Source organism: Streptomyces sp. SCSIO ZS0520 (assembly GCF_025643355.1).
Classification (GTDB): domain Bacteria; phylum Actinomycetota; class Actinomycetes; order Streptomycetales; family Streptomycetaceae; genus Streptomyces; species Streptomyces physcomitrii.
Genome location: NZ_CP092644.1, coordinates 4,471,649 through 4,529,319, shown reverse-complemented (window position 1 = coordinate 4,529,319; position 57,671 = coordinate 4,471,649). Strand labels below are relative to the sequence as shown.

45 protein-coding genes, 3 rRNA genes and 1 pseudogene (1 of these 49 cut by a window edge) are annotated in these 57,671 nt (G+C 71.4%); 31 read left to right on the top strand and 18 right to left on the bottom strand.

Annotated elements, in window-relative coordinates; all coding sequences use genetic code 11:
* Nucleotides 1–39 precede the first annotated feature (39 nt).
* From MID12_RS17755 to MID12_RS17745, 3 genes are all read right to left on the bottom strand, one after another.
* Nucleotides 40–1,572, bottom strand: a complete 1,533-nt coding sequence (locus MID12_RS17755) for a hypothetical protein (protein ID WP_263168526.1) — start codon at nt 1,570–1,572, stop codon at nt 40–42.
* A gap of 5 nt (nt 1,573–1,577) precedes the next feature.
* The gene (locus MID12_RS17750; RefSeq protein ID WP_040251976.1) at nt 1,578–1,832 is read right to left on the bottom strand and encodes a MoaD/ThiS family protein; all 255 of its coding nucleotides are present in this window, start codon (nt 1,830–1,832) and stop codon (nt 1,578–1,580) included.
* Nucleotides 1,833–2,041: 209 nt separating this feature from the next.
* A complete protein-coding gene (locus MID12_RS17745) occupies nt 2,042–3,025 on the bottom strand; it encodes an alpha/beta hydrolase family protein (RefSeq protein ID WP_411576968.1) in 984 nt (327 codons plus the stop codon).
* Nucleotides 3,026–3,356: 331 nt separating this feature from the next.
* Here MID12_RS17745 and MID12_RS17740 point away from each other — a divergent pair, with 331 nt between their 5' ends.
* Together MID12_RS17740 and MID12_RS17735 are read left to right on the top strand one after the other, a co-directional pair.
* A complete protein-coding gene (locus tag MID12_RS17740) occupies nt 3,357–4,181 on the top strand; it encodes a winged-helix domain-containing protein (protein ID WP_040251974.1) in 825 nt (274 codons plus the stop codon).
* Between the two features lie 23 nt (nt 4,182–4,204).
* Nucleotides 4,205–5,227 carry a LacI family DNA-binding transcriptional regulator gene (locus MID12_RS17735; protein ID WP_040251971.1) on the top strand — a complete coding sequence of 341 codons (1,023 nt, stop codon included), beginning with the start codon at nt 4,205–4,207 and terminating at the stop codon, nt 5,225–5,227.
* Between the two features lie 328 nt (nt 5,228–5,555).
* Here the strand turns inward: MID12_RS17735 and MID12_RS17730 are convergent, their stop codons facing one another.
* Nucleotides 5,556–7,325: a trypsin-like serine protease gene (locus MID12_RS17730; RefSeq protein WP_263168520.1), complete on the bottom strand. Its 1,770-nt coding sequence runs from the start codon at nt 7,323–7,325 to the stop codon at nt 5,556–5,558.
* Nucleotides 7,326–7,868: 543 nt separating this feature from the next.
* Between MID12_RS17730 and MID12_RS17725 the strand changes: the two genes are divergently transcribed.
* From MID12_RS17725 to MID12_RS17715, 3 genes are all read left to right on the top strand, one after another.
* Nucleotides 7,869–9,065, top strand: coding sequence for a S1C family serine protease (locus MID12_RS17725; RefSeq protein ID WP_263168517.1), 1,197 nt, complete (start codon nt 7,869–7,871; stop codon nt 9,063–9,065).
* Nucleotides 9,066–9,517: 452 nt separating this feature from the next.
* A complete protein-coding gene (locus MID12_RS17720; RefSeq protein WP_040251963.1) occupies nt 9,518–10,255 on the top strand; it encodes a response regulator transcription factor in 738 nt (245 codons plus the stop codon).
* Nucleotides 10,252–11,724 carry a sensor histidine kinase gene (locus MID12_RS17715; protein WP_263168513.1) on the top strand — a complete coding sequence of 491 codons (1,473 nt, stop codon included), beginning with the start codon at nt 10,252–10,254 and terminating at the stop codon, nt 11,722–11,724. Before MID12_RS17720 ends, MID12_RS17715 begins: the two co-directional genes overlap by 4 nt.
* Before the next feature lie 129 nt (nt 11,725–11,853).
* Here MID12_RS17715 and MID12_RS17710 read toward each other — a convergent pair whose 3' ends face one another.
* A complete protein-coding gene (locus MID12_RS17710) occupies nt 11,854–12,906 on the bottom strand; it encodes a phosphatidylinositol-specific phospholipase C (RefSeq protein ID WP_263168511.1) in 1,053 nt (350 codons plus the stop codon).
* Between the two features lie 308 nt (nt 12,907–13,214).
* Complete coding sequence (locus MID12_RS17705) at nt 13,215–15,041, bottom strand: bifunctional metallophosphatase/5'-nucleotidase (protein WP_040251961.1); 1,827 nt, start codon at nt 15,039–15,041, stop codon at nt 13,215–13,217.
* 226 nt (nt 15,042–15,267) lie between these two features.
* Here MID12_RS17705 and MID12_RS17700 point away from each other — a divergent pair, with 226 nt between their 5' ends.
* The 13 genes and pseudogenes from MID12_RS17700 (at nt 15,268) to pstB (ending at nt 28,946) form a co-directional block, all read left to right on the top strand.
* On the top strand, nt 15,268–16,455 hold the full coding sequence (locus tag MID12_RS17700) for a YhcG family protein (RefSeq protein ID WP_263168507.1): 1,188 nt from the start codon (nt 15,268–15,270) through the stop codon (nt 16,453–16,455).
* Between the two features lie 186 nt (nt 16,456–16,641).
* Nucleotides 16,642–16,770, top strand: a complete 129-nt coding sequence (locus tag MID12_RS17695) for an LPFR motif small protein (RefSeq protein WP_252100558.1) — start codon at nt 16,642–16,644, stop codon at nt 16,768–16,770.
* Between the two features lie 59 nt (nt 16,771–16,829).
* On the top strand, nt 16,830–17,762 hold the full coding sequence (mshD, locus tag MID12_RS17690) for a mycothiol synthase (protein ID WP_263168504.1): 933 nt from the start codon (nt 16,830–16,832) through the stop codon (nt 17,760–17,762).
* Nucleotides 17,763–17,976: 214 nt separating this feature from the next.
* Nucleotides 17,977–18,345 (top strand): annotated as a pseudogene (locus MID12_RS17685) (GntR family transcriptional regulator); the annotation flags it as partial.
* 242 nt (nt 18,346–18,587) lie between these two features.
* Nucleotides 18,588–19,568: an ABC transporter ATP-binding protein gene (locus tag MID12_RS17680; RefSeq protein WP_263168501.1), complete on the top strand. Its 981-nt coding sequence runs from the start codon at nt 18,588–18,590 to the stop codon at nt 19,566–19,568.
* A complete protein-coding gene (locus MID12_RS17675; RefSeq protein ID WP_263168499.1) occupies nt 19,565–20,623 on the top strand; it encodes an ABC transporter permease in 1,059 nt (352 codons plus the stop codon). Before MID12_RS17680 ends, MID12_RS17675 begins: the two co-directional genes overlap by 4 nt.
* A gap of 259 nt (nt 20,624–20,882) precedes the next feature.
* Complete coding sequence (locus tag MID12_RS17670; RefSeq protein WP_040251956.1) at nt 20,883–23,114, top strand: RNA degradosome polyphosphate kinase; 2,232 nt, start codon at nt 20,883–20,885, stop codon at nt 23,112–23,114.
* A complete protein-coding gene (locus tag MID12_RS17665) occupies nt 23,095–24,150 on the top strand; it encodes a CHAD domain-containing protein (RefSeq protein ID WP_263168497.1) in 1,056 nt (351 codons plus the stop codon). The genes MID12_RS17670 and MID12_RS17665 overlap by 20 nt, the downstream gene beginning before the upstream one ends.
* Complete coding sequence (locus tag MID12_RS17660) at nt 24,147–24,602, top strand: NUDIX hydrolase (RefSeq protein WP_040251952.1); 456 nt, start codon at nt 24,147–24,149, stop codon at nt 24,600–24,602. The genes MID12_RS17665 and MID12_RS17660 overlap by 4 nt, the downstream gene beginning before the upstream one ends.
* A gap of 235 nt (nt 24,603–24,837) precedes the next feature.
* Nucleotides 24,838–25,965 carry a phosphate ABC transporter substrate-binding protein PstS gene (gene pstS, locus MID12_RS17655; RefSeq protein WP_040251950.1) on the top strand — a complete coding sequence of 376 codons (1,128 nt, stop codon included), beginning with the start codon at nt 24,838–24,840 and terminating at the stop codon, nt 25,963–25,965.
* A 104-nt stretch (nt 25,966–26,069) separates the two neighbouring features.
* Nucleotides 26,070–27,074 carry a phosphate ABC transporter permease subunit PstC gene (pstC, locus tag MID12_RS17650; protein ID WP_040251948.1) on the top strand — a complete coding sequence of 335 codons (1,005 nt, stop codon included), beginning with the start codon at nt 26,070–26,072 and terminating at the stop codon, nt 27,072–27,074.
* On the top strand, nt 27,071–28,132 hold the full coding sequence (gene pstA / locus MID12_RS17645; protein ID WP_040251945.1) for a phosphate ABC transporter permease PstA: 1,062 nt from the start codon (nt 27,071–27,073) through the stop codon (nt 28,130–28,132). The genes pstC and pstA overlap by 4 nt, the downstream gene beginning before the upstream one ends.
* Nucleotides 28,133–28,169: 37 nt before the next feature.
* Nucleotides 28,170–28,946 (top strand): phosphate ABC transporter ATP-binding protein PstB, encoded by a 777-nt coding sequence (pstB, locus tag MID12_RS17640; protein ID WP_040251943.1) that lies wholly within the window; start codon nt 28,170–28,172, stop codon nt 28,944–28,946.
* Nucleotides 28,947–29,110: 164 nt separating this feature from the next.
* On the opposite strand, the gene MID12_RS17635 is transcribed toward pstB, so the two are convergent.
* Both MID12_RS17635 and MID12_RS17630 read right to left on the bottom strand, forming a co-directional pair.
* A complete protein-coding gene (locus MID12_RS17635; RefSeq protein ID WP_040251941.1) occupies nt 29,111–30,109 on the bottom strand; it encodes an inorganic phosphate transporter in 999 nt (332 codons plus the stop codon).
* Between the two features lie 6 nt (nt 30,110–30,115).
* Nucleotides 30,116–30,736, bottom strand: a complete 621-nt coding sequence (locus MID12_RS17630; RefSeq protein ID WP_040251939.1) for a DUF47 domain-containing protein — start codon at nt 30,734–30,736, stop codon at nt 30,116–30,118.
* 245 nt (nt 30,737–30,981) lie between these two features.
* Between MID12_RS17630 and MID12_RS17625 the strand changes: the two genes are divergently transcribed.
* Nucleotides 30,982–31,371: a metal-sensitive transcriptional regulator gene (locus MID12_RS17625; protein WP_040251936.1), complete on the top strand. Its 390-nt coding sequence runs from the start codon at nt 30,982–30,984 to the stop codon at nt 31,369–31,371.
* A gap of 422 nt (nt 31,372–31,793) precedes the next feature.
* On the opposite strand, the gene MID12_RS17620 is transcribed toward MID12_RS17625, so the two are convergent.
* Together MID12_RS17620 and MID12_RS17615 are read right to left on the bottom strand one after the other, a co-directional pair.
* A complete protein-coding gene (locus MID12_RS17620; RefSeq protein ID WP_052483173.1) occupies nt 31,794–31,994 on the bottom strand; it encodes a hypothetical protein in 201 nt (66 codons plus the stop codon).
* 390 nt (nt 31,995–32,384) lie between these two features.
* The gene (locus MID12_RS17615) at nt 32,385–33,212 is read right to left on the bottom strand and encodes a hypothetical protein (RefSeq protein WP_263168490.1); all 828 of its coding nucleotides are present in this window, start codon (nt 33,210–33,212) and stop codon (nt 32,385–32,387) included.
* Nucleotides 33,213–33,317: 105 nt separating this feature from the next.
* Between MID12_RS17615 and MID12_RS17610 the strand changes: the two genes are divergently transcribed.
* The 3 genes from MID12_RS17610 to MID12_RS17600 all read left to right on the top strand — a co-directional run bounded on the left by MID12_RS17610 (nt 33,318) and on the right by MID12_RS17600 (nt 36,678).
* On the top strand, nt 33,318–33,494 hold the full coding sequence (locus tag MID12_RS17610; protein ID WP_163011121.1) for a hypothetical protein: 177 nt from the start codon (nt 33,318–33,320) through the stop codon (nt 33,492–33,494).
* Between the two features lie 267 nt (nt 33,495–33,761).
* Entirely contained in the window at nt 33,762–34,850 is a 1,089-nt protein-coding gene (locus MID12_RS17605; RefSeq protein WP_078845053.1) for a S1 family peptidase, read from the top strand.
* 247 nt (nt 34,851–35,097) lie between these two features.
* Complete coding sequence (locus MID12_RS17600; protein ID WP_040251925.1) at nt 35,098–36,678, top strand: FAD-binding oxidoreductase; 1,581 nt, start codon at nt 35,098–35,100, stop codon at nt 36,676–36,678.
* 172 nt (nt 36,679–36,850) lie between these two features.
* Here MID12_RS17600 and MID12_RS17595 read toward each other — a convergent pair whose 3' ends face one another.
* Nucleotides 36,851–37,564, bottom strand: a complete 714-nt coding sequence (locus MID12_RS17595) for a phosphatase PAP2 family protein (RefSeq protein WP_263168486.1) — start codon at nt 37,562–37,564, stop codon at nt 36,851–36,853.
* A gap of 269 nt (nt 37,565–37,833) precedes the next feature.
* A complete protein-coding gene (locus MID12_RS17590) occupies nt 37,834–38,841 on the bottom strand; it encodes an NlpC/P60 family protein (RefSeq protein WP_040251919.1) in 1,008 nt (335 codons plus the stop codon).
* Between the two features lie 407 nt (nt 38,842–39,248).
* Between MID12_RS17590 and MID12_RS17585 the strand changes: the two genes are divergently transcribed.
* The 3 genes from MID12_RS17585 (at nt 39,249) to MID12_RS17575 (ending at nt 41,293) form a co-directional block, all read left to right on the top strand.
* The gene (locus MID12_RS17585) at nt 39,249–39,623 is read left to right on the top strand and encodes a hypothetical protein (RefSeq protein WP_263168481.1); all 375 of its coding nucleotides are present in this window, start codon (nt 39,249–39,251) and stop codon (nt 39,621–39,623) included.
* Between the two features lie 235 nt (nt 39,624–39,858).
* On the top strand, nt 39,859–40,521 hold the full coding sequence (locus MID12_RS17580) for an RNA polymerase sigma factor (RefSeq protein WP_263168479.1): 663 nt from the start codon (nt 39,859–39,861) through the stop codon (nt 40,519–40,521).
* Complete coding sequence (locus tag MID12_RS17575) at nt 40,511–41,293, top strand: hypothetical protein (RefSeq protein WP_263168476.1); 783 nt, start codon at nt 40,511–40,513, stop codon at nt 41,291–41,293. The genes MID12_RS17580 and MID12_RS17575 overlap by 11 nt, the downstream gene beginning before the upstream one ends.
* A 334-nt stretch (nt 41,294–41,627) precedes the next feature.
* Here the strand turns inward: MID12_RS17575 and MID12_RS17570 are convergent, their stop codons facing one another.
* A complete protein-coding gene (locus tag MID12_RS17570; RefSeq protein ID WP_040251916.1) occupies nt 41,628–42,230 on the bottom strand; it encodes a hypothetical protein in 603 nt (200 codons plus the stop codon).
* A 916-nt stretch (nt 42,231–43,146) separates the two neighbouring features.
* Between MID12_RS17570 and MID12_RS17565 the strand changes: the two genes are divergently transcribed.
* From MID12_RS17565 to MID12_RS17540, 6 genes are all read left to right on the top strand, one after another.
* Complete coding sequence (locus tag MID12_RS17565; RefSeq protein ID WP_030363595.1) at nt 43,147–43,455, top strand: hypothetical protein; 309 nt, start codon at nt 43,147–43,149, stop codon at nt 43,453–43,455.
* 180 nt (nt 43,456–43,635) lie between these two features.
* Nucleotides 43,636–44,481 (top strand): hypothetical protein, encoded by an 846-nt coding sequence (locus MID12_RS17560; protein WP_040251912.1) that lies wholly within the window; start codon nt 43,636–43,638, stop codon nt 44,479–44,481.
* Nucleotides 44,471–45,772, top strand: coding sequence for a hypothetical protein (locus MID12_RS17555; protein ID WP_263168467.1), 1,302 nt, complete (start codon nt 44,471–44,473; stop codon nt 45,770–45,772). Before MID12_RS17560 ends, MID12_RS17555 begins: the two co-directional genes overlap by 11 nt.
* Nucleotides 45,769–47,331, top strand: a complete 1,563-nt coding sequence (locus tag MID12_RS17550) for an SCO6880 family protein (RefSeq protein WP_263168466.1) — start codon at nt 45,769–45,771, stop codon at nt 47,329–47,331. Before MID12_RS17555 ends, MID12_RS17550 begins: the two co-directional genes overlap by 4 nt.
* Nucleotides 47,332–47,337: 6 nt before the next feature.
* The gene (locus tag MID12_RS17545; protein ID WP_040251905.1) at nt 47,338–48,744 is read left to right on the top strand and encodes an ATP-binding protein; all 1,407 of its coding nucleotides are present in this window, start codon (nt 47,338–47,340) and stop codon (nt 48,742–48,744) included.
* A 182-nt stretch (nt 48,745–48,926) separates the two neighbouring features.
* Nucleotides 48,927–51,002, top strand: coding sequence for a hypothetical protein (locus MID12_RS17540; RefSeq protein ID WP_263168463.1), 2,076 nt, complete (start codon nt 48,927–48,929; stop codon nt 51,000–51,002).
* Between the two features lie 46 nt (nt 51,003–51,048).
* On the opposite strand, the gene MID12_RS17535 is transcribed toward MID12_RS17540, so the two are convergent.
* From MID12_RS17535 to MID12_RS17515, 5 genes are all read right to left on the bottom strand, one after another.
* Entirely contained in the window at nt 51,049–51,993 is a 945-nt protein-coding gene (locus MID12_RS17535) for an NADP-dependent oxidoreductase (RefSeq protein WP_263168461.1), read from the bottom strand.
* A 337-nt stretch (nt 51,994–52,330) separates the two neighbouring features.
* Nucleotides 52,331–52,903, bottom strand: coding sequence for a GNAT family N-acetyltransferase (locus MID12_RS17530; RefSeq protein ID WP_263168459.1), 573 nt, complete (start codon nt 52,901–52,903; stop codon nt 52,331–52,333).
* 295 nt (nt 52,904–53,198) lie between these two features.
* Nucleotides 53,199–53,315 (bottom strand): 5S ribosomal RNA (gene rrf / locus MID12_RS17525).
* A gap of 99 nt (nt 53,316–53,414) precedes the next feature.
* Nucleotides 53,415–56,537: ribosomal RNA gene (locus tag MID12_RS17520) — 23S ribosomal RNA — on the bottom strand.
* A 316-nt stretch (nt 56,538–56,853) separates the two neighbouring features.
* A 16S ribosomal RNA gene (locus MID12_RS17515) occupies nt 56,854–57,671 on the bottom strand; it runs 712 nt beyond the window's last position.
* The 16S, 23S and 5S rRNA genes sit together here, the layout of an rRNA operon.

The window sequence follows — 57,671 nt, the reverse complement described above, 5'->3', positions numbered from 1 at the left end:
TGGAGCCGGAGCGGGCCCCCGGCCCTCCGCCCCGCGGGCTCAGCCGAGGAGTTCGCCCGCCAGGTAGACGGCGGGTGCGGCGGCGGCCAGCGGCAGGGCCACGCCCGCGGTCATGTGCACGAAGCGGGACGGGTAGTCGTAGCTCGCCGCCCGGTGCCCGACCAGCGCGCAGAGGCCCGCCGCGAGTCCGATCACCGCGCCCTCGGCGGTGCTCGCGTCCCCGGCGAGGGCGCTCACCCCGGCCGTCACCGCGCCCATGCCCGCGGCGGCCAGCAGGGCGAGCAGCGCGGAGGGCGCGGTCGGCAGCGGCAGCGCGCGCACCAGCATCGCGAGGGCGACCGCGGCCCCGCCGACACCGACCGCCTCGGGCGGCGCCGCGAGGTGACCGGCGGCGACCACCGTCAGGGCGGCCGAGGTCAGGGTGGCCATGAGCGCCGTCATCCGCTCGTCGGCCGAGGCGTGGCTGCGCAGTTGCAGGACCACGGTGCCGAGCACCGCGAGCGCGATCGCGCCGAGCAGCGCCACCGGGGCGTTCCCGCGCCCGCCCGCGAGCACCGCCGCATCCGCGGTGAGCCCGGCGGCGAAGGCGAGCAGGATCCCCTGCCGCGCGGGCCACATCCCGTTCAGCCGGAACCAGCCCGCCGCGGTCACGGCCTGCAGCAGCACCAGCGGCACCACCAGCCCGTACGCCCCGGCCGCCGAGGCCCCGCAGAGGATCAGCGCGAGCAGCGCGGTCAGCCCCGCGGGCTGGAGCCCGGGCTCGATGACCGGCGAGCGCCCCTCCGCCCGCGCCCGCTGCGCCTCGGTGAGCGGCTCGTCCCGGGGCGGGACCGGCGCCGGTGCCGCCTCGTGCCCCGGCGCCGCGAAGGCCGCGGGAGCGGGCTCCCGGTCGGCGGGCCCCCGCGCTCCGGGCTGCTGCCCGGCCGCCGGGTACTCCGCGAACTCCGCGAACTCCGCCTGCTGCTGCGGAAGCGGGAAGGCCGTGTCGGTGTCCGTCGCCTGCGCCTGCGGCTGCGGCTGCGACTGCGGCTGTGACTGCGACTGCGACTGCGGGACCGGCTGGTCGTACGTCCCGTAACCGGGGTGCCCGGAGTGGGCGGCGGACTGCGCGTCGTACGCCCCGCCGTCCGGGGAGTATCCGCCGGAGGCGCCGGGTGCCGCGCCGTACTGCCCGTGCCCGTCCGGGGCGCCGGGGGCCGCGCCGTACTGCGCGTCCGGCTGCCCCGCGTACGGCTGCCGCCCCGCCGGGTAGCCGTCCTGACCGGGGTAGGGCCGCTGACCGGGGTAGGGCTGCTGTCCGCCGTACTGCTGCGGGTTCTCGTAGGCGTACGTCCGCGGATCGGTGCCGGGGTACGCCTGCTGTCCGGGGTACTGCTCCTGCCCGGGGTAGGGCTGCTGGTCCCCGTAGGCGTAGGACTGCTGCCCGGGGTATGCGGGCGGCTGCTCGGCAGGGGTCCCCGGGGCGGCGGCGTACGGCTGCTGCTCGCCGTAGTAGGGCCCCGGGTCCTCGTCGTGCGGGCGGCGGGGGGAGGAGTGCTCGTAGGCGCCGTCCTCGTACGGCTGGTGCGTCATCGTGCTCATCCTCCTGCGAACGGCGGGAGCACTTCGACGGTGCCGCCCTCGGCCAGCCGTACGGTCTCATGTCCGCGGGTGCCCACGGGCAGCGAGTCGACCAGGAAGGAGCAGCGCGCGAGGACGCGGACCAGTTCGCCCGGGTGCCGCTCGCGGGCGGCGTCCAGCGCCTCCGCCAGCGTCGCCGCCTCGTACGGCTCCTGGTCCACCCCGGCCGCGGACTTCGCCGCCGCCCAGTAGCGGATCGTGCCGACCGCCATCCGGCGCTCCCTTCTGCGAGCCGTACCTGCCCGTGGTCCCCCGGCGGCGCTGGGTCCGTCCGGCGAGGTGGTCCGTCCCGGCAGGTGCTCCGGCCCGGTCTCCGGCGCCCCATGATGCCGCCCCGGGCGCGCGGGCCGGAAACGGCGCCGCGCGCGGCGGGTTCACCGGGCCCGGCCGCCCTCCCCGCTCCCGGCCGCGCGCGGCGGGTTCACTCCGCCGGGCCGTCCTCCCCGCTGCCGGCCGCCCGCCGCAGGATCCACTCGCCGATCCGCTCCAGGACCGCGTCCGGGGCGGCGTTCTCCGCGTGGCCCATGCCCGGCTCGATCCACAGCTCGGCGTGGCCGCCCGCGGCCCGGTCGAGCATGTGCGGATGGTCGAGCGGGAAGTAGGGGTCGCGGTCGCCGTGGACCAGGAGCAGCGGGACCGGCGCGATGTACGGGACGGCCTCGGCGGGCGAGGGCGGGACCGGGTTCCAGTCGCGGGAGTGGATCCGGGTGCGGAAGCCGAGGCGGCTGACCAGGCGCCCCTCGGGCCGCAGCACCAGCCAGTGCAGCCTGCGCATGGGCGCCGTCCCCCGGTAGAACCACCGCGCGGGGGCGCTCACGGAGACCACTGCCACCGGTCGCGCTTCCGTGCGCCCCTTGTGCGCCCCCTGCGCTGCCGAGCACTCCCCTGCTCCCCCGGCCTCAGCGGCGGCACCGAGGGTCCCGGCCCCTCCCGAGGCCGCCGCGTCCGGCACGTCCGCCGCGTCCGCCGCGTCCGCCTCCGCCCTCGCCTCCGCCGCGTGCCGGAGCACCACCGAGCCGCCCATGGAGAAGCCCACGGTCGCCACCCGCCGGTAGCCGAGCGAGCGCGCCCACGCCACGACGGCCGCCAGATCGAGCAGCTCCCGGTCGCCGACCGTGGAACGTCCGCCGGAACCCCCGTGACCGCGAAAGGAAAACGTGACCACGGGCGCGTAACGCGTGAGAACCCGCGCGGCGCGGCGCAGATGCGGGCGGTCACGCGAACCGGTGAATCCGTGCGCGAGGACGATCACAAGATCATCCGGGGCGGTCTCGGACCCCGGACCGGGCGCGTGGGCGACCTCCAGGGCCACGTTGTCCGAGGTGTGGACGGTCCCGAGCTGGGCAGGCGCCGTGACGGGCCGCACAGAAGAGCCATGGTTCCGACCTGCCTCATCGCCACTCATGTGGGCTATTCTGCTGGGAATGAGGATCCGGGCAGCGACGCCCCCGGGTCCTTTTGTGCTTCGGGTGGCGCTGCCACCGCGTTGTATACGAACGGCCCTCCGCGATTCCCCCGGGAAACCGCGGATAAGAGCACTCTGGCCGTCCGACGGCAACGGCGCCGTCGGACGCGCGGCACACTGCTTCCCCGGAAGCGGTGCCGCATCGTACGAAGCAGTGCCGCATGACCCGGGCCCCCGGGGCCCGGAGGTACCCCCATCGAAGGGACCGAGGAGGAACCGACGAAATGGGCGAGCGAACCGTGCACACGACGCGCAGGGCAGGTGGAGTCCGATGAGCTCCCTGCTGCTGCTGACCAACGCCCTCCAGCCGTCGACGGAGGTGCTCCCCGCGCTCGGCCTGCTGCTGCACAACGTGCGGGTCGCCCCCGCCGAGGGCCCCGCACTCGTGGACACCCCGGGCGCCGACGTCATCCTGATCGACGGCCGCCGTGACCTGCCGCAGGTCCGCAACCTGTGTCAGCTGCTGCGCTCCACCGGGCCCGGCTGTCCGCTCGTACTCGTCGTGACCGAGGGCGGGCTCGCCGCGGTCACCGCGGACTGGGGCATCGACGACGTCCTGCTGGACACCGCGGGACCGGCCGAGGTCGAGGCCCGGCTGCGGCTCGCGATGGGCCGCCAGCAGATCGCCACCGACGACTCCCCCATGGAGATCCGCAACGGCGACCTCTCCGTCGACGAGGCCACCTACAGCGCCAAGCTCAAGGGCCGGGTGCTCGACCTCACCTTCAAGGAGTTCGAGCTCCTGAAGTACCTGGCCCAGCACCCGGGCCGGGTCTTCACCCGCGCCCAGCTGCTCCAGGAGGTCTGGGGCTACGACTACTTCGGCGGCACCCGCACGGTCGATGTGCACGTGCGAAGGCTGCGCGCCAAGCTCGGCCCCGAACACGAGTCGCTGATCGGCACCGTCCGCAACGTCGGCTACCGCTTCGTCACCCCGGAGAAGCCGGACCGCGGCGCTTCCGCAGGTGAGGGGAGCTCCGGCAAGGGCGCCGGGAAGTCCGCGAAGAGCGGGGCAAAGCAGGACGACTCGGACGAGGACGCGGCGGCGAGGGTCGTCGCGGAAGCAGAAGCGGCGGTACGCCCTGCAAAGAGGTAGGGGTGCCCGCGTAGACTTCGCGGGTGGCCAAGGTGACGCGGGACGACGTGGCGCGACTGGCGGGTACTTCGACCGCGGTCGTCAGCTATGTGATCAACAACGGACCCCGGCCGGTCGCCCCGGCCACCCGTGAGCGGGTACTCGCCGCTATCAAGGAGCTGGGGTACCGGCCGGACCGTGTGGCGCAGGCGATGGCCTCGCGCCGCACGGACCTCATAGGCATGATCGTGCCGGACGCCCGCCAGCCCTTCTTCGCGGAGATGGCGCACGCGGTCGAACAGGCCGCCGCCGACCGCGGAAAGATGGTCCTGGTCGGCAACTCCGACTACCTCGACGAGCGCGAGGTCCACTATCTGCGGGCCTTCCTCGGCATGCGGGTCTCGGGCCTGATCCTGGTCAGCCAGGGTCCCAGCGAGACCGCCGCGGTCGAGATAGACGCCTGGGACGCGCGCGTGGTGCTGCTGCACCGCCGCCCCGAGGCGATCGAGGACGTCGCCGTCGTCACCGACGACGTCAGCGGCGCCCAGCTCGCCACCAGCCACCTCCTCGACCACGGGCACGCCTACGTGGCCTGCCTAGGCGGCACCGAGGAGACCCCGGCGGTCGGCGACCCCGTCTCCGACCATGTCGAGGGCTGGCGGCGCGCGATGGACGAGGCCGGGCGCTCCACCGAGGGGCGCCTTTTCCAGGCCCCGTACAACCGCTACGACGCCTACCAGGTCGCGCTGCGGCTGCTCGACGGCCCCGACCGGCCGCCGGCCATCGTCTGCGCCACCGACGACCAGGCCATCGGGGTGCTGCGGGCCGCGCGCGAGCTGCGGATCGACGTGCCGGGCGGTCTCGCCGTCGCGGGCTTCGACGACGTCAAGGAAGCCGGGCTGACCGATCCGCCGCTGACCACGGTCGCCAGCGACCGGCAGGCCATGGCGCGCGCCGCGGTCGACCTCGTCCTCGACGACGGGCTGCGGGTCGCGGGCTCCCGCCGCGAACGCCTCAAGCTCTTCCCGTCCCGCCTGGTCATCCGCCGGTCCTGCGGCTGCGACTGAGAGAGCACGGGGCGCGGGGGCGCGGGGAGCGTGCCGCCGGTCGGTTCTTCGGTTCTTCCGCCGGTCGCACCAACACCCTTCGTACGTATGCCGATCCGCCGATCCGTCAATTGGCCGGTCCGATGGGCGTACGTACGAAGGGTGTTGGCATGAAGAGCGTTTGTATGAACTTGCATGGAGCGGGGCCGAGCGGGTGGGTCCGGGGTGGTTTCGAGGATGAGGGTCGGTTCATCGCATGGGCGGTGAACCGACGACCTCACTGACGTTGAAGTGATCAACCGCCGAGCCGATCAGCCTTCGGATCTGAACCGACTGATCAACCGACTGATCAGAACAGCAGGTTGTACTGGTTGAAGCCGGTGCCGAGGCTGGTGGGTGCGGCGAAGAGGTCGGCGGAGGCCTTCCCGGTGCCCTTGTGCAGCCAGAGCTTTCCGGCCGAGTCACGGGTGAGGACGTCCGCGATCCCGTCGCCGGTCATGTCACCGTTGGTCACCATGGCGCTGTACTTCCAGCCGGTACGGGCCTGGATCCGCGCCGCCCACGGGGACTTGGCGTCGCCGGTGCCCCGGTAGAGCCACAGGGTGTTGCCGCTGTCCTTGACCAGGAGGTCGGCCTTGCCGTCGCCGGAGAGGTCCCCGCGCCCGTACACCTTCACGTTCTTCCAGGACTTGTCGACCACCTTGATCTTGGCCTCGAACTGCCCGTTGCCCTTGCCCGGGTACAGATACGCCGAGCCGTCGGTGTCCACCACGACCAGGTCGGGCCGCCCGTCCCCGGTCATGTCCCCCGGGAAGGCGTACGAGGGGTAGCCGCCCCATACCGAGGAGATCTCCGCCCACTTCCAGGTCCAGCTCTGGTGGTCCAGGTAGTTGCGGTACAGCTTGCCGTCGGCCGTGTCCCGGATGACCAGGTCCTGGAACCAGTCCCGGTCCAGGTCGGCCTGGAGCCCCCAGCCGAGCGACTCCCAGCCGTGGCTGACGAAGGCGCGCTGCGCGAGCCCGGTGCCGGTGCTGTCCTGCTGGAAGAGGCCGCCGGAGGGCGTACGGGCGAGCAGGTCGGCGCGGCCGTCGAAGGAGAGGTCGGCGTCGTCGATCCGCGGCTGCGCGGCCCAGGCGTACGAACTGACCTTGGAGAAGACCGGATAGGCGCCCTTGGCGGTGCAGCCCTCCACGCCCCAGGAGACGATGCCCGCGATCTTGCCGTTCACCACGAGCGGGCCGCCGGAGTCGCCGTTGCAGGGGCTGGTGGTCCCCTCGTCGGCGCCCGAGGCGGGCGTACCCGCGCAGGCCATGGAGCCCTCGACGAAGTAGTCCTGCCCGAAGACCTCGCCGAGCGCGCTGTCGCAGGTGGCGTCGGCGACCATCGGCAGCTCGGCCTTGCGCAGCTTCGCCGCCAGCGGGGCGCCCGGGGCACCGGAGGTCAGGCCCCAGCCGTAGACGGTGCCCTTGGTGCCCGGGGTGTAGAGGGAGCTGTCGTTCGAGGCCGCGAGGCGCAGCCAGGCGCTCTCCAGCGGCGAGGAGAGGGTGAGGACGGCGATGTCGTCCTTGATCGTCTCCGGGTTGTAGCGGGGGTGGTTCCACTGGGCGTGGACGCCGGTCACGGTGCCGTTCGCGTAGTCGTCGAGGTCGGTGGTGCCGGACAGGACGGCGCCGTTCTTCGCCCAGTCGAGGCCCGCGACGCAGTGCGCGGCGGTGAGGACCTTGTTCGGGGCGACCAGCGCGCCGCCGCAGAACCAGCCCTCGCCGGTGGACTCGTCGTAGTAGCCGAGCTGGACCATCCAGGGGGCCTTGGCGATGGTGGTCTCGCTGCCGCCGATGATGAACGGCGTCGCCTTCGGGGCCTTGCGGCGGGTGCCGTCCGGCTCGGCGACGGCGTTGTGCCGCTGGGCGGCGCGCAGGCGCTCCCGCAGCTCGTGCGCGGAGGCCTTCGGCTTCGGGACCGGCTTCGCGAGCCCCGCCGCGGGCAGTCCGGGCGGCTGCTCGTCCGCGGCGGCGGGCCCGGCGGCGAGGGCTCCGGCACAGCTGAGCGCCAGGGCGAGGGTGACGGCGGACAGGCCGGTGAGGGCCCGTCTGCTCCGGCCACGCAGGACACGTATCACGGGGGTCTCCGGGGAGGGTGAGGTGAGCTGAGGTGAAGTCAGGTGAAGTGAAGTCGGGTGAGGTGAAGTGAGCGGGGCAGAGGGAGCGTGCGGGCCCCGGCAGGAACAGCCCGTATCTCAGGAAAGACGGCCCGTGCCGCTTCATCCGGCCCGCGCCGCATCGCGCCCTCCGGCTCGTCGAGCCTAGAACGCGCCGCGATCTCTGCACGGGAACCTCACAGAAGACGGCCGGATCACGGTCCATCACGGCCGATCACAGGGGAGTTGTCCCGTTTCTGTCCGTTCCTTCTTCCGAAGTCGACTGCTGGCGACCGGAGTTGAACGGTAAGCCTCAGTCCTCTCCACCCGTCGCGAGCTCCCCTCCACCCCTCCACCCCTCCATCCCTCCATCCCTCCGCTCCTCCGCCGCTCTCCCCTCCCTGTCGTCTCTGTCGTCTCTCCCTCGGCCGCCGTCCCCGTCCTTATATGGGGCATACGCACTTCTGCCGGGCTTCTCAGGGCGCACTCAGGCGGCTCTCATCTACGGCGCCGAGTCTGGTTGTCATGAACGAGAACACCCGCCAGAGCGGCGCCTACGACCAGGGCGGCCCCGAGGGGTCGTCGCACTCCGAGCAGTACGGCCCCGGGCCGGGCGCACCGCAGGGCGGCTACCCGCCCCGCCCGGCGCACGAGCCCGCGGGGCACCGCGCGACCGGCGGCGGAACCCATGCCTGGCCGAGCCAGTCCGGCTGGGGCGGCCAGGGGGGCTGGAGCGGCCACGGCGCCCACGGCGGCTCCGGTACGGACGGCGGCGGCTCCGGTGGGGACGGCGGCGTCGGCGGCGGTGTGCCGGTGGGCGGTCACGGGGAGCGGCGGCGGGCCCGACGGCCGGTGGCCCTCTTCGCGGCGGTCGCGCTGGTGGCGGCCGCGGTGGGCGGCGGCACCGCCTACGCCGTGCAGGAGCTGGACGACGGCGGTCAGGGCACGGCGACCAGCGCCACCGGCACGGTGAACGGCACCAGCGTGGCCACCAGCAGCAAGGGCACGGTCGCGGGCGTCGCCGCCGCGGTGAGCCCGAGCATCGTCGAGGTGACGGCGGCCGCGCAGGGCGGGAAGTCCACCGGCTCCGGGGTCGTCGTCACCGCGGACGGGGAGATCGTCACCAACAACCATGTGGTCGCGGGCGCCTCCTCGGTCAAGGTGACCACGAACGACGGCAAGTCCTACCGCGCCGAGGTGGTCGGCACGGACAGCAAGAAGGACCTGGCCCTGCTCAAGGCGAGCGGCGCCCCGAAGCTCAAGCCCGCCTCCCTCGGCGACTCCTCGGACCTCCAGGTCGGCCAGGACGTGGTCGCGATCGGTTCGCCCGAGGGCCTCAGCGGCACCGTCACCCGGGGCATCGTCTCCGCCCTGGACCGGGACGTCACGGTCGCCAGCGAGCAGGAGCAGCAGCCGCAGGCGCCGAGCCCCGAGGACGGCTGGCCCTTCGAGTTCGACGGCCGCCAGTTCAACGGCGACACCGGCTCCTCGACCACCACGTACAAGGCGATCCAGACCGACGCCTCGCTGAACCCGGGCAACTCCGGTGGCGCGCTGATCAATATGAACGGCGAGATCATCGGCATCAACTCCGCGATGTACGCGCCGAGTTCGAGCAGCGGCGGCTCCGGCGACTCGGGCAGCGCGGGCCTCGGCTTCGCCATCCCGGTCAATACGGTGAAGGCGGACCTGGACCAGTTGCGGTCGGGGGCGAGCAGCTGAGGGGTGACGGCGGCCGGTGGCGGGTGGCACGGGTCCTGGGACGGCGGGGACGGGGATCGCGGGAGCTGGGATCGACGGAGCCGGGGACAGGGGAGCCGGGGGCTGAGGATCAGGGGAGCACGGATCCCAGGACCGGGAATCTTGGGACCAGGAATCCCGGGACCAGGAATCCCGGAATGACGGACCCCGGGACTGGGAAACCGGGGATCGTGAATCCGGGGACTGCGGATCCCGGGACGGCGAATCCCAGGATCACGGATCCCAGGACCGCGGATCCCAGGATCACGGACCCCGGGACCACGATTCCGGGGACCGCCGATCCCAGGACAGACCGTGCCCCCCACCGGGCCGCGTCCCCGTCCCCTCGTACCCTCCCGGCGTGCAAGGCTGAGTCCGACCGCGCTGGGACCGAGCGTCCCCTCCCGCCCCCGCCGTACCCGAGGAACCCGCCCATGTCACCCGCCCCCGGCGCCGAAGGCGCACCGCAGCAGCGCATCCTGATCGTCGACGACGAGCCCGCCGTGCGCGAGGCGCTCCAGCGCTCGCTGGCCTTCGAGGGCTACGGCACCGAGGTCGCCGCCGACGGCCTCGAAGCCCTGGAGAAGGACGACTCGTACCGCCCCGATCTGGTCGTCCTCGACATCCAGATGCCGCGCATGGACGGACTGACCGCCGCCCGGCGGATACGGGCCACCGGCAGCAGGGTCCCGATCCTGATGCTGACCGCGCGGGACACGGTGGGCGACCGGGTCACCGGACTGGACGCGGGCGCCGACGACTACCTGGTCAAGCCCTTCGAGCTGGACGAACTCCTGGCCCGCATCCGGGCCCTGCTGCGCCGCAGCTCGTACGCGACGGAGGAGGGCGGCGCCGAGGAGGGCGAGGTGCTCGCCTTCGGCGATCTGCGGATGGACCTCGCCACCCGGGAGGTCACCCGCGGCGGGCGCCGGGTGGAGCTGACCCGCACCGAGTTCACCCTCCTGGAGATGTTCCTGGCGCATCCGCGGCAGGTGCTGACCCGCGAGCAGATCCTCAAGGCGGTCTGGGGCTTCGACTTCGAGCCCACCTCCAACTCCCTGGACGTGTACGTGATGTACCTGCGCCGCAAGACGGAGGCGGGCGGCGAGCCGCGCCTCGTGCACACGGTGCGCGGGGTCGGGTACGCCCTGCGCGCGGGCGGTCCGGAGTGAGCGGACGGCTGCGCGCGCTGCCGCTGCGTTCCCGGCTCGCCCTGCTCGTGGCGGCGGCGGTCGCGCTCGCGGTGGCGATCGCGGCCACCGCCTGCTGGGTGCTCACCCGCAACCAGCTGCGGGACGAGCTGGACGACTCGCTGCGCAACACCACCGCCGCCGAGCCCTACCTCCAGGCCCTGCGGCAGAACTGCTCCCCCGACTCCCGCACCGGCGAGAACGCCCCGCCCGCCTTCGCCTACATCCAGACCGTGCAGGGCGACGGCTCCCGCTGCGTCGGCCTCGGCTCCAAGGCGGTGGACGTCGGCAGCGCGGACCAGCAGGTCGCGCTCGGGCTGCGGGGCAGCGCCCTGCACGACGCGCGGACCGTCGACGGTGAACAGGTGCGCGTCTTCACGCAGTTGTCCGAGGGCCGGATCGCGGTGAGCATCTCCCGGCCGCTCACCGAGATCGACCAGTCCCTCAACCGGCTCGCCCTGCTGCTCGCCGCGGTCGCCGGGCTCGGCGTCTTCGGCGCCGGGGCCGCGGGCCTGTGGGTCGCCCGTACCGCGCTGCACCCGGTGGACGAACTCACCGGCGCCGTCGAGCATGTGGCGCGCACCGAGGACCTGGCGGTGCAGATCCCGGTCGACGGCGACGACGAGATCGCCCGCCTCTCCCGCTCCTTCAACGCGATGACCACCGCGCTCGCCTCCTCACGCGATCTCCAGCAGCAGCTGATCGCCGACGCGGGGCACGAACTGCGCACCCCGCTCACCTCGCTGCGCACCAATATCGACCTCCTGGTGCGCAGCGAGGAGAGCGGCCGGGACATCCCCGCCGAGGACCGGCGCGCCCTGCTCGCCTCCGTCCAGGCCCAGATGGCCGAACTCGCCGCCCTCATCGGCGACTTGCAGGAGCTCTCCCGCTCGGACACCGGCCAGCAGGGCAGCCGCGCCGAGGTGGTCGCGCTGCACGAACTGACCGCCACCGCCCTGGAACGCGCCCGCCTGCGCGGCCCCGAACTGCGTATCGACTCGGCCCTCGACCCCTGGTACGTACGCGCCGATCCGGCGACCCTGGAGCGCGCCCTGGTCAACATCCTCGACAATGCGGTGAAGTTCAGCCCGAGTGCGGGCACCATCGAAGTCAGCCTGCGCAAGGGCGAGTTGACGGTGCGGGACCACGGGCCCGGGATCGCCCCGGAGGAACTCCCGCACGTCTTCGACCGCTTCTGGCGCTCCCCCTCCGCCCGCGGCCTGCCCGGCTCCGGCCTCGGCCTGTCGATCGTGGCCCGTACGGTGCAGCAGGCGGGCGGCGAGATCGGCCTGCGGCCCGCCCACGGCGGCGGGACGGTGGCGACCCTGCGGCTGCCGGGCGCCTCCGAACCGCCCCCGCGACTGGAGGAGGCGGACGAGGGGCCGCCCGCTCCCCCGGGCTCGGGCTCGGGTTCGAGCTCAGGTTCGGGCTCAAGCTCGGGGGAGGTCTGAGGCTCCCGTCGGGGACCACGCGGGCGGCCCGCCGGTGTTCAACTCGCCCGTGTCCACATGCCGTTCAGCGCGCGGGTACCCAACTCCGCCGTGACGCGGGTACCCAACTCCGCCGCGAACGGTCGCTGTTCAGCGCGCCCCAGGGTTGTGCCGCAGCAGGGCGTCCAGCAGTCCGTCGGTGGCCTCGGGGAAGTCCAGCGGCACGATGCCGAGGCCCTGCCAGCCGCCGGCCTCGGAACCGTTCAGGAAGTCGCGCACCTGGGGGTTGAGGCGCTCGGCGTTGGAGGAGGGCGGCAGCAGCGCGGCGGTGCTGACGAAGTTGATGTACTGCTTGCCGGGCTCGTTCGCCGCCTTGCGGAAGTGGTCCTCGATCAGGGGGTACTTGCGCAGCGGTTCGGCGTTGTAGTCGTCCTGGATGTCGAAGACCGAGGCATCGCCCCAACGCACCCCGGGCAGACCGCCGTTGTCCGCGATCAGCACCACCTTGCCGCGCGCCTCGCCGAGCGCGGGCAGGGCGTCGGCGACATGGAAGAGCGAACGCCAGCCCTTCCCGTCGAGGTAGTCGTCGAAGACCCGCCGGAACTCCGCGTCGCTCTCCTCGGAGTACTCCTGCTTGACCCGCATCAGTACGGTCTCGGAGGGCTGCGCGGTCAGGAAGTCCCGGCAGGCGGTGAGCACGTCGTCGAAGTTGAGGTTCTGGTAGAAGGCGGCGTGGTGGATGGTGAAGGCGTTCTCGAAGAGGCGGCAGCGGATGTCCAGGAAGCGGACTCCGGCGTCCAGTTGCTCCCGTATCAGCAGGTCCTGGCACTCCACCCAGGGCCCGCCGAAACGCGCCCCCGAGTCATGCGTACCGGGAATCGTCAGCGCGCGCAGGGCCGTGGCGTCCCCGATCCCGCCCATCCAGTCCTGGACTCCGCGCAGCCGGGCACGGGTGCGGGTGGCGCGGGGCGAAGGGAGCGGGTGCGCCTTCGGGGGCGCGGTGGCCGCGGCGGCGGAGTGCGCGCCCGCGAAGGCCAGCGCCCCGCCCGCGGCGACCGCCCCGGCCCTGCCGAGGAAGGAACGGCGGCTGGTGGCACGGGAGTTCGGGGTGGGGCCCGGGGTGAGGACCGGATGAGCGGCGGTGTCCGGGGGCGGTACGGCGCCCGTGGTCGTGCCGAGGTCTGGGGTCACGTCAGCAGTCATGGCGGCAGCGAAGCACAGGGCGCGTCCGGCGGACAGAGTGCGGAGCGAACCAGTCCGGAGTGAACCGGTCCGCAGGAGAGGGGATACGAGCGGGAGTCCACGAGGGGGAGACAGGAGCGGGAGTGGGTGACCGTGCCCCCTCAGCTCTCCCCCGCCGCACGCCCCGCCCCTCCGCGTACGGAGGCGGACGAGCGGAACGGGACAGGCGAAGGGCCCCGGCGGAATCCCACCGGGGCCCTCTCCGTACGGGGCCGGGGCCGCAACGCCCGCCCCGCACGGACTACTTCACGTACACCTGCCTACTTCCTCTACTTCACCACCGTGATCCGGTCCGCCTTCGGCGGGGTGAGCGGCTTGTCGGCCGAGGAGTTGGCGGTGAGGTAGTCGTTGAAGGCCTTCAGGTCGTCGCCGCCGACCAGCGGCTTGGCGCCCTTGCCCAGCTCGGCGAAGCCGTCGCCGCCGCCCGCGAGGAAGGAGTTGAGGGCGACGCGGTAGGTGGCCTTCGGGTCGAGGGCCTTGCCGTCGAGCTTGACGGAGTCGGTGACCACCCGGGCGGCACCGGACTTCGTCAGGTCCAGGGTGTAGGTGAAGCCGTCCGAGACCTGGAGGATCTTCGGCGCGGCCTCGTTGCCGCCGCTGACCTGCTGCTGAAGCGCCGTCACCAGTTGCGCGCCGGTGAGGTCGACCAGGTTGACGGTGTTGCTGAAGGGCTGCACGGTGAAGCCCTCGCCGTAGGTCACGACGCCGTCGCCCTCGCTGCCGCTCGCCTTGTGCACCAGGTCGGCGCGGATGCCGCCCGGGTTCATCAGGGCCAGGTCGGTCTCGGGGTCGAGGGACTTGGCGTGGGCGAGCTGGGCGTCGGCGATCACATCACCGAGCGGGGCCTCGGGCGCGGTGGCGGTGCCCTTGCCGGGCAGGTCGGCGGAGATGTAGCCGACGGGCTGGTTGGCGATCGGGGCGGCCAGCTCGTTCCAGCGGCCGATCAGCTTGGTGATGTCCGCGGCCTTCGGCTGCTCGCGGCTGACCACGTGGTTCGCCGACTTCACGCTGGTACGGACGATGTCCTGGGTCCGGCGGTCGTAGGTGAGCGTGGTGTCGGTGTAGAGGCGCCCGAAGGAGGAGGCCGAGGTGACCATCCGCGGCTTGCCCGAGGGGTCGGGGATGTCGCAGACGTACGCCTGGTGGGTGTGGCCGGTGACCAGGGCGTCCACCTTGGGCGTGATGCCCTTGGCGATGTCGACGATCGGGCCGGAGACACCGTCGCCCGCGCCGGGCGAGTCGCAGTCGTAGTTGTACGACTCGGAGGCCGGGGCGCCGCCCTCGTGGATGAGCGCGACGATCGACTTCACGCCCTTGCGGTTCAGCTCGTTCGCGTACTTGTTGACCGTCTCGACCTCGTCGTGGAACTTCAGGCCCTTGATGCCCTCGGCGGAGACGATGTCCGGAGTGCCCTCCAGGGTCACGCCGATGAAGCCGATCTTGACGCCCTTGTGCTTCCAGACCGTGTACGGCTTGAGGATCGGCTTGTCCGTCTTCTCGTCGCGCACATTGGCGGCGAGGTACGGGAAGTCGGCCCCCTTGAACTTCTTGCCCTCCTCGAAGCAGCCGTCCTTCGGGTGGCAGCCGCCCTTCTGCATCCGCGCGAGTTCGATCGCGCCCTCGTCGAACTCGTGGTTGCCGACGCCCGTGACGTCGAGGTCCAGCTTGTTCAGCGCCTCGATCGTCGGCTCGTCGTGGAAGAGCCCGGAGAGCAGGGGGCTCGCGCCGACCATGTCGCCCGCGCCCGCGGTCACGCTGTACTTCTGGCCCTTGCGGGCCGTGCGCAGCGAACTCGCCAGGTACTCCACGCCGCCCGCGTCGATCTTCTTGACCGAGCCGTCCGGCTGCACCTCGCTGACCTGGCCGGAGGACCCGGCGGGGGGCTCCAGATTGCCGTGGAGGTCGTTGAAGGACAGCAGTTGGACGTCGACCGTGCGGCCCTTGCCGTGCCCATGGCCGTGACCGTGGTCCTTGCCGGTGCCGGCGACGGCGGGCAGCGCGGCCACCAGCCCGCCGACCGCGGCGAGCGACGCCCCGGCGATGAGCAGACGCCGGGTACGGGACCTCTTCTTGTGAGTCTGGGCTGTGGCGGACACAGGCCCCCCTGTGGGTTTCGAGGACGAGCAGACGGTTTCAGCAAGGCGCAGCCTAGGTTGACGCGCGTAGCCCAACCAGGGGGAACGGGTTACGGACTGGTTGCGAGCCGGGGACCGTCCCACCCAGGAGGCCGCATCTCCGCACGCAGTACGACAACTCACTCTTCCAGGCGAGATATCCCCGCAGAAACGTCACCGCACGCCTGTACGAAGTGAAGCTTGCCGCATGACGCACGACCTCACCGACGAGACCGGCAACCTCCCGCTTCCCCGGCAGAGTTCGCGCGCCCGCGACTCGGCGCCGGGGGCCGCTGACCCGGCCGTGCCATCGGGGTTCTACGAACTGGTGGACGACCTCAAGACCCTGGTCCGGGGTGCCCATCTCCGGGCCCGGCTCAAGGTGAACACCGAGATGATCCGGATGTACGGGGAGATCGGACGGACGATTCTGGAGCGGCAGGAGCAGGGCGGGTGGGGGTCGAAGGTCATCGACCGCGTGGCGACCGAGCTGCGGACCGAGTTCCCCGACCAGCGCGGATTCAGCCGCAGCAACATCAAGTACATGCAGCAGTTCGCCCGGACCTGGCCCGAGTCAATTGGCCAACAGATTGTTGGCCAATTGCCCTGGGGCCACATCATCGCCCTCATGCAGGGCTGCAAGACCCGCCCCGAGCAGGACTTCTACGCCCGCCGGGCGAGCGAGGAGGGCTGGTCCCGCAGCCAGTTGGAGCTGCAGATCCGCACCCGCCTGCATGAGCGAGCGGGCGGGGCCGCCAACAACTTCGCGGCCACCCTTCCCGCGGAGGACGCCGCGGCCCTGTCCGGGATCGTGAAGGACCCCTACCGCTTCGAGTTCACCCGGGCGGTCGTCGGCGGGACGCAGGAGCGGGAGCTGGAGGACGCGCTGTGCGAGCGCGTGGTGCAGTTCCTCACCGAACTGGGCGCCGGATTCGGCTTCATGGGGCGGCAGTACCCGCTCCGGGTCGGGCGCTCCGACTACCGGATCGACCTGCTCTTCTACCACGCGCGCCTGCACCGGTACGTGGTGGTGGAGCTGAAGACGACCAAGGCGGAGCCCGAGCACCTGGGCAAGCTCAACTTCTATCTGGCGGTCGCGGACGACCTCCTGCGGGACACCGCGCGCGACGACCCCACCATCGGTCTGCTCATCGCCGCCGAGCAGGACGAGCTGGTGGTCGAGTACGCCCTGAGCCGCTCCGGAAGCCCCCTCGCCGTGGCCACCTGGACCGGAGTCGACGCCGAGGCCCAGCAGCAGCTGCCGAGCGCGGAGGAGGTGGCCCGGGTGGCACAGGACGCCCTGCGGGCCGAGTGCGGCAGTACCCGGCAGCCAGAGGAGGAGAGGGGAGAGCGGGGAGGGAGGGAAAGGGAAGGAGGGCTCGGGGTGCGGGGGTGACGGGGGTCGGGGGTGACAGGGGTGAGGCGAGGAGCGGGCCGCGTACGGCAGGGTGCACGGCAGGGGAAAAGCGATAGAGAGGATTCCGTTTCTGTGCGGGGGAAGGGGGCACGCGGAGAGAGAACGGCCGTACCGCACGGCAGCAGCCTCCGGTCGCCGACCGGGGCCGCAGAACGGAGGTACACCATGCTGAAGGCCATCGCCGATGTCTTTCGCACCATCGGTGGCGCCATCGCCACCATCGTCACCCTGCCCTTCCGCATCATCGCCCGCCTCTTCGGCGGAGCCTCGGACACGGCACGCGGGCACCACTGAGCGAGGGCGGTGCGGTGGCGGAGGGCCGGGCGATCCGCCGTGCCGCTTATCCTCGACCCATGACCAGCGACGACGCGGCAACACCCGCCACCCTCCGCCGTATCGAGACTCTGGACACGCTCTCGCCCGAGCGCGCCGGGGCCGTCCTTGAGCTGATCGACGCGGCCGCCCGCGAGGACGGGCAGCCCGCGGTCAGCGAACAGGGCCGGCTCCAACTGCGGGGCGGTGAGCGGCCCGGCGTACGGCATCTGCTGCTGTACACGGGCGAGGAGCTGCTGGGCTACGCGCAGCTGGAGGACACCGACCCCATCGAGGCTCCCGCCGCGGAGCTGGTCGTGCACCCGGCCCACCGGGGCAGGGGGCACGGCCGGGCGCTCGGCACCCTGCTGCTCGACGAGTCGGGGCGGCGGCTGCGGGTGTGGGCGCACGGCGGGCACTCCGCGGCCCGGCACCTGGCGCAGGTCCTCGGGCTCACCCTCTTCCGCGAACTGCGCCAGATGCGCCGCCCGTTGACCGGACTCGAACTCCCCGAGCCGGTGCTGCCGCCCGAGGTCGCCGTACGCCCCTTCGCACCCGGCCAGGACGACGCGGCCTGGCTCGCCGCGAACGCCGCCGCCTTCGCCCACCACCCCGAACAGGGCTCCCTCAGCCAGCGCGACCTGGACGACCGCAAGGCGGAGCCCTGGTTCGACCCGGAGGGCTTCTTCCTCGCGGTGCGGGAGCCCGCGGGCGACCTGCTGGGCTTCCACTGGACCAAGGTGCACGCGCAGGAGGGGCTCGGCGAGGTCTACGTCGTCGGGGTGCTCCCCGAGGCGCAGGGCAGCGGGCTCGGCAAGGCGCTCACCACCATCGGCCTGCGCCATCTCGCGGGCCGCGGCCTCGGCACGGCGATGCTCTACGTGGACGCGGACAACAAGGCCGCGGTCAGCGTGTACGAGCGGCTGGGCTTCTCCACGTACGAGACCGATCTGATGTACCGGACGGAGTCCTGAGCGAGCGGGTCGCACGCAGCGGCGCGGATCACGGCGGGTCACGGCGGATCGCGACCGGCGGACCCGGACCACGGCCGGTAGAGCGGACCGCCACCGGCGGAGCGGATGCCAGCTGACAGAGCGGATCCCCACTGACAGAAGGGGCGGCGTACTTGACGCCGCCCCTTCTGTGGACCACCTTTCACTACTTGATTAGTGAAAGGGTGTTGCTGGCGTGGTCCAGTACCGCATCGACCGGCGCAGCGGCGTCGCCACCTATGTGCAGATCGTGCAGCAGACCCGGCAGGCGCTGCGGCTCGGCCTGCTGGAGCCGGGGGACAAGCTGCCCACCGCCCGGGAGGTCGTCGAGGCCACGGCGATCAATCCGAACACCGTCCTGAAGGCCTACCGCGAGCTGGAACGCGAGGGGCTCGTCGAGGCGCGGCGCGGGCTCGGCACCTTTGTGCGCCGGACCCTGGGCGCCGCCCCCACCGACACCCCCTTGCGCGCCGAACTCGCCGAGTGGGCGGGGCGGGCCCGGGCCGCCGGGCTCGAACGGGAGGACGTCGCCGCGCTGTTCACCGCCGTCCTCGACGAGCGCTTCGGGGCGGCCGGGACCGGATCCGCACCACCCACCGGCGCGGACCCCGACTCCGACCCGCACTCCCACTCCGCCCCCGGCTCCGACTCCGACTCCGGCTCCGATACGGCCACGGTCGCGCCTGCGGCCACGGCCGCGACGGGCAAGGCCGCCAAGGCCGCCACCGGCTCCGACCCCGCCCCGCACCCGCCGGGCGCGGAGCACGCACACCACGCAGCGCACACACACCAAGGGGGATCCCGCCCATGAAGGACACCGCCGTCGAGGCGGCAGCGCTCGGCAGGAAGTTCGGGGGGCGTACCGGTTCGCCGTTCGCCCGGTCGCGCAGGCGGGCCCCCGGAGGTGCCGCGGACCCCGCGACCCGGGGGCCGGGCCGCGGGACCTGGGCGCTCCGGGAGTGCACCGTGGCCGTCCCGGCGGGACGCATCTGCGCCGTGGTCGGGCCGAACGGTGCCGGGAAGTCGACGCTGCTCGCCCATGCCGCCGGGCTGCTCCGCCCCACCGAGGGCAGCATCCGGGTGCTCGGCACCGCACCGGTCGCGGCCCGCGAACGGCTCGCCTATGTGGCCCAGGACAAGCCGCTGCACCCGCAGTTGACCGTCGAGGAGACCCTGCGGCTCGGCCGCGAACTCAACCCGGGCCGCTGGGACCGGGCCGCCGCGGAGCGGGTGGCCGAGGACGGGCGGTTCGCCGACCGTACCCGGGTGGGCCGGCTCTCCGGCGGGCAGCGGACCCGGCTCGCCCTGGCCCTCGCGCTCGGCAAGCGGCCCGAACTCCTGCTCCTGGACGAGCCGATGGCCGACCTCGACCCGCTGGCCCGGCACGAGCTGATGGGCCTGCTGCTCGCGGAGGCCGCCGAGAACGGCACCACGGTGCTGATGAGTTCGCACATCCTCGGTGAACTCGCCACCGCCTGCGACCACTTGGTGCTGCTCGGCGCCGGGCGGGTACGGCTGGCGGGGGAGGTGGAGGAGGTGCTCGCCGCGCACACCCTGGTCACCGGCCGGGGCACCCCGGCCGATCTGGAGGGCCGTACGGTGGTCGAGTCCCGGCCCACCGGGCGCGGGCTGACCGCGCTGCTGCGCACCACGGAGCCGCTGGGCGCGGGCTGGGAGAGCGCCGCGCCCTCGCTGGAGGAGATCCTGCTCGGCTATCTGCGCACCCTGGACGACGCCCCGGCGGCCGAGCGCACCGCGGAGCGCGTACCCGAGGAGGCGGCCTCGTGAGCACCCGCCGCGCGGGGACCGCGCCCCCGGACGCCCGCCCCGCGTCCTCCCCGCCTCCGCGGGAGGACGCCCCCCACAGCCTTCAGGCACCGGCCACCTGGCTGCGCGGCCCGTACTGGACCACGGCACGGACGCACCGGACCGCCCCTCCGGCCGTGCTCGCCCTGGTGCTGCTCGCGGGGCTCCTCGTCCTGCTCGGGCAGGTCTGGCTGGCGCTGACCAAGGACCAGCCGTGCAGCGGCGAACTCGGCCTGGACTGCGGCGGGTTCTGGGAGCGGGCCGGCGCCGAGCAGTTCCTCGACAAGGTCGGCGAACGGGGCCGCCTGGCGCTGCTCCTGTGGCCCGCGGCGGTGGCCGCCTTCGTCGCGGGACCGCTGACCGGGCGGGAACTGGAGAACGGGCTGCACCGCCTCGACTGGACCCAGTCCGTGACCCCGGCCCGCTGGCTGACCGCGAAACTCGTCCTCGCCACCGCGGTCGCCGTGCCCGCGGTGGCCCTCCTGTGCGGGGTGCTCGCGCTGGCCGAGCCGCCCGGCGCCGACAACGGAGGCTGGACGGACTGGACCGTCCGGGGCGACTTCGAGACCCGCAGCGCGGTCCTCGGCGCGTACACGGTGCTGGCCCTGGCGCTCGGCGCCCTGACCGGTCTGGTGCTGCGCCGGGGCTACCTCGCGCTCGCCCTCGCGGGCGGGATCGGTGCCGCGCTGCCGCAGCTGGCGGCCTCGCTCCGCTGGGAGCTCTGGCCGGTGCGCACCCTGACGGCGACGCAGGTGGAGCGGACCGACATCCCGCCGATGGTGGATGCCGACAGCGTCCGCATGGACTGGGGCCAGATCACCGCCACCGGGCGGCAGGTGCCCGCCGACTACTGCACCCAGCAGACCGGCAACCCCGGGGAGTGCCCGCCGGGCGTACGGATCACCGGGGTGTGGGCGGAGTACCACCCGCGCGCCCACTTCTGGTACGTACAGCTCACCGAGTCGCTGCTCGTCCTCGCCCTGGCCGCGGTCCTCGTCTGGGCCGCCTACCGGGTGCTGCGGCACCGGACCGGCTGAGCGGCGGCGCTCCGGCGGCCCCGGGCGCCGGACCCCCCGGGGCCGCCCCCCGATGTCCTGCACGTCATGTCGCCGTAACCGTTGATTCAGGTGGCCTTGCGAGGCTCGGGCAATGCAGCCCGCCGTGCCCGAGCCCCCGCCGCCGCGCGAGGAGCCCGGGCTTCCCGCGCCCCGCCGCCTCCGCCGTCCCGCCGCGGAGGCCGCGGCCGCGCCGACCGGCGCCCCGGCGCGGAAGACCCCGGCGCGGAACAATGGACTCATGACGCAGCCCGACGCCAAGGCCCCGATGAAGCACGCTCAGCCCTCCGTGGGCTCGATCGCGGCGCACCGGCCGCACGCGATCGCCGCGACCACCTCGGACCTGGAACCCGACCTCGACTCGGATCTGGACCACTTCGAGGACGCCGACGACACCGAGCTGCCCCTCGGCCGCTTCCTGGACCGCGAGCGCAGCTGGCTCGCCTTCAACGAGCGGGTCCTGGAGCTGGCCGAGGACCCCGCCACCCCGCTCCTGGAGCGCGCCAACTTCCTGGCGATCTTCGCCAGCAACCTGGACGAGTTCTTCATGGTCCGGGTGGCCGGCCTCAAGCGCCGTATCGCGACCGGGGTCGCCACCCGGTCCGCCTCCGGGCTCCAGCCCCGCGAGGTCCTGGAGATGATCTGGACCCGCTCCCGCGAGCTGATGGCCCGGCACGCCGCCTGCTTCCAGGAGGACGTCGCGCCCGCGCTGACCGAGGAGGGCATCCACCTGGTCCGCTGGCACGAGCTCACCGAGAGCGAGCAGGCCCGGCTCGGCACCCTCTACCGGCACCGCATCTTCCCGGTGCTCACCCCGCTCGCCGTGGACCCGGCGCACCCCTTCCCGTACATCTCGGGGCTCTCCCTGAACCTCGCCGTGGTGGTGCGCAACCCGCACTCCGGGCACCGGCACTTCGCCCGGGTCAAGGTGCCGCCGCTGCTCTCCCGCTTCCTGGAGGCCTCCCCGCAGCGGTACGTGCCCGTCGAGGACGTGATCGCCGCCCACGCCCATCTGGAGATGCTCTTCCCGGGGATGGAGGTCCTGGAGCACCACATGTTCCGGATCACCCGGAACGAGGACCTGGAGGTGGAGGAGGACGACGCGGAGAACCTCCTGAAGGCGCTGGAGAAGGAGCTGATGCGGCGCCGCTTCGGGCCGCCGGTGCGCCTGGAGGTGGAGGAGTCCATCGACGAGGTGGTGCTCAACCTGCTGCTGCGCGAGCTGAAGATCAGCGAGGACGAGGTCTATCCGCTGCCGGGCCCGCTCGACCTGACCGGCCTGTTCGGCATCGCCTCCCTGGACCGGCCGGAGCTGAAGTACAAGAAGTACGTGGCGGGCACCCACCGCGACCTCGCCGAGGTGGAGTCGGCCTCCGCCCCGGATGTCTTCGCCGCGCTGCGCGAGCGGGACGTGCTCCTGCACCACCCCTACGACAGCTTCTCCACCTCGGTGCAGGCCTTCCTGGAGCAGGCCGCGGCCGACCCGGACGTGCTGGCGATCAAGCAGACCCTGTACCGGACCTCCGGCGACTCCCCGATCGTGGACGCCCTGATAGACGCCGCCGACTCCGGCAAGCAGGTCCTGGTCCTGGTCGAACTGAAGGCGCGCTTCGACGAGCAGGCCAACATCAAATGGGCCCGCAAGCTGGAGGAGGCGGGCTGCCATGTGGTCTACGGCCTGGTCGGCCTGAAGACGCACTGCAAGCTCTCCCTGGTGGTCCGCCAGGAGGGCGACATCCTGCGCCGCTACAGCCATGTCGGCACCGGCAACTACCACCCGAAGACCGCCCGGCTCTACGAGGACATCGGGCTGCTCACCGCGGACCAGCAGGTCGGCGCGGACCTCTCCGACCTCTTCAACCGGCTCTCCGGCTACTCGCTGCGGGAGAACTTCCGCCGCCTGCTCGTCGCCCCCCGCTCGCTGCGCGACGGACTGGTCTCCCGGATCGCCAAGGAGGCCGAGCACCACCGCGCGGGACGGCCCGCCTACGTGCGGATCAAGGTCAACTCGATGGTCGACGAGGCCGTCGTGGACGCGCTGTACCGGGCCAGCCGGGCGGGCGTGCCGGTCGATGTGTGGGTACGCGGGATCTGCGCGCTGCGGCCCGGGGTGCCCGGGCTCTCGGAGAACATCCGGGTGCGCTCGGTGCTCGGCCGCTTCCTGGAGCACTCCCGGGTCTTCGCCTTCGGCAACGGCGGCGAGGCCGAGGTGTGGATAGGCAGCGCGGACATGATGCACCGCAACCTCGACCGCCGCATCGAGGCACTGGTCAGGGTCAGCGACCCGGCGCACCGGGCCGCCCTGAACCGGCTCCTGGAGACGGGGATGTCCGACCGCACGGCCTCCTGGCACCTGGGCCCGGACGGCGACTGGACCCGGCACGCCACCGACCCCGAGGGCCAGCCGCTGCGGAACGTACAGGAGATGCTCATAGACGCCCGGAGGCGCCGGCGTGGCACAGCAACACCATGAGGCCGCGGTGCAGTCCGCGGCGGGGGACGTCCTGGCGGCCTATCTGCGCAACCAGGCCACCGAGTTCCTGCGCGCGCTGAGAGCGCACCGCGAGCACGGGGGGACCACCGGATCGGGCGAGGAGGCGAGCGGCGCGGCGGTCGCGCTGCGGGCCTCGGCCCGCCGGATCGGGGGCACCCTGCACACCTTCAAATCGCTGCTCGACGGCGCGTGGTCGGAGGAGATCAGGACCGAGCTGGCCTGGCTGTCCGGCACCCTCGCCCGCGAGCACGCCCACGCCGCCCGCCTGGAGCGGCTGCTCGGCGCCCTGCACCGGCTCTCCGGCGGCGCCGCCTTCGAGGACGGCCCCCCGGGGGCGGCGCGGGCCCCCGGGCCGCGCCGGGAGGACCGCGGCGGCCCCCCGCTGGCCGTCGGCGCCGCCAAGGCCGGTGCCCTCCTGGAACGCCAGCTCACCCTGGCCCGCACCCGCGCCCACTCGGCCGCCCTCGGCGCGCTCGGCTCGGCCCGCTTCCACGCGGTCGCCGACAGCGTCGCCGTGCTCGCCAGCGAGGTCCCGGTCGACCCCAACGCGCGCGCCGGGGACCTGCACCTGCTCGCCCGGGAGGCGAAGGCCCGCCTCGACGAGGCCGCGCAGCAGCTGCCGCTGCGCCGGGCGGGACTGCCCTACAACGCCGAGGCCCTGGTGCACGGCCTGTCCGCCGAGCCGGGACCGCAGCCGCAGGACGCCCCCTGGCACCAGGTCCGGCTGCTGCTGCGGCTGCACCGCTACGCCCACGAGGTGCTGCACGCCGAGCCCGGCGCCGAGACGGAGACCGCCGGGCGCCTGCGGGCCGCGGGCCGCGCCCTCGACGAGCACCGGGACGCCGCCGAGGCCGCGCTCGCCGCCGCCTCCGCCGCCCGCACCCCGCGGATCGCCCCGGCCACCGCCTACGCGCTCGGCGTGCTCCACGCCGAGCAGCGGCACGAGGTGGAGGCCGCCCGCTACGCCTTCGGCCAGTGCTGGCTGGGCGAGAAGGAGCCGGTGGCCACCGGATGAGCGAGCAGGGTGTCGTCCGGGCGGCGGGCTGCGTGCTGTGGCGGCGGGCCCGCTCCCCGCTGGCCTACCGCGAGCTGGGCGAGTCCTGGGCCGGGCACGGCGGCATCGAGCTCTGCCTGGTGCACCGCCCGAAGTACGGCGACTGGTCGCACCCCAAGGGCAAGCTCAAGACCGGGGAGCCGCCGCTGGCCGCCGCGCTGCGCGAGGTCGCCGAGGAGACCGGCTTCCGCTGCACGCCGGGGCCGGTGCTGCCCGGTGCGCACTACCTCGCGCACGGCAGGCCCAAGCAGGTCAGCTACTGGGCGGCCGAGGCGGGCGAGGGCGGCTTCCGGCCCAGCCGCGAGGTGGACCGGATCTGCTGGCTGCCGCCGGTATCCGCGCGCGCCCGGCTCACCGAGCCCCGCGACAAGGACCTCGTGGACGCGCTCCTCGCCGCCCTCCGGCTCGGCTGATCGGCTCCCACCTGCCGTGACGTGCCCCGCACGTCCAGTAGTCGCGCGCCTCACCGTGCCGACCGTCGAGGTTCACCCCCCGTTCACTCTCACCCATCGGCCGCTTCACCTGTTCTGCCTAATTTCGGCCTTGTACGGAGCGCGCCGCCAGATTCCGGCGCCCCCACCCCGTGCGGTGAGACCACGACTTCGCACGCCGCCCGCGTAAGGCGGCTCCTGGAAGGACATCCCGAAAGTGAAGCTTCAGCGCAAGAACCGGCTTCGCGCCCTCTGCATCGGTGCCGTCGCCGTCTCCGGCGCCCTGGCCCTGACGGCGTGTGGTTCGGACGACACCGGCGGCACGGGCGGCGGCGACAGCTCGGCGGCGGCCGACTCCGGCAACATCAAGTGCGAGGACGCCAAGGGCCAGCTCCGCGCCTCCGGCTCCTCCGCGCAGAAGAACGCGATCGACGCCTGGCGCAAGAACTTCGCGGCCGCCTGCCAGGTGCAGATCAACTACAACCCCAAGGGCTCCGGCGCCGGCGTCACCGACTTCCTGCAGGGCTCCACGGCCTTCGCGGGCTCGGACTCCGCGCTCAAGGACGACGAGATCAAGGAGTCCTCGAAGGTCTGCAAGGGCAGCCAGGCCCTGGACCTGCCCATGGTCGGCGGCCCGATCGCGGTCGGCTACAACGTCCCCGGCGTCGACGACCTGGTCCTGGACGCCGAGACCCTGGCCGACATCTTCAACGACAAGATCAAGACCTGGGACGACGAGGCCATCAAGAAGCTCAACCCGAAGGCCGACCTCCCGGGCACCAAGATCCAGGCCTTCCACCGCTCCGACGAGTCCGGCACCACGGACAACTTCACCAAGTACCTGAAGGCCGCCGCCCCGCAGAACTGGCCGTACGAGCCCGCCAAGGCCTGGGCGGCCAAGGGCGGCCAGGCCGCGAGCGGCTCCTCCGGCCTCGCCCAGAACGTCAAGGAGACCGAGGGCGCGATCTCCTACTTCGAGCTCTCGTACGCGGGCGAGGAGATCGACACCATCAGCCTGAAGACCGAGGCCACCGAGCCCGTCAAGGCCACCGTCGACAACGCCACCAAGGCGATCGCCGAGGCCAAGCGGGTCGGCACCGGCAAGGACTACTCCCTGGAGCTGAACTACAAGCCGGCCGCCGAGGGCGCCTACCCGATCACCCTGGTGACGTACGAGATCGCCTGCGAGAAGGGCAACAAGGCGGAGACGCTGCCCGCCACGAAGGCCTTCCTCGGCTACATCGCCAGTGACGAGGGCCAGGGTGTCCTCAAGGAGAAGGGCTACGCCCCGATCCCGGCCGAGATCAACACGAAGGTCCGCGAGGTCATCAACGGCCTGAGCTGACCGTGAGTGCGGGCGGGCCGCCACCGGGGGCCCGCCCGCACCGTCCGGTGCACCGCCGCCTGGAGCCGCGCCCGAGGCACGGCCCCGCAGACCGGAGAACTCCCATGGATATATCGACCAAGAGCGACACCGCTCCCCCTCCCCCGCCCACCGTCGTGCCCCTCGAACCGGGCAGCAAGCGCCCCTCGGTCCGCCTCGGCGACCGGATCTTCCTCGGCCTGTCCCGCGGCTCCGGCATCCTGCTGCTGCTGATCATGGCCGCGATCGCCTGCTTCCTCGCGTACCGGGCCGCGCTCGTCCTCTCGAAGAACGACGGCAACTTCCTCACCACCTTCGAGTGGGAGGCCAACGGCGACCCGCCGGTCTTCGGCATCGCCGTGCTCGCCTTCGGCACGGTGGTCTCCTCGGTGATCGCCATGGTGATCGCGGTACCCGTCGCGGTCGGCATCGCCCTCTTCCTCACCCACTACGCCCCGCGCAAGCTGAGCGGCCCGATCGGCTACGCCATCGACCTGCTCGCCGCGGTGCCCTCGATCGTCTACGGCCTGTGGGGCGTCCTCGTCCTGGTGCCGCACCTCAACGGCCTCTACGGCTGGCTCGACACGTACTTCGGCTGGACCGGGGTCCTCGACTGGCAGGGCGGCGCCCCGCGCTCGCTGTTCACCGTGGGCATCCTGCTCGCGATCATGATCCTGCCGATCGTGACCAATGTGAGCCGCGAGGTCTTCCGCCAGGTCCCGCTCGCCCACCAGGAGGCCGCCCTCGCGCTCGGCGCCACCCGCTGGGAGGTCATCCGGATGTCGGTGCTGCCCTTCGGCCGCTCCGGGATCATCTCCGCCTCGATGCTGGGCCTCGGCCGCGCGCTCGGCGAGACCATGGCGGTGGCCACCGTCCTCTCCCCGGAGTTCGTGATCAGGACCAGCCTGCTCGACCCGGGCGGCGGCACCTTCGCCCAGAACATCGCCAGCAAGTTCTCCGAGGCCACCGTGCAGGGCCAGGACGCCCTGATCGCCTCCGGCCTCGTGCTCTTCGTCATCACCCTGCTGGTCAACGGCGCGGCCCGGGCCATCATCGCCCGCCGCAAGGAGTACTCGGGGGCCAACGCATGAGCCACGCAGCCACCACCCCGCGCCCGGGGACCCTGAAGACCGCCCGCCTGCCGCGCGGCTCCGCCTGGGGCATCGCCCTGCTCTCGGTCCTGCTCGGCTCCGGCATCGGCCTGCTCGCCGGTCTCGGCAACACGGTCCAGTGGGGACTGATCGCCGCCCTGCTCTTCGTGGTGATCACCTACACCGCGGCCGCCGCCGTCGAGGGCCGCCGCCAGGCCAAGGACCGGGTCGCCACCAGCGTCGTCTGGGTCACCTTCGTCCTCGCCGTGATCCCGCTCGCCTCCCTCCTCTACGAGACGGTCAAGCGCGGCGCCAAGGTCTTCGACGGCTACTTCCTCGGCCACTCGATGGGCGTGGTCGCCGACACCGAGCCCGGCGGCGGCATCTACCACGCCATCATCGGCACCCTGGAGCAGGTCGGCCTCGCCACCGTGATGTCCGTGCCGCTCGGCCTGTTCACCGCCATCTACCTGGTGGAGTACGGGCGCGGCAGGCTCGCCAAGGCCGTCACCTTCTTCGTCGACGTGATGACGGGCGTGCCCTCGATCGTCGCGGGCCTGTTCGTCCTCAGCTTCTGGATCCTGATCCTCGGCTTCGACTTCTCCGGCTTCGCCGGCTCGCTCGCCCTGTCGATCCTGATGATCCCGGTGATCGTGCGCTCCACCGAGGAGATGCTCAAGCTCGTCCCGAACGAGCTGCGGGAGGCCAGCCTCGCGCTCGGCGTGCCCAAGTGGCGCACCATCCTCAAGGTGGTCGTCCCGACCTCGATCGGCGGCATCACCACGGGCGTCATGCTGGCGGTCGCGCGCATCACCGGCGAGACCGCGCCGGTCCTGCTCCTGGTGTGGGGCAACAGCTTCATCAACACCAACCCCTTCGAGGGGGAGCAGGCCTCGCTGCCGCTGTACATCTACCAGCAGTACGCGAACAGCTCCGGCAGCGGCGCCGCCTACGACCGGGCCTGGGCCGCCTCGCTCGCGCTCATCGCCTTCGTCATGATCCTCAACCTGGTGGCCCGCGGCATCGCCCGCTGGAAGGCCCCGCAGTCCGGTCGCTGACCGCGGCCTCAGCGACCCGAAAGAAGCAGTGATTTCCATGGCCAAGCGCATCGACGTCTCCGGGCTCACCGCCTACTACGGCTCCCACAAGGCCATCGAGGACATCTCGATGACCGTGGAGCCGCGCTCCGTGACCGCCTTCATCGGCCCCTCCGGCTGCGGCAAGTCGACCTTCCTGCGCACCCTGAACCGGATGCACGAGGTCACCCCCGGCGGCCGGGTCGAGGGCAAGGTCCTCCTCGACGACGAGAACCTCTACGCCTCGTCCATCGACCCGGTCGCGGTCCGCCGCACCGTCGGCATGGTCTTCCAGCGCCCGAACCCCTTCCCGACCATGTCGATCTACGACAACGTCGCGGCGGGGCTGAGGCTGAACGGCTCGTACCGCAAGAACGAGCTGAGCGAGATCGTGGAGAAGTCGCTCAAGGGCGCCAACCTCTGGAACGAGGTCAAGGACCGCCTGAACAAGCCCGGTTCCGGGCTCTCCGGCGGCCAGCAGCAGCGGCTGTGCATCGCCCGCGCGATCGCCGTCGAGCCGGATGTGCTCCTGATGGACGAGCCCTGCTCCGCCCTCGACCCGATCTCCACCCTCGCCATCGAGGACCTGATCGGGGAGCTGAAGGAGCGGTTCACCATCGTCATCGTGACGCACAACATGCAGCAGGCCGCCCGCGTCTCGGACCGCACCGCCTTCTTCAACCTGGCCGCGGTCGGCGAGCCCGGCAAGCTCATCGAGATCGACGAGACCGAGCGGATCTTCTCCAACCCCTCCGTGCAGGCCACCGAGGACTACATCTCCGGCCGCTTCGGCTGACCGGCCCCGGCCGCCCCTGCCCGGGCGGCCCCCTGCCCCTCGCGGTGCTGCATGGCGGTGCCACCGCGAGGACGAAAGGGCCCGCCCCCTGGCTCCCGGGGGGCGGGCCCTCTCTCGTGTACGTACGTGGTCCTCGTCCGCGGAGGTGTTCCTGGTACGGGCCGCTAGCCGAAGGCGAGCCAGACCAGGCCGTAGCTGGCCGCGGCGACCAGGGCGGCGGCGGGCATGGTGATGAACCAGCCGAGGACGATGTTCTTGGCGACGCCCCAGCGGACCGCGTTGACCCGCTTCGTCGCGCCGACGCCCATGATCGCGGAGGTGATCACATGCGTGGTGGAGATGGGCGCGTGGAAGAGGAAGGCGGAGCCGAACATGATCGAGGCGCCGGTGGTCTCGGCGGCGAAGCCCTGCGGCGGGTCCAGCTCGATGATCTTGCGGCCGAGGGTGCGCATGATCCGCCAGCCGCCCGCGTACGTACCGAGCGAGAGCATGATCGCGCAGACCAGCTTGACCCAGACCGGGATCGCGTCGCCGTACTCCTCGGTGTCGGCGATGACCAGGGCCATGACCACGATGCCCATCGTCTTCTGGGCGTCCTGGAGGCCGTGGCCGAGCGCCATGCCCGCGGCGGAGACGGTCTGCGCGATCCGGAAGCCGCGCTTGGCCTTGTGCGGGTTGGAGTTGCGGAAGATCCACAGGATCAGGCACATCACCAGATAGCCGAAGATCAGCCCGATGAACGGCGAGACGAACATCGGAATGACGACCTTCTCGACCACCCCGGACCAGATCACGTCGATGCCGCCCGCGAGCGCCGCGCCGACCATGCCGCCGAACAGGGCGTGCGAGGAGGAGGACGGCAGGCCGAAGTACCAGGTGACCAGGTTCCAGATGATGGCGCCGACCAGCGCGGCGAAGAGGATGCCCATCCCCTTGCTGCCCTGCGGGGTCTCGATGAGCCCCTCGCTGACGGTCTTGGCGACACCGGAGCCGAGGAAGGCACCGGCGAGGTTCATCACCGCGGCCATCGCGAGGGCGGCGCGCGGGGTGAGGGCACGGGTGGACACGGAGGTGGCGATGGCGTTCGCCGAATCGTGGAACCCGTTGGTGTACGTGAAGAAGAGCGCGACCCCGATGGTCACGACAAGAGCGAAGGTGTCCACGAGGCCTCAGGATTCCTTGACCGCGATGGTCTCCACCGTGTTCGCCACATGCTCGAAGGCGTCCGCCGCCTCCTCCAGTACGTCCACGATCTGCTTCAGCTTCAGCACCTCCATGGCGTCGTACTTGCCGTTGAAGAGCTGGGCGAGCAGCTTGCGGTGGATCTGGTCGGCCTGGTTCTCCAGGCGGTTGACCTCGATCCAGTACTCGGTGAGGTTGTCCATGGTGCGGAGGTTCGGCATCGCCTCCGCGGTGAGGTCGGCGGCCCGGGAGAGCACCTCGATCTGCTGCTCCACACCCTTGGGCAGCTCGTCGACCTGGTAGAGGACGACCAGGTCGACCGCCTCTTCCATGAAGTCCATGATGTCGTCGAGGCTGGACGCCAGCGAGTAGATGTCCTCGCGGTCGAAGGGCGTGATGAACGAGGAGTTGAGCTGGTGGAAGATCGCGTGGGTCGCGTCGTCCCCGGCGTGCTCCGCGGCCCGCATGCGCTCGGCGATCTCGGCCTTTGCCGAGGCGTCGGCCCCGAGCAGTTCCATCAGGAGACGGGAGCCGGTGACGATGTTGTCCGCAGAGGCGGCGAACATGTCGTAAAAGCTCGTCTCCCTGGGGGTCAGACGAAAGCGCACTGGGGGTCCTCGGGGTGCTCTGGTTTCGGTCAGGCTGATGCTAGGCGCATCATCCGGCCACGGCTAACCGGCGTTCCACCAGTGTCGCCCATCGGGCACAGTGCTCAGCACTGGGTACGGCCAAGGGGTCCTTACCCAGCGGAAACCCGTACCATATACCCACCAGGGGTATCAGAAATCAGAAGTCCCGCCGAAGGGCCGCAGAAGCTCTGCGGAACGGCGCGGAACCGTCCAGGGAGGACGCGATGACGACCAGCGAAGCCGGGGCGGCGAGCGGCGGGGCGGCCCCGGCACCCCGGGAGCGGGCGGGGCAGGGGCCCGGTGCCGAGGTCGTCACGGACCACGACCGCGGGGTGCACGGCTACCACAAACAGAAGGACGAGCACCTCAAACGACTGCGTCGGATCGAGGGCCAGATCCGCGGACTGCAGCGGATGGTCGACGAGGACGTCTACTGCATCGACATACTCACCCAGGTGTCCGCCTCCACCAAGGCGCTGCAGTCCTTCGCGCTCCAGCTCCTGGAGGAGCACCTGCGGCACTGCGTGGCGGACGCGGCGCTCAAGGGCCCGGGCGAGGTGGACGCCAAGGTCGAGGAGGCCACCAAGGCGATCGGGCGGCTGCTGCGCACCTGAGGGGCATATGCGCCCTGGCCTGATCCCGATGGACTTGTCCACATGTCGGGACGCGGTCATTTTTTGTCCACAGGCGTTCTTCGGCCAGCTGCCGTTTCTCCGCTTTTCCGACCGCCGCCCGGCCGGGGCAGAGGGCACCGCCACCTGGCCGAGAAGGCAGCGGCGCCTCACGGGGCCGCCGGACGCACCGAAGCCGTGCCCACCCGTCAGCGGGTGGGCACGGCATCCGGTTTCTCAGCGGCATGCGGATTTTCCGTGGCGCGCGTTCCTCCGTGGCTCGCGCTTCTCCGTGGCGTCGGCTTCTCCGTGGTGTCGGCTTCTCCGTGACACTGGTCTCCCGGTGACGCCGGTCTCTCCGTGGAGCTGGACTCTCCGTGGGGCTGGTGTCTCAGTGCCGCCGGTCTCTCAGTGAAGCTGGACTCTCAGTGCCGCTGGTTTCTCACTGGCGGGCGCCGTCTCTCCTCCGCGGGTCGGCGGTGCCGCTCGTCGTGGACCCGCAGGACCTCGTCGATCCGGTCGGCGCTGAGCCGTTCCGCCCGGCTCGCCGAGGCGGCGATCATCAGGTCGCCGCAGAGTTCGATCTCGGCGAGGGCGACATGGTCGTGGACCGTTGCGCCGCGCATTCCGGCCACGCCGCTCACCTCCGCCCTCCGTCGGGTCACTCCGGGAAGCTCTTCCGGCTTCCCAGAGTAGGGAGGGGCGCACGGACGGCGCATGGCACGGACGGACCATTTCCGGCCCCCCGCCCGGGTACCGGTGGGCGTGGAACCGTCTGGACAGGGATCTTCGGTACCGGGCGCGGCTGTTCGGTGACCGAGTCCACAAATCCAACGGCCGACGAAATCAAGCCCCGGGACGCGTTACGGAGCCCATCGGGCGCCCGGCGGGGCGGACTTGACCTCGCGTGGGATCCCACCGGAGCCCTCCCGGCATCCTGCCGGAGCCCGCGCGGGTCAGCACCGGCGCCCGCGCGGAACACCGCCGGAGCGCACCCGGCCCCCAAGGCCCGGCCCCTACTCCGCGATCTTCCCCGCGTAGATGTCCGCCGCCGCGGGCAGCCGCACCTCGGCCGGCGCCCCGAACGCGTAGAGCAGCAGCGTCGAGGCGACCGCGACCGGCTCCGCGCGCCCCGCGTCGTAGACGAAGCGGTGGCGCAGCTTGCGCACCCGGCCCTGCTCGTCGAGGGAGACCTCGAAGGGCACCCGGCTGCTGCCGAACCCTTTCGCCGCGGCGAGCAGCGGCCCCCGCTCCCCGGCGGGCAGGCTCCGGGCCGCCTGGCGCAGATCCGCGACACCCCGGTAGCGGCGCACCGCGACGCCCGCCAGATCGCCGCTGCCCGCGAAGACCACCCCCCGCGCCCCGCGCAGGATCCGGGCCGCGGTGAGCGGATCGGTGGCCCCGCCGGTGACCAGGTTGCCGTCCGAGAGCGAGGCCGTCTCGATGCGCACCCACTTGTCGGCGGGGACCCCGGCACCGCGGTTCTTCATGTAGAGGGCGCCCGGCGAGAGGAGTTCGGTCAGCGGCCGGTGCTGCCGCTCGCCCGCCGGGTCCTGCGGCAGCAGTACCCGCAGCTGCCCGAGCGCCCGCCGGAAGTCGTAGACGCCCTCGCCGCGGATGGTCACCCGGGTGCCGCCGGTGGCCATCTCCATCGAGGTGGTGGCCCGCGAACTGCCCGCCTCGGTCAGCGCCGCGGCGGCCCGGTGGACGGCCTCGGCCGGATCGCGCGGGGGGCGCGAGTCCACGGCCGCGCCGTCACCGGCACAGGCGCTCAGCGCCATCAGCCCCGCCGCGCACAGGGCGACGGCCGTACCTCCCGAAGGCGTCCGCCGCTGCCTCACCATCACTGCCATCCCCGTGCCGGATCCGGGCTCCCGTCGCTCCGGTTAACGACCGGTAGGGGCCGCCGTCACGCGTCTGGGTTCATCCGGCGCGGGTACGTTGGGGGCGTGGCGCAGCAGCAGGAGGAGCCGGTCCCGGGCGGTCCCGGGGAACACCGCACGACAACCGTGGAGAACGGCCGCTTCTGCGCGGCCCGGTGCGGCTGCGGCTGGCGCGGCCCGGCCAGGCGGGCGCGCAGCAAGGCCCGGGCTGACGCCGAAGGTCACCTCGCCGCCCTCGGCTGAGCCCGCGCGCGTACCCGCTCCCCCGCGCCCGCGCACCCCCTCCGGTGCCGGGTGCTTCCTCACGCCCCCTCAGCCCGGGTGGGTGGCCCCGCAGTTGCGGGCGGTGCGGTATGCGGCAAATGTGTCGTTCCGGGAGGTGCTGCGGACCGACCCCCCGCTCCCGGATCCGGCCCGATCCCGACGGAGGGCCCCGGACGTGGTGCGCGAGGTGCCCGGCGCCTCCCGGCCCGGCCGACCGGCCCGGCCCCGTCCCCCTGGAGGTTCGCGTTGAAGCACGCCCGCCCCACCCCGCGTCACGCCGCCCGTCCGTCGCTGCGGAGCACCGCGCTCGCCGCCGCCGGTGCGGCCCTCCTGCTCGGCGCCGCCGCGCTGCCCACCGCGAGCGCCGCCCCCTCGCCCGACCCGCTGACGGCCGGGGCCGCCGCCCAACTGGCCGCGGACATCAGCGCCCAGCTCGGCCCGGCCGCCGCGGGTGCCTACTACGACGCCGTGAACCGCAGGCTCGTGGTCAACGTCCTCGACGAGAAGGCCGCCGACCGGGTGCGTGCCGCGGGCGCCGAGTCCCGCCTCGTCGAGCACTCCCTCGCCACCCTGGACGCCGCCCGCGCCACCCTCAAGGAGCGCGCCTCCGTGCCCGGCAGCTCCTGGGCGATGGACCCGAAGACCAACCGGATCGTCGTCACCGCGGACCGCACCGTCACCGGCGAGCGGCTCGCGCGGCTGACCAAGGTGGTCGACTCCCTCGGCGACCGGGCCACCGTCACCCGTACGGCCGGGGAGTTCCGCCCGCTGGTCGCGGGCGGGCAGGCCATCTGGGGCGAGGGCGGGCGCTGTTCGCTGGGCTTCAACGTCACCAAGGGCGGCAAGCCGTACTTCCTCACCGCCGGGCACTGCACCGAGGCGATCGCCTCCTGGTCCGCGAAGCAGGGCGGCCCGGTCATCGCCAAGACGCAGAGCGGCAGCTTCCCCGGCGACGACTACGGGCTCGCCAAGTACACCGGCGACACCCCGCACCCGAGCGCGGTCGACCTCTACGACGGCAGCCGCCAGAAGATCTCCAAGGCGGGCCAGGCCACCGTCGGCCAGCAGGTGACCCGCAGCGGCAGCACCACCAAGGTGCACGACGGCGAGGTCACCGCGCTGAACGCCACCGTCAACTACAAGGAGGGCGCGGTCGAGGGCCTGATCCGTACCGATGTCTGCGCCGAGCCCGGCGACAGCGGCGGCTCGCTCTTCGACGGCGAGAGCGCCCTCGGCCTCACCTCCGGCGGGAACGGCAACTGCACCATGGGCGGCGTCACCTTCTTCCAGCCGGTGGGCGAGGCCCTGCAGAAGACCGGTACGCAGATCGGCTGAGAAGACCGCTACCCGGACCGGCCGGCAGACCCGGTACCCGGATCGGCTGACCGGCCCCGCGCACCGGCCCCGGACCGGCCGTCCTCCCCGGAGGCGGCCGGTCCCCGCATGCCCGTGCCTCATCTCCCGCCGCCCCGCGCCCCGTTCACATCCCTTCGCGCGCAGGGGAACCCGACCCCTCACGGATGCCGTCTCGTTCACCGGGCAGGTAGTGAACCAACCGGGCCGGACGACGAGCGGAGGCGGCATGGAGCGGCGCAGGGTCCTGGAGGGTCTCGGGGGTCTCGGCCTCGGGGCCGCGGCGCTGGCGACCGGCGCGGCCACGGCTGCCTGCCGCCCCTCCGGCACCGGGGCGGACGGGGCCTCGACCCCGCCCGGCGACCCGAAGGGCACGGCCACCCGCACCGCCGCCTCCTCCTCGGCGCCCGCCGACTGGAAGGCGCTCGCCGGCGATCTGGACGGACTCCTGGTCCGCCCGGGCGACAAGGAGTGGGCCACCGCCCGCCAGCTGTACAACACCCGCTTCGACGCGCTGAAGCCGACCGCGGTCGCCTATGTCGCCCACCTCGACGACATACGGACCACCCTCGCCTACGCCCGCGCCCACCGGATCCCGCTCGCCATCCGCAACGGCGGCCACTCCTACGCCGGTTACTCCTCCGGCGACGGCCGCCTGATCCTCGACGTCTCCCGGCTCGCCGCGGTCCGGGTCAGCGGCAGAGAGGCGGTCGTCGGCGCGGGCGCCAAGCTCATGGACGTCTACCGGGGCCTGTCCCCGCGCGGGGTGACCATCCCGGCGGGCTCCTGCCCCACCGTCGGCGTCAGCGGGCTCACCCTGGGCGGCGGCCACGGCGTCGCCTCCCGCGCCTACGGGCTGACCTGCGACAGCCTCACCTCGGCCACCGTGCTGACCGCCGCGGGCAAGCAGCTCACCGCCAGCAAGGACGAGAACCCGGACCTGTTCTGGGCGCTGCGCGGCGCGGGCGGCGGCAACTTCGGCGTCGTCACCGAGCTGCGCTTCCGCACCCATGACGCGCCCGAGGGCGTCAGCGCCTTCATGAGCTGGCCCTTCTCCCGGGCCGCCGCGGTGGTGAAGGCCTGGCAGGAGTGGGGGCCCGCCCAGCCCGACGAGATCTGGTCCTCGCTGCACCTGGACAACACCGAGGGCGGCACCCCGACCGTCTCCGTCGCCGCCTTCTCGCTGGGGAGTTACGGGGATCTGCAGAACGCGGTGGACCGGCTCGCGGACCGCGTCGGCGCCCCCGCGCGCAGCGTCTCGCTCAAGCGCCGCGCCTACCAGGCCGCGATGGACGTCTACGCGGGCTGCTCCGGCTACTCCGACGCGATGTGCCATCTGCCGGGCGAGACCCCGGGCCGCAACCGGGCGGGCGCCCTCGGCCGCGAGACCTACGCGGCCCGCTCCGACTTCTTCGACCGCTCGCTCTCCACGGCCGGGATCCAGGCCCTGCTCGACCGCATCCAGTCGGTACGCGGCGGCAGCGGCGCCTTCTCGCTGACCGCGCTCGGCGGTGCGATCAACCGGGTCGACCCCGGCGCGACGGCCTTCGTGCACCGGCGCTCCCGCTTCCTCGCGCAGTACACCGGGGCCTGGCGGGCGGGGAGTCCGGGCACCACCGTCGAGTCCTGGCTGCGGAGCACCCACACCGCGATGCGCCGCCACGCCTCCGGCGCCGCCTACCAGAACTACATCGACCCGCAGCTGGACGACTGGCGCGGCGCCTACTACGGCACGGGCGCGGCCCGCCTCGCCCAGGTGAAGAAGAAGTACGACCCGGAGCGGTTCTTCTCCTTCGGACAGGGGCTGTAGAGCGCCCCGCTCGTACCGGCGAATGCTTCGGGCCGGGGCCGTAGCTCGCCGCTCGTACCGGCGGGCGCCCTGGCCGCGGGGCTGGAGGGCGCCGCTCGACCGCGGACGCCGCGGGCCGGAGTGCCACCAGGTGCCGTGAACCCCCGTCTGCCCGGCGGCCGGTGACGGGCGTTCAGGCGGCCAGATCGCGTTCCGAGGGGCCCTCGGGGCGGGGTTCGGGCAGCTCCAGCTGTTGGGCGGGTACGGAGGCGGGGCGCGGGGCGCTGACCAGCACGCCGACCCGGGGCGCCCGTCCGACGGCCTTCATCAGGGGGGTGAGCAGGGCGGCGGCGCCGGGGGCGAGGAGCAGGGCGACCGCGGTGCCGAGCGCGAAGCCGCCGACCACGTCCGTCGGGTAGTTGACGCCCAGATAGACCCGGCAGGCGCCCTGGAGCAGCGCGATCCCGAGGGCCGCGAGGCCGAAGCCGCGGTGGGCGACGAAGAGGGCCGCGCCGATCGCCATGGCGAGGGTCGCGTGGTCGCTGACGAAGGAGAAGCCGTGGGTGCCCTCGGCGAGGACGTCCACGTCCGCGTGGTCGGCGAAGGGGCGGGGGCGGCCGACGAAGTCCTTTATCGGAAGGTTCACCAGGAGGGCGAGCGCGCCGGCGATCGGCGCCCACAGCACCGCCGCCGTCGAGGCGGCCGCCCGGTCCGGGTCGCCGCCGCTGCGCCGCACCTGCCACCAGCAGGCGGCGAGCAGCGGGATCAGGGCGAGCAGCAGCCCGTAGTTCCCGGCGGCCTCGACCGTGCGGTCGAACCAGCCCGGGGTGCTGCGGCTCAGGTGGTTGACGTCATGGAGCAGGCTGACGTCGGGGTTGGACCCCGATGCCTTGAGACCGGCGTTCACGCAGCGGCTCCTGTCTCTTCGTACCGGCGCGCGGGAACGCACCGGCCTTCCGGCCCCCCGTGGTCTTCAGTGCACACAGCAAAGGAACGCACACACCGTGTCGATACGTTCCACGATCTGCCGAAGGATCATCCACCCGTTATCGAAGAGAAATACGTCACCGCAGCTCAGAACGGGGTATCCGGCGCAGGGTTTCGGCCAAGCGCCCCCTTCTGCCCTCACCCGGCGTCACCGGCTCCGGCCGCCGCCCGCCCGTTTGCTCCGGCGATTCAGGCCTTGGCCGGGTTTGTCGGCAGCGCCTTCGCGCCATCCTTGGTGACCCGGGTGGCGCCGAAATAATCGGGAGTGTCGACCGGGTCGAAACGGATGACCGCCCCGGGCCGCGGCGCGTCGATCATGTAGCCGCCGCCCACGTAGAGCCCCACATGCCGGATCGCCCGCGAGTTGGTGAGATCGTCGGAGAAGAACACCAGGTCCCCGGGCAGGAGTTCGTCCCGGTCCGGATGCGGCCCGGCGTTGTACTGGTCGTTGGCCACCCGCGGCAGCGCGATCCCGACACTCTCGTACGCGGCCTTGGTCAGCCCCGAGCAGTCGAAGCGCCCGCCCTGGTCGGCGGTGCCGTTGCCGCCCCAGAGGTACTCGGTGCCGAGCTTCTTCTGCGCGTAGTAGATGGCGCTCGCGGCCTGCTGGGAGGGGTCGACCCGGGTGATCGGCCGGGCGAAGCTCTTCTCCAGGGTGGTGATGACGCGGACGTAGTTCTGCGTCTCCTGGTAGGGCGGCACCCCGGAGTACTTGATGACGGCGTAGGCGCCCGCGTTGTAGGCGGCCAGCATATTGTGCGTCTGGTTGCCGGGCGCCTTGCGCACGTACTTGGCGAGATCGCAGTCGTAGGCGGCGGCCGAGGGGATGGCGTCGGCGGGGTCCCAGATGTCCCGGTCGCCGTCGCCGTCGCCGTCGACCCCGTGGGCGGCCCAGGTGCCCGGGATGAACTGCGCTATCCCGCGGGCGTCCGCCGGGCTCTTCGCCCGCGGGTTGAAGCCGCTCTCCTGGTACAACTGCGCGGCGAGCAGCGCCGGGTTGAGCGCCGGGCAGAGGTTGCCCCACTTCTGCACCAGCGGCTGGTACGCGGCCGGTACGGCGCCCTTGGCCAGGCCCACCGAGCCGCCGCCGTTGCCGGTGGACATGTTCCCGGCGACCACGAAGGTGCCGATGAGCAGCAGCGCGACGAACGAGCACAGCGAACCGGCGAGCCCGCCGACGATCCAGACCTTGCGCACCGAGCCACTCCTCAACCGGGCGGAAGACAGCTTTCATTTCACCACGGAGGGCGGCGCCGCGGAGCGGCTCGCGCGGGTTCCGGGCTCCCGCGCAGGGCCCTTTCCGGCCTGACCCGCACCCGCGCCCGGCCGCCCCTCGCACCGGCAACTCTCACTCTGTGTCGCCCTCCTGACACACCGTAGGAGACCCCACCGACAGCGGCCCCTCGCACGGACGACCGCCCGGACGGCGGCCGTCGGGGAGACCCGCCCCCGACCCGCCGCCCCGCAACGGCAGAAAAAAACTCCCGAACGGTGTCATACGGATCGGCCTCCCCAGGCGTATGGAGAGTGTCCGGCCGGACACCGCACTGACCAGAGCGGTCGGAGACCGCAGACAGAGACAGAAGACAAACGGGAGAAGAAAGATGACCAGGACTCGTGCCCGGATCCTCGGCGCACTGTCGGTGTGCGTGCTGACCGGCTCCCTGCTCGGCGCGGGCAGCGCCCTCGCCGCGGACAGCAAGGCGGCGGCCGACTGCGGCCCCCAAGAGGTCTGCTTCTGGCAGGACAACGACATGCCCGGCGCCCCCACCTGGCGCTGGTCCCCGGGCAGCGGCCAGCTGAACCTGCCGCCCGCCCTCCACGACAACGTCGGCTCCTTCGTGGCCAACGCCGCCGCCTGCTTCGTCGACACGGACCCGGCGGAGAGCCGCGCCGTGACCCCCGGGGACTACTCGAACGCCTATAAGGCGGACGGCAAGTTCGGCAGCAGGCTCGACCTCGTCAAACCGGCCTGCTGACCCTGCCGGCCGGGCCCCTCCACGGGGGCCGGGGCCCAGCCGGCGCTCCCCACCACGGAGCGCCCCGGGACACCGCGCGGTGTCCCGGGGCGCACGCGACCAGCCGGGCTCCGACCCGCGCGCCCTTTGCCCCCAAGCACATCGAAAAGGGGCGAAGATGCCGATTACCCCACTCAAGCCACGGGCACGGGTGACCGCGACAGCACACGCGGCCATCACGGGGGAAGCACTGCACGTGCCACGCTCAGACCCCGGCGGCGGGCCGAAGACGTCCACGCCGCCACGACCCGACCACCCACCCGGTCCACGACCACCGGACGACCGGCTCGCCACCAAGCCCGCCACCGCAGAAGGGAGTTCACCCGGTCCACCGGCCACCGAAGCCTCCCGCGCCTCCTTCGACGAGGTCTTCTGCTCCTTGCTCGACCGGCTGTACCGGCGGGCGGCGATGCTCGCGGGCACGCCCCACGCCGCGGAGGACGCCGTGCACGAGGTCTATCTGAAGATCGCCCCGCGCCCGCAGAAGTTCCTCGCCCACCCGGAGCCCTACGCCTACGCCTTCGCCACCCTGCTCAGCGTGCTGCGCAGCGGCTGGCGCCGGGAGCGGCGGCAGACCCCGGTCGCGGACATCCCGGAGTCGGCGAACTGGTCCTGGGACGGCGGCGTCGAGCAGCGCACCGCCGAACTGGAGGCGGTACGGCTCCTCGGGCAACTCTCCGTACGCCAGGCGGCCGTGGTGATACTCGTCGACCTGGACGGTTACACCATCGACCGGGCCGCCGAGATCCTCTCGGTCCACCGCGGCACCGTGGCCCGGACCCGCGGCAGGGCCCTGCGCAAGCTCAAGGGCTCCCTGAGCGACCTCCAGCGGGAAGGACGAGGGCACGATGAGTCCTGACGACGAGGAAGACCCACAGCCCACCGTCGCCGTACTGCGCGCACGGCTCCGGGCCGCCGAGACGGAGATCCGCACTCCCCCCGGCCTGTGGGAGCGGGTGCGCGGCCCCGAGGCAGCGGGGGGCGTCCTAGCGGCGGGATCCGCTCCGGCCAGGGGATCCCGCCCGGCGGAGAACACCCTCCTGTCCAAAAGGCCCGTCCTACGACGGGGATCCGGCCCAGCCAAGGGCCGCGTCCCGCCCGGGCGATCCGTCCCGCCCGGGCGATCCGTCCGGCCCAGGGGCTCCGTCCCGCACGCCCGCGCCTCGCGTCGCGCGGGACACCACCGCGCCGTTCTCTCGCTGGCCGCCGCGCTCGCCGTCCTGCTCATCGGCGCCGGGGGCTGGCTGCTCCTCACCCCCGGCGTCCCGGACGGCCAGCACCCGGCCGGGCACGCGGCCCCGACCCTCACCGTCCACAACGCCGAGACGGCCTGCCGGGACCACCGCACCCTGGAGTGCGCCCTCAGGCTGGCGAGGACCCCGTACGGCCGCTATGCCGCCCCGGACAACGCGGCGGGCCATGTCTGGGGCCGCGACCGGCTCAGCGCCCGGTGCGTGGTCACGGACGGCACCCTGGTCCGGGACGAGAGCGGGATGACCTCCACCCGCTGGTACCTGGCCACCACCCGGGAGGGCACGACGGGTTGGCTGCCGGGGGTCCGCACCCGCAACACCACGGAGGTCCGCCTCTGCGCGACCGAGGAGGCCCGGGTGCGGCCGGGGAGGGGCTGAGACGGGGAGCTTGCCGCCGGAGCTTGGGGCCCGGCTGCGGATCGGGCTGAGGGACTGACCGAGAACCAGGCTGAGCGCCGGGCTGAGGAACTGGCCGAGGCTCCGGCTGAGGACTCGGCCGAGGTTCGGACTGGAGGCCCGGCCTCCGATCGCGCACTCTCCCGGGCAGACGGACTGCCCGCCCCGGGCCGGGAGGCGGCCGGGACGGGCAGTCGGTTCGCGGTGCGGGAGCGGTGCGGGAGCGGTGGCCGTCCGCCGGTGAGGGCGGGCGGCCGGGAGGAGGTGCGGCCCGGCGGCCGATGTCCAGGTGCGGGGCCCGGGCGGCGCCTCCGGGTCAGTCCGCGGTGATGGTCTGGCCCGGGGACATCTCGACGGTCGCCTTCAGCGCGACGGTGTCGCCGTTGTTGATGATGCCGAGGCAGCTGGCGTTGGAGGCGGTCAGGTCCTGGCTGGTGCCGTCGGCGATCAGCGCGCTCTTGGTGTTGTCGAAGTAGCCGTGCACGGTGCCGGTGAAGTCGGCCGAGCAGGCGGGGCCGGACACATGGGCGTTGACACCGGCGATCTCCCCGGTGACATGGTCCGGGTTGTCGGCGCTGACACCGGTGATGTTGATGGCGTAGGGCGTGCCGTTCGTGGTGATCTCCAGGGTGAGACCCAGCGCCGAGCAGCCGTCGAAGGACAGGCTGTCGATGCTGCCGATCCCGGCGCCGTCGAGACCGGAGCCACCCTTCACCGAACCGGTGCCGTCGGCGCTGTCACAGGCGAACTCACCGGAGTCCGTGACGACGGCGGGATTGTCGGCGTGGGCGGTGACGGCGCCGCCCGGGGTGACGGTCCACGTGGCCTGGGGGGCAGCCGACGTGGAGGTGACGGCGAGGCCGAAGGCGGCGCTGCTCGCGGCAACGACGACGGCGGCCTTGCGTACAAGTTTGTGCATGGATGCGGTTCCTTCCTCAGTCGTGGCCGCGCCAGCGGGGCTGCCCGGCGCCGGTGCCGGACACCGGAACAGGGCAGGGGGCATCGACACGACACACGTAACGGAAAAGCCAGCCAGGCCCGTTGGCTGACCCGATCGAGCACTCGCCGTGACGTTACGAGCAGGTAACCAGCGGCCGCAATACTCCGCCCCGCAGAAACCGGAGCGGCGGCCGCCGTGACCCGCCTTCTTGTCGGCGAGTGAGCAAACGGGCCGTATTTCTTGTGCGCGGGTGAGCCTTTCCGGGACCGAAGACCGGGGACCGGGGACCGGGGACGGGTGAGTCTTTCCGCGGCTCGGCAGAAGCCGGCCCCAGACCCTCCCGACCTAGCCCCCGTCCCGAGCCCGCGCCACCGAACCCGCACCACCGGGACAGCCCCCGACGCCCGGATCCGCGCCGCCCGCCCCGCCTCCCGGCACCCGACCCGGCGGAATCCAGCCACGTTTCCCGCCTCGAACACCCATACCCGAAGAGTCAATCGAAGCGGGCACGTGTGTACGGATGCGCGGGCGCACGCCCCGCGCATCCACCCGCGGCACTTCCGGATACGCAGAGCAGCCGCCCTGCCCAAAGCTTTTGACGGCAGGTCAGCCCACCGACGAGGCCTCAGGCCTGCGACGAGATCCCTCCCGCCCGCTGAGGCGTCATTGCCCGGGGTCACCCGTCGTGATACACAGAGTGACCATACGATCCTTCGCAAGCCCGTTCCCGGCCCGAGCAGAGGGTCAGCGGCGGGGCAGTCGGCGGATTGGCACGAAACCCGCCATGCAATGACGCCAAAGTCGACATCAGTCGGCGGGATCGTCAGCGAGAATGAGTGTGACCTCTGCGCGCTCGCAGAGGGTACGGAACTACCCGCTAGGGGCGGTGAGTTACATGCTTATGGCAGCCGAAAAGGGCGACATCAACACGATTATCGGCGGAATCGCCCCGGACTGGGGGCCGTTCGGGAGCCTGGGCAACGAAGCCCGGGTCATGATCGAGGTCGTCATGGCCGTCGCCATCCTGCTGTGCCTCGGCATCGCGATCTGGGGCGCGGCCAAGCAGCGCATCGGCGCCACGGCGCTGCGCGACACCTTCAGCGCCGAACAGGGCAAGGGCCTGATCATCGCGGGCCTGACCGGCGTCTTCATCATCGGTTCGCTGGGCACCCTGTTCACGATCGTCTACGGCATGGCGGTTTAGCGGCGCCGACTGCCCGGCCGGGCAGCCCCGGCCGTCCCCCACCAGTTAGCCCGTCACGCCCACCGGCCGAGGTTGCGTCCCCTTGATGTCCACTATCCACAGCTCCCCAAGACGGCGTCCCACACGGCTACCGTCGTACGGAACGGCGTTTCGGCACGAGTACAAGGGGGCGGACGAGGCATGAGCCCGAGCGACGAGCACGGCTACGGCGGCGAGACGCGCGCGGACGACGGCTTCGGCGGCTCCGGACAGACCCGCACCCGGCTGCCCGATCGCGGCGGCGAACCCTACGGCGGCACCCGCCGCCGCTCCTCCTCGCGCAGCCTGGCCACGGTGATGGGCGTCGTGGTCCTCCTGATCGCCGCCATCGCCTTCGCCAACCGCGGCACCGACGACTCCTCCGGCGGGGACGACGACGGCGGCGGACCGGCCGCCGCCCCCACGGCACCCACCGGGGGCAAACCCGTCTCCGGCAAGAACGGCGCCATCCCCTCGGGCTTCGGCCACGACGCCCAGGGCGCGGAGAGCGCGGCGGCGAACTACGCGGTGGCGCTGGGCTCGGCGGAGATGTTCGACAAGGCGGGCAGACAGTCCATCGCCCAGGCCGTCTACACGCCCGAGCAGGCGGCCCGCCGCCAGGCCGACCTCGACAAGGTGTACTCGGACCCTGCCTTCCTCCGCCGTATCGGACTGGAGAAGAACGGTGCCGCGCCGGAGGGCTCGACCTTCGTCTCGCGCATCATCCCGGTGGGTACCAAGACCAAGAAGGTCTCGGCCGAGACGGCGAACGTCGAGGTCTGGTACTCCTCGCTGTTCGGTCTCTCCGGGGTCACGTCGAAGAACCCCGTCAGCGAGTCCTGGTACACGTCGACATACAAGCTGAAGTGGGTGGACAACGACTGGAAGGTCGAGGACTTCAGCCAGAAGGACGGCCCGGTTCCCGTGAACGGAGACCAGAGAGCGTCCACCGCCGATGACATGTCCAAGGCCGTCGAGCAGTACGGAGGATTCACGTATGCCCGCTAGTCGGCGCCGACGCGTCCTCTCCCTGACCGCCTCGCTCTCCGCGGTCCAGGCAGCAGTCTTCCTCTGGGCGACCCGTGCCGTGGCCGCCCCGGACCCCGACCCCGACGACGACTCCTGCGAGCTGATCCGCGGTCCCGCCAAGCGCTACTGCGAAAGCGGCAGCGGCGGAAGCAACCGCCAGCCCCCCGACGACCCCTCCGTCGAATCCCCCCTCGACCCCCTCTCCTCCCTCTCCAAGGCCTGTGCCGAGGCCGCCTCCTGGACGGTGGACAAGCTGTCCGAGGCGGTGAAGGAGACCGCGCAGGTCGACTACACCAACCCGAAGTTCCTCCAGCAGTACGCGGTGGTCTTCGCCGCCTCGACCGTGCTGACGCTGCTGCTGTGGCTGCTCGCGGTGGCGAAGCGGGCGGTGCGCGGGGTGCCGCTGACGACGGCGATCTCCGAGGCGATCGGCTTCCTCTGGCTGACGGTGCTGGCCTCCGCCTTCACCCCGCTGATCCTCTACACGGTCGTCTCCGCCACGGACAGCATCACCGACGTCCTCGCGAAGACGACGGGCAGTCAGACGGACGTCTTCTTCGGCTCGTTCTCGGGTGCCCTGAAGAAGGGAGAGGACATCGGCGGCGGCCCGATCATGCTGATCGTGGTCTCCCTGGTGTCGATCCTGGCCGCCGGGGTGCTCTGGCTGGAGCTGGTGATCCGGGCCGCGCTGCTCTACGTGGGCGCGCTCCTCGGCACCGTGGTCTACGCGGGCCTGGTGGACAAGAACCTGTGGACGCATGTGCGCCGCTGGGCCGGGATCATGATCGCGGTGATCCTGGCGAAGCCGGTGATCGTGATCGTCCTCGGGCTCGCCGGAGCGCTGTCCAGCGATGGCGGCCCCGACTCCTTCTCCGCCGTGGTCTCGGGGCTGGCGATCATCCTCCTCGCGATCTTCGCCAGTGCGATGATCTACCGCTTTGTGCCGGGCTTCGGCGACGAGATCGCCGCCGGGCGCAACAACCGCCTCACCCAGGGCGCCGAGAACCGCGCGGCGGCCGTGATCAGTTCGCCCGCCGCCCTGGTCTCCCAGGGCATCAAGGCGCACAGCAGCCGCGCCGACTCCGGCGGCGGGGGCGGTGGAAGCGACGCCCGCCCCTCGAACCCGGTCAGCGGCGGGGTGGCCGCCCACAGCAGCCGCGGCGGCGACAGCAGCGGCGCACCGCCGCCCCGTACCAGCCCGGCGAACACGCCGCATGCCGGGAACCGCAGCGCGAAGAGCGCCAACCGCTCGGGAGGTGAAGGGCGTTGACGACCGAACTGACGCACGCCTCGCATCCGGTCACGCCCCGCCGCACGTATCTGATCGGCCGCGCCCGGCCGAACGCGATCGTCGGCCGCAACCGCGAGACCGGAGAGATCGCGCTCATCATCGCCGGTGCCTTCCTGGGCATGATGTGCGGACTGCTCGTGCCCGTGCTGAGCATGCGGATCGTGCTGCTCATGGGCTTCCCGATGCTGGCCTTCGCCGCGGTCTACGTGCCGTACAAGGGCCGTACCTTCTACAAGTGGTTCGAGATCAACCGGAGTTACAAGCGGCTGCTGCGGCGGGGCACCGGGTACAAGTCGGCGAGTGTGGAGGCCGGGACCCGGATCGACGGGCGGGAGGTCGAGGTCGGGCCGCCGCCCGGGATCGGCCGGATCAGCTGGCTGGCGGCGCCCTTCGGCCCCGACGAGATCGCGGTGCTGCTGCACGCCGACCGCCGCACCGTCACCGCCGCCATCGAGATCGAGGGCCCCGGGGTCGGCCTGCGCGACTCGGAGGACCAGGAGGCGCTGGTCGACCGCTTCGGCACCCTGCTCAAGCACGTGGCCAACGGCGACGGCTTCGTCACCCGGCTCCAGATGCTCGCCCGTACGCTGCCCGCCGACCCGGACGCGCACGCCAAGGACGTCGCCCAGCGCGGGGACGACCGGTCGCCGCGCTGGCTGCAGGGTTCCTACGAGCAGTTGCAGTCGATGGTGTCGACCAGCAGCGAGCAGCACCGCGCCTACCTGGTGGCCTGCATGCACTACTCGCGGGAACTCGCCGCCGAGGCGCAGGCGATGGCGCGGGCCGCGCGCGGGCACAGCGGCCGCAAGCTGGACCGCGACGCGGGCCTCGCCGTGGTGATGGCCCGTGAACTGACCGACATCTGCTCGCGGTTGCAGGAGGCCGACATCCGGGTCCGCCAGCCGCTCGGCCAGGGCCGGCTCTCCTCGCTGGTGCACTCGATGTACGACCCCGACCACCCGATCGACCACATCCAGGCGATGACCCAGCGCAACACCTGGCCCGCCGAACTCGACGCCATGGAGCCGACCTACCTCCAGGCCAAGACCCGCGAGTCCAGCACCCGGGCGCCCTGGTGCCACGCCACGGCCTGGGTGAAGGAGTGGCCGATGACCCCGGTCGGGGTGAACTTCCTGGCGCCGCTGCTCGTACACACCCCGGATGTGATCCGCACGGTCGCCGTCACCATGGACCTGGAGCCCACCGAGATCGCCATCGAGCGGATGCTGACCGAGAAGACCAACGACGTCGCCGACGCCAGCCGCGCCGCCAAGATGAACCGCACCGTCGACCCCCGCGACATCGCCGCGCACTCCCGGCTCGACCAGCGCGGCGAGGACCTCGCGAGCGGCGCCGCGGGCGTCAACCTCGTCGGCTACATCACCGTCTCCTCGCGCAACCCCGAGGCGCTGGCCCGCGACAAGCGCACGATAAGGGCCTCGGCGGGTAAGTCGTATCTGAAGCTCGAATGGTGCGACCGCGAGCACCACCGGGCCTTCGTCAACACGCTCCCGTTCGCCACCGGCATCCGGAGGTAGGCCCACATGCGGGACCCGCTGTCGATCCTCACGGACGCCTTCACCTCCTTCCTCTTCGGAAAGGTCGAGACGACCCGCCTGCCGGTGCGCACCTCCACCGGCCAGGCCCAGGCCGTCTACCTGCCGACCGCCGCCCCCGGCCTCGGCGACTCCGGCGTGATCATCGGCCGGGAGGTGTACTCCGGCAAGGGCTATATCTACGACCCCTTCCAGCTCTACGGGCAGCAGCTCCCGGCGCCGCACTGGCTGGTGCTCGGCGAGTCCGGCAACGGCAAGTCGGCGCTGGAGAAGACGTACGTACTGCGGCAGTTGAGATTCCGCGACCGGCAGGTGGTGGTCCTCGACGCGCAGGGCGAGGACGGTGTCGGCGAGTGGAACCTGATCGCCGAGGAGCTGGGCATCACGCCGATCCGGCTCGACCCGACGGCCGCCCTGGACATGGGCATCCGGCTCAATCCGCTGGACCCCTCGATCACCTCGACCGGCCAGCTGGCGCTGCTGCGCACCATCATCGAGGTGGCGATGGGCCACGGCCTGGACGAGCGCGCCGGTTTCGCGCTCAAGGTCGCCCACGCCTACGTCAACGAGACCATCACCAGCCGCCAGCCCGTACTGACCGACATCGTCGAGCAGTTGCGGCATCCCGAGCCGGACTCGGCCGAGGCGATGAACGTCGCCCTGGAGGATGTGCGCGCCTGGGGCCTCGACGTGGCGCTGGTCATCGACCGCCTGGTCGACGGTGACCTGCGCGGCATGTTCGACGGGCCGACCACGGTCGGCATCGACCTGGACGCGCCGCTGATCGTCTTCGACCTCTCGCACATCGACCGCAACTCGATCGCGATGCCGATCCTGATGGCGATCGTCGGTGTCTGGCTGGAGCACACCTGGATCCGGCCCGACCGCAAGAAGCGCATCTTCCTGGTGGAAGAGGCCTGGCACATCATCAACTCCCCCTTCGTGGCACAGCTGTTCCAGCGGCTGCTGAAGTTCGGACGGCGGCTCGGCCTCTCCTTCGTGGCGGTGGTCCACCACCTCTCGGACGTGGTGGACGGGGCGGCCGCCAAGGAGGCGGCGGCGATCCTGAAGATGGCCTCGACCCGGACGATCTACGCGCAGAAGGCGGACGAGGCGAGAGCCACCGGCCGGGTGCTCGGGCTGCCGCGCTGGGCGGTGGAGATCATCCCGACCCTCACCCCCGGCATCGCGGTCTGGGACGTCAACGGCAATGTGCAGGTGGTCAAGCATCTGATCACCGAGACCGAACGCCCGCTGGTCTTCACCGACCGCGCGATGACCGAGGCCTCCGTACGGGAGGACTTCGAGCACGACGCGCTGCGCGCCGCCGAGATCGAGGCCGAGCAGCGGGCCGCGTACATGGAGCGGCAGATGAACGACTCCACGGTGGCGTAGGACGCGGGTGCGCGCCCCGGCACACTCCGGGGCGCGGGCGCCGCCGGGCGGACCGAGCGACCAACGGCGGTGCCGGGCCTGCGACGATGGCACCGGCACCTGAGGACGGCAAGCCGCGGCCGGGCAGGAGGGCGGCGGCCTGGAACGAGGGACGTGGCCCCAGATGACGGACGTGGCCTGAGATGCGCGACACCGGACGCGAGCCCCCGCGCCGCGGCGAGGAGAAACCGGAAGGCGGGATCCCGGACGGCCTGCTGATCGGCGTGCTGGCCTTCCTGCTCGGCCTCACCGCGCTCACCTGGACCTCCACCGGCCTCGCCGGGCTCTTCTCCAAGGGCGCCTGGCCGGACGGCGTCGGCCTCGGCGACACCCCGCAGGCGATGCGGGAGTTGATGCAGGAACCGCACGACCTGCCCGGCGCCTGGCCCGGCACGCCGAAGGAGCAGCTGACCGGATACGGCCTGTTCTGGGGCCTGTTCATCGGGCAGCTGCTCGTCCTCGTCGTGCTGACCGTCTTCGTGATGGGCACCGTGGCCCGCTGGCGCGCCGTCCGCGCCCGCAAGCGCGCGGCCCTCGCCAAGGCCCGCGCCGAGCAGGCGGCGGAGCGGGACCGCCGGTACGAGGAGCAGGCCCGTGGAGCCACCCGGGGCCGCTCCGCCAAGGACCACCCCGACGGCGGGGCCCCGCGGTCCGAGAACCCGTACGCGGCGCACAGGTCCGCCACCGCGGAGGCCACCGGCGCCGCTCATGCCCCCGGCACCCACCCGCCGGACGGCAACCGCCAACCGGGCTACGCCCAGGCGGAGTTCGCCCGCCAGCGCGCCGAACTGGAGCGGGACCGCGCCGTCTTCGAACGGGAGCGCGCCCAGGCCGAACTGGAGCGGGAGCGCGCGGAGTTCGCCCGCGCACGCGAGGCCTACGGGGCGACGGCGGGCGGGGCCGGGTCAGCAACCGGCGGTGCGACGGGCCTCCACGGTGCGGCAGGCCCCGGCGGCACGCCAGACCCCGACGGCCAGGCAAGCCCCGGAAGCACCCCCGCGCCCGGTACCACCGCGGCACCCAACTCCCGTACGCGAGACGGCTACCAGGACGGCGACGGCGGCCCCCACGGCGTCGGGGGCGGCCAACCGGAGCCCCAGGGAACGGCGTTCGCCTCCAGCGCGGCCGGCGCCGCTCCCTTCACGGCCGGTACGCCCACCCCCGAGCCCGTCCCCGGGGCGGCACCCTCCGGCGTACCCCACCCCGCCTCGGGGACCGGCGAGACCGCCGCGACCGGCGGCGGGATCGCGCAGCCCCTGGCCCCCGCCGGCTTCGCCGCCTCGCTGCCCACGCCCCACTCCCCGCTGGTCCTCGGCCCGGCCGGGACCCGGCGGCCCGCCGCGGTGCAGGCCGTGCAGGAGGCGGAGGGGCCCGCCCTGGTGGTCACCTCGGATCCCACGCTCTGGGCGGAGACCAAGGACGGGCGCGCCAAGCTCGGCCCGGTCCTGGTGTACGACCCGCTGCACCTGTGCGACACCCCGGCGCGCCTGCACTGGTCCCCCACCCGGGGCTGCGAGGACCGCGCGGTGGCGGCGGCCCGCTCGCGGGCGCTGCTCGCCCCGGTGCGGCCGACCGCCCGGGTCGACGCGCTGCTCGCGGAGACCGCGGAGACGCTGCTGCGCAGCTTCCTGCACGCGGCGGCCGTGGACGGCAGGCAGTTCAAGCATGTCCACCGGTGGGCGCAGGGCACCGGGGTGCAGGAGGCGGTACGGATCCTGCGCGCCCATCCGAAGGCGGCCTCCGGAGCCGCGGGCGAGCTGGAGGCCGCGCTCACCGCCTATCCCGAACGTCGCGACATGGCACAGGAGTTGACGTCCCGTTCGCTGGCGGCGCTGTTTTCGGTGCATATCCGCGAGGCATGCGCACACAATCGGACGGATGCCATCACGCTGGATTCCTTCGTCCACGAAGGGGGCACCCTGTATCTGGTGGGCGAGCCCATCGAGGACCCCAGAACACAGCCCGGGGCGATGCCGCTCCTGACCGCCCTGGCTTCGAGCGTGGTCGAGCACGGCCGGGGCATGGCCGCACGGTCATCTTCCGGTCGGCTCGACCCACCACTCACCCTGGTCCTCGACGACGTGGCCGCGGTCGCCCCGCTCCCCCAACTCCCCGAACTCCTCAGCAGGGGCCCGGACCAGGGCCTTCCGACGCTCGCCCTGCTCCGCTCCCGGGAACAGGGCCGCGCCCGCTGGCCGGATGCCGAACTGCCCGCCTGAGAAGGCCACTTGCCCCCCGTTCCGGGGAAGCCGAGTTCTACGGGAGTCAGGAGAAGTCGAGCACCAGCCGTCCGCGCAGGCCGCCGGACGCCAGCATGCGGTGGGCCCTGGCCGCTTCCTCGGCGGGCAGCACCTCGGCGACGCGCAGCGTCAGGGTGCCGTCCTCGGCCTGACGGCGGAGCCTGTCCAGCCGCTCCGTGTCGGTGAGGGCGTCCGCCACCATCACCGGGCTCACGCGCACGCCGCGCTCGGCCGGGCCGGTCCAGCCCCGCAGCTCGGCCAGCGCCCCGCCGTCGGCGACCGCGGGCACGACCTCGGTGGTCTGCAGGGAGCCGTCCACCAGACCGGGGACCCCGGCGGGCACCAGCGCGCGGATCCGCGCGGCGACCTCGGCACCGCGCTCGACGAGGCGGTCGGCGCCGAAGCCGCGCACCAGCTCGGTGTCGCGCGGGGCGGCGTCCGCGATCACCGTCAGCCCCTCGGCCTTGGCCAGCTCGACCGCGTAACCGCCGACGGCACCGGCCGCCCCGGTCACGGCGACGGTTCCGCCCCGGGGCACGGCCAGCGCGTCCAGGGCGAGACATGCGGTCAGGGCGTTCATGAGCAGCGTGGCGGCGGCCGGGAAGTCGGCTCCTTCCGGGGCGGGCACCACCGAGGCGGCCGGGACCACGACCTGCTCGGCATAGGCCCCGCCGTGCGGAGAGGTGAACAGCACCATGGCCACCACCCGCTGCCCGAGGGCGAGTCGGCCGTCGCTTCCGGGCCCGAGCTGGTCGATCACCCCGGCCGCGTCCATGCCGGGCACGAACGGGGGCCGGCGGTCGGGCATACGGACGGCATGACCGCCGGTACGCAGCAGGGCATCGGTCGGGTTCACCGCGGCCGCGTGCACCCGGATGCGGACCTCACCGGGCCCCGCCTGCGGTTCCGGCAGATCAAGGACCTGCAGCACTTCCGGGCCGCCGAACTGATGGACACCAAGAGCCTTCATGCCCCCGGCCAACCTGCCGCACCGCGGCCGTATTCCCGCGGACTCCCGATTCCCGCGGACTCCCGCGATGCCCGGAGACTCCCGCGATGCCCGCAAGCTCCTGGGGCGCGAGGACCGTCCCACCCATCGGCCGGGGCTCCTCGGTCCTCGCGGTCACGGCCCCGCGTCCTCGCGCGCGGCTCGCGGAAGCCTAGGCCGCAGCTCCCTACCTCTCGCCGCACCCCTCGCCGCAAGCCCGCTACCCGTACGCCCGCCCCCGACGTACCGCGGAGGAACACCCTCGCGCCGCTCGGCCGTTCAGCCTTTGAGCTGTTCAGCTGCCGAGCCGTTCAGCTGTTCAGCCGACGGACGGCCGCAGCACGTACTCCAGCTCGTTCGCCTCCGCGCCGTCCGGCTCCGGCACCGCGACCCCGGACGGTACGAAGCCGAACCTGCGGTAGAAGCCCTCGGCGCGCGCATTGCGCTCGTGGACGAGGAGGCGGACCCGCTCCACGGCCGCCACCTCGCGCGCCCACTCGACGGCCGCGCGGAACAGAGCCTCGGCCAGACCGCTGCCGCGCGCTCCGGCCCGTACGAAGACGCCGACCAGATGGGCCTGCCGGTGCACCACCGGGAGGCCGAAGGGGTCGGTGCTCCCGGCTTCCTCGATGAGCACGGTGACGGTGCCGTCCCAGCGCCCGTCGCCCGCCCGCTCGGCGACGAACTGCGCCACCTCGGTCCCCTCTGCGGCGTTACGGGCCCGGTCCTGCCAGAAGACCTCGGGCTGACCGGCCGCGTTCGCGTAGCTCTCCAGGAAGGCCAGCGGGGCGAGCGGATCGAGCAGCGCGGCGAGCCGCAGCTCGCGGACGGCAGGCCAGTCCTCGGCGCGGACCCGGCGCACACCGTGCTTGAGCTGCCTGGGAGCGTTCATCCCCCGATCCTGGGACGTCGCCCCGCCCGGCGCAAGGCAGTTATGCCCACCCGGAGCGCGGCACCGGCCCCGGCGACGAGGCCGTACGAACACGGCCCAGCGGTACCCACCGGCGCCCGGACATCCGGAGCCTCGCCGCCCAACCGCGGTCCGACACCCCGCCTGGTCCGACCGACAAACACCTGAACCCGACTCGCCCCGCTCTGGGGAATGGGAACAGGAACGGGAATTACCCCTGGAAATGAAAAAAGCCCCCGTACCGGTCTCCCGGTACAGGGGCTCTTCTCTACAATTTGTTCGGCGGCGTCCTACTCTCCCACAGGGTCCCCCCTGCAGTACCATCGGCGCTGTAAGGCTTAGCTTCCGGGTTCGGAATGTAACCGGGCGTTTCCCTCACGCTATGACCACCGAAACACTATGAAACACACAACCGAAGCCACACCACACCCACCTGGATGCGGGGCAGCGGTTGTTCGTGGTTTCAGAACCAACACAGTGGACGCGAGCAACTGAGGACAAGCCCTCGGCCTATTAGTACCGGTCAACTCCACCCCTCACAGGGCTTCCATATCCGGCCTATCAACCCAGTCGTCTACTGGGAGCCTTACCCTCTCAAAGGAGGTGGGAACACTCATCTCGAAGCAGGCTTCCCGCTTAGATGCTTTCAGCGGTTATCCCTCCCGAACGTAGCCAACCAGCCATGCCCTTGGCAGAACAACTGGCACACCAGAGGTTCGTCCGTCCCGGTCCTCTCGTACTAGGGACAGCCCTTCTCAATATTCCTACGCGCACAGCGGATAGGGACCGAACTGTCTCACGACGTTCTAAACCCAGCTCGCGTACCGCTTTAATGGGCGAACAGCCCAACCCTTGGGACCGACTCCAGCCCCAGGATGCGACGAGCCGACATCGAGGTGCCAAACCATCCCGTCGATATGGACTCTTGGGGAAGATCAGCCTGTTATCCCCGGGGTACCTTTTATCCGTTGAGCGACGGCGCTTCCACAAGCCACCGCCGGATCACTAGTCCCGACTTTCGTCCCTGCTCGACCCGTCGGTCTCACAGTCAAGCTCCCTTGTGCACTTACACTCAACACCTGATTACCAACCAGGCTGAGGGAACCTTTGGGCGCCTCCGTTACCCTTTAGGAGGCAACCGCCCCAGTTAAACTACCCATCAGACACTGTCCCTGATCCGGATCACGGACCCAGGTTAGACATCCAGCACGACCAGAGTGGTATTTCAACAACGACTCCCCCGCCACTGGCGTGACAAGTTCACAGTCTCCCACCTATCCTACACAAGCCGAACCGAACACCAATATCAAACTGTAGTAAAGGTCCCGGGGTCTTTCCGTCCTGCTGCGCGAAACGAGCATCTTTACTCGTAGTGCAATTTCACCGGGCCTATGGTTGAGACAGTCGAGAAGTCGTTACGCCATTCGTGCAGGTCGGAACTTACCCGACAAGGAATTTCGCTACCTTAGGATGGTTATAGTTACCACCGCCGTTTACTGGCGCTTAAGTTCTCAGCCTCGCCCACCCGAAAGTGAGCTAACCGGTCCCCTTAACGTTCCAGCACCGGGCAGGCGTCAGTCCGTATACATCGCCTTACGGCTTCGCACGGACCTGTGTTTTTAGTAAACAGTCGCTTCTCGCTGGTCTCTGCGGCCACCCCCAGCTCACCCAGCACGTGGGATCACCAGAAATGGCCCCCCTTCTCCCGAAGTTACGGGGGCATTTTGCCGAGTTCCTTAACCATAGTTCACCCGAACGCCTCGGTATTCTCTACCAGACCACCTGAGTCGGTTTAGGGTACGGGCCGCCATAAAACTCGCTAGAGGCTTTTCTCGACAGCATAGGATCATCCACTTCACCACAATCGGCTCGGCATCAGGTCTCACCCCTATGTACGACGGATTTACCTATCGCACGGGCTACACCCTTACCCCGGGACAACCACCGCCCGGGATGGACTACCTTCCTGCGTCACCCCATCACTCACCTACTAACCGCTTGGACCGGCGGCTCCACCACTCCCCTCAACTCCGAAGAGATCAGGGCGGCTTCACGGCCTTAGCATCACGATGCTCGATGTTTGACGCTCTACAGCGGGTACCGGAATATCAACCGGTTATCCATCGACTACGCCTGTCGGCCTCGCCTTAGGTCCCGACTTACCCTGGGCAGATCAGCTTGACCCAGGAACCCTTAGTCAATCGGCGCACACGTTTCTCACGTGTGTATCGCTACTCATGCCTGCATTCTCACTCGTGAACCATCCACCACTGCCTTCCGGCGCGGCTTCACCCGGCACACGACGCTCCCCTACCCAACCCAACACCCGTTAGGGCTATCTGCTGGATTGACACGACTTCGGCGGTACGCTTGAGCCCCGCTACATTGTCGGCGCGGAATCACTTGACCAGTGAGCTATTACGCACTCTTTCAAGGATGGCTGCTTCTAAGCCAACCTCCTGGTTGTCTCTGCGACTCCACATCCTTTCCCACTTAGCGTACGCTTAGGGGCCTTAGTCGATGCTCTGGGCTGTTTCCCTCTCGACCATGGAGCTTATCCCCCACAGTCTCACTGCCGCGCTCTCACTTACCGGCATTCGGAGTTTGGCTAAGGTCAGTAACCCGGTAGGGCCCATCGCCTATCCAGTGCTCTACCTCCGGCAAGAAACACACGACGCTGCACCTAAATGCATTTCGGGGAGAACCAGCTATCACGGAGTTTGATTGGCCTTTCACCCCTAACCACAGGTCATCCCCCAGGTTTTCAACCCTGGTGGGTTCGGTCCTCCACGAAGTCTTACCTCCGCTTCAACCTGCCCATGGCTAGATCACTCCGCTTCGGGTCTTGAGCGCGCTACTATACCGCCCTATTCGGACTCGCTTTCGCTACGGCTTCCCCACACGGGTTAACCTCGCAACACACCGCAAACTCGCAGGCTCATTCTTCAAAAGGCACGCAGTCACGAGACAAGCACAAGTGCTTGCCCGACGCTCCCACGGCTTGTAGGCACACGGTTTCAGGTACTATTTCACTCCCCTCCCGGGGTACTTTTCACCATTCCCTCACGGTACTATCCGCTATCGGTCACCAGGGAATATTTAGGCTTAGCGGGTGGTCCCGCCAGATTCACACGGGATTTCTCGGGCCCCGTGCTACTTGGGTGTTCTCCAAACGAGCCGTTGATGTTTCAGCTACGGGGGTCTTACCCTCTACGCCGGACCTTTCGCATGTCCTTCGCCTACACCAACGGTTTCTGACTCGTCGACCAACCGGCAGATTGATCAAGAAGAATCCCACAACCCCACATGCGCAACCCCTGCCGGGTCTCACACACACATGGTTTAGCCTCATCCAGTTTCGCTCGCCACTACTCCCGGAATCACGGTTGTTTTCTCTTCCTGCGGGTACTGAGATGTTTCACTTCCCCGCGTTCCCTCCACATGCCCTATGTGTTCAGGCATGGGTGACAGCCCATGACGACTGCCGGGTTTCCCCATTCGGACACCCCCGGATCACAGCTCGGTTGACAGCTCCCCGGGGCCTATCGCGGCCTCCCACGTCCTTCATCGGTTCCTGGTACCAAGGCATCCACCGTGCGCCCTTAAAAACTTGGCCACAGATGCTCGCGTCCACTGTGCAGTTCTCAAACAACGACCAACCACCCATCACCCCGGGACCACATCCCGAGTTCACTGGGGCCGGCACCGAAGACACCAGGCATACAGCCCGTGCCCTCAGACACCCAACAGCGTGCCCGACACCCCCCACCACTTCTCTCCCGTTCCACGCCGAAGCAGTACTAGGAAAACAAGCCGATGAAAAATGCCGAGTAGTCAACGTTCCACCCATGAGCAACCAGCGCGAGACGTTCGCTCGCGATCTGGCCTCTGGACTGTTCGGCAGAGCCGGACAGCCGAGAAGTGCTCCTTAGAAAGGAGGTGATCCAGCCGCACCTTCCGGTACGGCTACCTTGTTACGACTTCGTCCCAATCGCCAGTCCCACCTTCGACAGCTCCCTCCCCGCAAGGGGGTTGGGCCACCGGCTTCGGGTGTTACCGACTTTCGTGACGTGACGGGCGGTGTGTACAAGGCCCGGGAACGTATTCACCGCAGCAATGCTGATCTGCGATTACTAGCGACTCCGACTTCATGGGGTCGAGTTGCAGACCCCAATCCGAACTGAGACCGGCTTTTTGAGATTCGCTCCACCTTGCGGTATCGCAGCTCATTGTACCGGCCATTGTAGCACGTGTGCAGCCCAAGACATAAGGGGCATGATGACTTGACGTCGTCCCCACCTTCCTCCGAGTTGACCCCGGCGGTCTCCCGTGAGTCCCCAGCACCACAAGGGCCTGCTGGCAACACGGGACAAGGGTTGCGCTCGTTGCGGGACTTAACCCAACATCTCACGACACGAGCTGACGACAGCCATGCACCACCTGTACACCGACCACAAGGGGGACCCTGTCTCCAGAGTTTTCCGGTGTATGTCAAGCCTTGGTAAGGTTCTTCGCGTTGCGTCGAATTAAGCCACATGCTCCGCCGCTTGTGCGGGCCCCCGTCAATTCCTTTGAGTTTTAGCCTTGCGGCCGTACTCCCCAGGCGGGGCACTTAATGCGTTAGCTGCGGCACGGACAACGTGGAATGTTGCCCACACCTAGTGCCCACCGTTTACGGCGTGGACTACCAGGGTATCTAATCCTGTTCGCTCCCCACGCTTTCGCTCCTCAGCGTCAGTATCGGCCCAGA

Coding starts and splice junctions, on each gene's coding strand:
- MID12_RS17660 (WP_040251952.1), top strand. CDS start 24,147: ATGAGCGAGCAGGGTGTCGTCCGGGCGGCGGGCTGCGTGCTGTGGCGG.
- MID12_RS17560 (WP_040251912.1), top strand. CDS start 43,636: ATGAGCCCGAGCGACGAGCACGGCTACGGCGGCGAGACGCGCGCGGAC.
- mshD (WP_263168504.1), top strand. CDS start 16,830: ATGACCAGCGACGACGCGGCAACACCCGCCACCCTCCGCCGTATCGAG.
- MID12_RS17535 (WP_263168461.1), bottom strand. CDS start 51,993: ATGAAGGCTCTTGGTGTCCATCAGTTCGGCGGCCCGGAAGTGCTGCAG.
- MID12_RS17750 (WP_040251976.1), bottom strand. CDS start 1,832: ATGGCGGTCGGCACGATCCGCTACTGGGCGGCGGCGAAGTCCGCGGCC.
- MID12_RS17680 (WP_263168501.1), top strand. CDS start 18,588: ATGAAGGACACCGCCGTCGAGGCGGCAGCGCTCGGCAGGAAGTTCGGG.
- MID12_RS17700 (WP_263168507.1), top strand. CDS start 15,268: ATGACGCACGACCTCACCGACGAGACCGGCAACCTCCCGCTTCCCCGG.
- MID12_RS17745 (WP_411576968.1), bottom strand. CDS start 3,025: ATGAGTGGCGATGAGGCAGGTCGGAACCATGGCTCTTCTGTGCGGCCC.
- MID12_RS17670 (WP_040251956.1), top strand. CDS start 20,883: ATGACGCAGCCCGACGCCAAGGCCCCGATGAAGCACGCTCAGCCCTCC.
- MID12_RS17615 (WP_263168490.1), bottom strand. CDS start 33,212: ATGGTGAGGCAGCGGCGGACGCCTTCGGGAGGTACGGCCGTCGCCCTG.
- MID12_RS17625 (WP_040251936.1), top strand. CDS start 30,982: ATGACGACCAGCGAAGCCGGGGCGGCGAGCGGCGGGGCGGCCCCGGCA.
- MID12_RS17540 (WP_263168463.1), top strand. CDS start 48,927: ATGCGCGACACCGGACGCGAGCCCCCGCGCCGCGGCGAGGAGAAACCG.
- pstA (WP_040251945.1), top strand. CDS start 27,071: ATGAGCCACGCAGCCACCACCCCGCGCCCGGGGACCCTGAAGACCGCC.
- MID12_RS17740 (WP_040251974.1), top strand. CDS start 3,357: ATGAGCTCCCTGCTGCTGCTGACCAACGCCCTCCAGCCGTCGACGGAG.
- MID12_RS17565 (WP_030363595.1), top strand. CDS start 43,147: ATGCTTATGGCAGCCGAAAAGGGCGACATCAACACGATTATCGGCGGA.
- MID12_RS17575 (WP_263168476.1), top strand. CDS start 40,511: ATGAGTCCTGACGACGAGGAAGACCCACAGCCCACCGTCGCCGTACTG.
- MID12_RS17720 (WP_040251963.1), top strand. CDS start 9,518: ATGTCACCCGCCCCCGGCGCCGAAGGCGCACCGCAGCAGCGCATCCTG.
- MID12_RS17695 (WP_252100558.1), top strand. CDS start 16,642: ATGCTGAAGGCCATCGCCGATGTCTTTCGCACCATCGGTGGCGCCATC.
- MID12_RS17585 (WP_263168481.1), top strand. CDS start 39,249: ATGACCAGGACTCGTGCCCGGATCCTCGGCGCACTGTCGGTGTGCGTG.
- pstB (WP_040251943.1), top strand. CDS start 28,170: ATGGCCAAGCGCATCGACGTCTCCGGGCTCACCGCCTACTACGGCTCC.
- MID12_RS17545 (WP_040251905.1), top strand. CDS start 47,338: ATGCGGGACCCGCTGTCGATCCTCACGGACGCCTTCACCTCCTTCCTC.
- pstC (WP_040251948.1), top strand. CDS start 26,070: ATGGATATATCGACCAAGAGCGACACCGCTCCCCCTCCCCCGCCCACC.
- MID12_RS17570 (WP_040251916.1), bottom strand. CDS start 42,230: ATGCACAAACTTGTACGCAAGGCCGCCGTCGTCGTTGCCGCGAGCAGC.
- MID12_RS17555 (WP_263168467.1), top strand. CDS start 44,471: ATGCCCGCTAGTCGGCGCCGACGCGTCCTCTCCCTGACCGCCTCGCTC.
- MID12_RS17530 (WP_263168459.1), bottom strand. CDS start 52,903: ATGAACGCTCCCAGGCAGCTCAAGCACGGTGTGCGCCGGGTCCGCGCC.
- MID12_RS17755 (WP_263168526.1), bottom strand. CDS start 1,572: ATGACGCACCAGCCGTACGAGGACGGCGCCTACGAGCACTCCTCCCCC.
- MID12_RS17710 (WP_263168511.1), bottom strand. CDS start 12,906: ATGACTGCTGACGTGACCCCAGACCTCGGCACGACCACGGGCGCCGTA.
- MID12_RS17600 (WP_040251925.1), top strand. CDS start 35,098: ATGGAGCGGCGCAGGGTCCTGGAGGGTCTCGGGGGTCTCGGCCTCGGG.
- MID12_RS17620 (WP_052483173.1), bottom strand. CDS start 31,994: ATGCGCGGCGCAACGGTCCACGACCATGTCGCCCTCGCCGAGATCGAA.
- MID12_RS17725 (WP_263168517.1), top strand. CDS start 7,869: ATGAACGAGAACACCCGCCAGAGCGGCGCCTACGACCAGGGCGGCCCC.